Below are 40,980 nucleotides of genomic sequence, written 5' to 3' on the forward strand. Positions count from 1 at the left end.
TTGAGATCGCCCAGCATCGCGAAGCTTGCGGAAACACCACCCATTGTTGGGTCGGTCAGTACAGAAATATACGGTAAACCGCGTTCCTGCATTTTCGCCAGCGCAGCAGAGGTTTTTGCCATCTGCATCAGAGACATCAGCGCTTCCTGCATACGCGCCCCGCCAGAAGCGGAGAAGCAGATCAGCGGACAGTTGTCTTCCAGTGCCTGCTCAACGGCACGGACAAAACGCGCGCCGACCACAGAGCCCATGGAGCCGCCCATAAACGCGAACTCGAATGCTGCAGCAACGACCGGCATACCATGCAGCGTGCCTTTCATCACCACCAGCGCATCTTTCTCGCCGGTTTCTTTTTGCGCAGAAGCCAGTCTGTCTTTGTATTTTTTGGAATCACGAAACTTCAGCACGTCTTTCGGCTCAAGCTCGCTACCCAGTTCCACAAGAGAACCTTCATCTAACAGGCTATGCAGGCGATTGCGCGCCGACATGCGCATATGATGGTCACACTTCGGACAGACCTCAAGATTACGTTCCAGCTCAGCACGGTATAAAACCTGACCGCAGCTATCACACTTGGTCCACACCCCTTCAGGAATGCTTGCCTTGCGGGTGGGAGTAATGTTGCTTTTAATTCGTTCAATCCAGCTCATTGGTGACCTTTCTGCCTGAACCCTAGTCAGCTTTGTTATAAGGGGCGCATAATGCCATTTTTGCCCCTAACAGACCATGAATGTTGCACATTAAAACATAACAGCCCGAAACTTTGGATAAAAAAGTGGTCGAACCGCTGAGTTACTTTCTATTTTGCCGCCCGTGACGCAGCACGCTTATGGCGAATCACTTCAATTACGCCCGGCAATACGGAAAGAACGATAATCGCCACAATCAGTAATTTCAGGTTTTCCTGAACGATCGGCAAATCGCCGAACAGGTAGCCTGCGTAGGTGAATAACAATACCCACAGCAGCGCGCCTACGACGTTATACATCGCAAAATGACGGTAGGACATGTGTCCCATCCCGGCAACAAACGGCGCAAATGTCCGTACGATAGGAACGAAACGCGCAAGAATAATGGTTTTACCGCCATGACGCTCATAGAACGCATGGGTTTTATCCAGATAGCTGCGGCGGAAAATTTTGGAATTTGGGTTACTGAACAGCTTCTCGCCAAACAATCGCCCGATGGTGTAGTTCACCGCATCGCCCACAATCGCCGCCACTATCATTAACGCCACCATCAGATGAACATTAAGATCGTTCGTTGGCAGCGCAGAAAGCGCACCAGCAACAAACAGCAGAGAATCGCCTGGCAGGAACGGCGTGACCACCAGTCCCGTTTCGCAGAACAGAATCAAAAACAGAATAGCGTATACCCAGATACCGTATTCCGCGACCAGCTCCGCCAGGTGCACATCAATGTGCAGGATAAAATCAATAAGAAAGTAAATCAGGTCCATAGTTATGCCTTTATACGACTCAAATTAGTCCGCCAGAAATAGCGGGCCCATAGGCGGTTTTGGCAGGTCGAACCGATCCGGGTAATCTACTGCAACCAGATACAGTCCTTCCGCTTTCGCCGTTGCCGCTGCCAGCGTTCTGTCCTTCGCCGCTAACAGTTCTGCTATCCAGCTCTCCGGCTGGTTGTGGGCACCTACTTCCATCAGGCTGCCGACAATATTCCTGACCATATGATGTACAAAGGCATTCGCTTTAATATCCACCACCACATACGCACCGAAACGTTCAACGTTAATGTGCATCACGTTACGCCACGGTGTGCGCGACTGACACTGCACCGCCCGAAACGAGGTAAAATCATTTTCGCCAATCAGACACTGGGCTGCACGATGCATACGCTCAGCATCCAGTGGCTCATAGTAATGGGTTACCCCTTTACCTAAAATCGCAGGACGCAACCGATGATTGTAGATGATGTAGCGATAACGGCGAGCCGTAGCGCTAAATCGGGCATGAAAATCATCGGGTACAGCTTTCACCCAGCGTACAGCGATGTCACCCGGTAAATTCGCATTTACCCCCAGTGTCCAGGCCGCATCTTTACGCTGTGCCGTCGTTTCAAAGTGAACAACCTGCCCTGTGCCATGAACGCCCGCATCCGTGCGTCCCGCACAAAAGACATTAATGCGTTCATTCGCCACCTGAGAGAGCGCTTTTTCCAGTTTTTCCTGAACGCTACGCACTTCGTTCTGGCGCTGCCAGCCATAATATTTGCTGCCATCGTACTCAATGCCCAGCGCAATTTTATGGGTTGACGGCTTTTGCTGGTCAGACATTAGTACAGGTACTCCTGCACCAGTTTTTCCGCAATTTTCACCGCCATCAACGCCCCGCCAAAGCGAACGTTGTCTGCCACAGACCAGAACTGAACTTGCTCGGGCATGCCGTAATCGTTATGCACGCAGCCAATGGAAAGGTGCGGAGTACCTGACGCGTCGCCAACCTGAGTCGGGAAATCGGTCTCTTCTGACAGAACAATATCTTCACCACGAGAAAAGGCATCACGCGCCTCTTCTGCGGCCAGCGGGCGCAGCGCTTCAAAATTCACCATCTGCGCATGACCGTAGAACACGGGTGACTGCACGATGCTGGCTGAAATTAACAGGCCGTCATCCTGCATAATCTTGCGCACTTCATCAACAATACGACGCTCTTCCCGCACGCTACCTTCGCGATCGGGCAGCAGCGGCAGCATATTGAACGCCAGCTGACGACCAAAGAAATCATCTTCGTCAATCGGGATGCCGTTAAGCAATTTCGCGCTTTGTCCGGCCAGTGCGTCTACGGCTTTTTTACCGTGAGCGGAAGCCGAGATAATGTTGGTTACCGTAATACGTGAGAGGCCACCGTCATCAATCAATGGTTTCAGCGCAGACAGCAGTTGGCTGGTCAGGCTGTTAGGCACCGCAATCACATTGCGGTTACGGTAATCCGCCAGCACGAACGGGTTAACGTCCGGAACCACCAGCGGAACGTCTGGCTCAAGCGCGAACAGACCGCTGCTGTCGATCACCAGGCAACCGGCATTGGTTGCTTCTTCAGCCCATGCCGCGGTGGCTTCAGTGCCCGCAACAAAAAATGCCAGCTGTGCCTGCGTCCAGTCAAAGTCTGCAACGTCCTGCACTATGACCGATTTACCGTTAAAACGCAGATGCTCACCGGCGCTTTCATTACGCGCCAGCGCATAGATTTCACCGACCGGGAACTGGCGTTCAGCCAGCGTATCGAGCAGGGCTTCGCCTACGGCGCCCGTTGCGCCCAGAATGGCAATATTCCAGCCTTCAGACATGGTGATTTACTCCAAGAAATACGTAAGCGTCCCTGTCGCATTATTCGACAGGGAGCATTAAGAAGACATTAATGTGCCGGATGATGAACGGCGTTAAAACCCAGCTTACACAGCAGGGCAGCAGCGGCTGCGTCGTCACACATCACATATAAAGACGACCATTCACGGCGCTCAAGATAATTCTTGCGCAGTTTATCAAATTCACCCGGAATTCCAGCGACTTTGCGCAGTGGCGCATCGTCGCGGCGCACATCATACACTAAATGAACCAACCTTTTCAGCGTTGGCTGATCTAACGGGCCATGCAGGGTGATACGACCAAATTCCGGTGCGGGTAACAGGGTACTGAGCGCAACGTGCTGCTCGTGACCAATAAACTTACTATAGGCCTCAAAGACCTGCGTTGTCCCACGCGCTTTTCCTTCGAGGGTATAGCCAGCAATGTGCGCCGTGCCAATATCGGCTTTCTCCAGCAATGCCACGCTGAGATCCGGCTCTCCTTCCCAGACATCCAGCACAACGCTCAGCGGCTGCCCGGCGTTGAGTCGGTTCAGTAAGGCGGAATTATCCACGACCGGTCCGCGGCAGGCATTAATCAGAATGGTGCCCGGTTTCAGACGGCTAATCAGCGCCTCATCCGCCAGATGCAGCGTTTTGTAGGGTCCATCTTTGAACAGCGGCGTATGGAAAGTCAGCACATCAGCTTGCTCTACCAGTTCGTCCAGCGAGCGGAAATCGCCCTCGTCGCCCCGATCGGCACGCGGTGGATCACACAGCAAGGTGCGGATACCCAGCGCTTCCAGGCGCGCCTGCAAACGCCCGCCCACGTTGCCCACGCCCACAATACCCACGGTACGATCGCGTAAAGCGAAGCCATCACGCTCCGCCAGCATCAACAATGCTGAAAAAACATATTCTACGACCGCAATCGCATTACAGCCAGGCGCGGCGGAAAAACCGATCCCCGCCTGTGCAAGCCAGGCGTCATCCACATGGTCTGTACCAGCGGTTGCCGTACCGACAAATTTAACCGGTTTTCCGCCAAGCAGTGATTCATTTACTTTCGTCACCGAGCGCACCATTAAAGCATCCGCATCATCCAGTTCAGCAACGGGAATCGGACGACCGGGAACCGCTTTGACCTCCCCCAAACGACTGAACAGTTCGCGGGCATAGGGCATATTTTCATCAACGAGGATTTTCACGTCTTTCGCACCTGTTTGAGAACGAGAGTTAACCGGGCAAGTGTGCCATAATCTCGCCGCCAGGCATACTGCGAGACCTGGTCAGCACAGATTTAAGGAACAGAGATGATGCAGCCCATTTCAGGTACGCCCGCACGCCCTCCCGGCGAAGGCCAAAATGCCCCTTCCGCTGCGGGTGAACAACCGTTATCCACGCAACAACGTACCGTACTGGAACGACTGATTACCCGTTTGATTTCGCTTACCCAACAGCAAAGCGCTGAGGTGTGGGCTGGAATGAAGCACGATTTGGGCGTTAAAAACGATACACCGCTGCAGTCACGTCACTTCCCCGCAGCAGAACAAAACCTGAATCAGCGTCTGGGGGTTGCTCAGCAGAATCATGCTAACCGTCAGGTTCTGTCGCAGCTCACTGAATTACTGAGTCAGGGAAATAATCGCCAGGCGGTGAGTGATTTCATCCGTCAACAGTACGGGCAGACAGCGCTCAGCCAGCTCACGCCAGAGCAGTTGAAGAACGTGCTCGCGCTGTTGCAGCAGGGGCAGCTTTCAATTCCGCAGCCACAACAGCGGCCGGCAACCGATCGCCCTTTATTACCCGCCGAGCACAATACGCTGAACCAGTTGGTCACTAAGCTGGCGGCCGCCACGGGAGAGTCGGGGAAAATGATCTGGCAGTCGATGCTGGAGCTGTCTGGCGTAAAAAGCGGTGAGCTGATCCCCGCCAAACAATTTACGCATCTGGTGACCTGGTTACAGGCGCGCCAGACGCTCAGCCAGCAAAATGCGCCGACGCTGCAAACGTTACAGGCGGCGCTAAAACTGCCGCTGGAGCCAAATGAGCTAACGGCAATAAAAGAGTACGCACAGCAGACGTATCAGATCCAACCACAATCGATTCTGACCACGGTGCAGGTGCTGGACTTGCTCAATCAAATCTTCCTGCGCCGCGTGGAACGTGACCGGGAGCAGGAATTAAACGATCCGCGTCATCTTCAACCCATTTTCAGCCCGTTCGCACCAGTGATTGAAACGGTAAAAACACTGTCGGCACGACCGGGGCTGATGTTTGTTGCATTGATGATTGCGTTAGCCATTTTCTGGCTGGTCGCTTAACCTTTACGCAGCGTAAGCAACGTTACAATAATCCCCACCACAGCGGATATCGCCCCGGCAAGGAACACTGAGGAATAACCGTACGCAGTGGCCAGAACCCCGGCAACCGGACCGCTTATGCCGTAGGAGATATCCTGAAACGCGGCGTAACCGCCCAGCGCCGTACCACGAACCTGGGCAGGCACTCGCTTCACCACCTCGACGCCCAAGGCCGGGAAGATAAGCGAACACCCGGCCCCGGTTAATGCCGCTCCCAGCAGTGCAACCCAGGCTGTTGGGGCCTGCCACAGCAGAATCAGTCCAGCGGTTTCCACCAGCAAAGAGACAACGGCAACCTTCACGCCGCCGAACCGGTCCGGCATCCAGCCAAACAGAATACGCATCAGCACAAACGCCCCGCCAAATGCGGTCAGGGTGAAACCCGCCATCGTCCAGCCGTTGCTGACAAAATAGAGCGAAATAAAGGTACCGATTACCGCAAAACCCACGCCCTGCAGCGCCAGGCCCAGACCCGGTTTCCAGATAAGCCCTACCACACTCCATAACGAAGGACGCTCTCCTGCATGTGCAGGTACTTTGCGCACGGTGCCATTGAATGCCCATGCCAGCAGCGGTAATACCATCGTGGTTCCTGCCAGCGCCGCAAAGCCAAAGTGGCTGTGGATCAACAGGCCCAGCGGCGCACCGGCGGCCAGCGCGCCGTAAATCGCCATTCCGTTCCATGACATCACCTTACCGGAACGCGTTGGCCCAACCAGCCCCAGCCCCCAGGTCAGCGTTCCGGTAAGCAACTGGCTTTCGCCAAAACCGAGGATCAAACGACCGACGATTAGCAACGCAAATTTTACGGGAACAGAAACAGGCAATAGCGCGGCTAACAGCCACGCCGCGCCCGCCAGCGCACAGGCAAACATCCCCTGTAGCGCCGAACGTTTAGCACCATATTGATCGGCTAAGCGCCCGGCGTAGCCGCGCGTTAATACCGTTGCCAGAAACTGTACGCCAACGGCGATACCGACCATGGTGTTGCCATAGCCCAGCTCCTGGTGCACAAACAGAGGAATGACGGGCAAAGGTAAACCGACCGTCATATAGGTCAGGAAAACCGCAAAAGCGATACGAAACAGCGAAAAATTCGCCGAAGGTGTTTTTTCTTGTTGGGTTACAGCTGTCATGCGTTACTCCAAAATGCAGAGTAAGGCGAGGAATGTCCACGCCCCCTCTACCTGACTATCAGGATTAAGGTGCGTTGGATAACGTTAAACGCTTACGCATTATCAAGAGGATAATGTTGAAGCTGGAGTCTGCCTGCGAGTGGCCCTGGCTGTCAACTGTGAAAGCATAGCAGTGCGTTTCAAAGCGATGACTTCTCTACGAACAAAAAGGGAAATACCGCTTCAACGCCTTTCGTTCTGAACCGCCCGGTTACCTGTTCACGCTGCTGCGGCGTCAGGAGCAGGAACATCATATCCCAAATCTCTTTGGGTCCTGCTTCCTGCACGATGTTGCAATCTGGTGCTTCTGTTTTCTCATTTTCATTCAGATACGAGCGTACATACAGTGGGAACACAGAAATATGAAATTCCTCGGCCTTAGATTTCGCTCGCTTGCGCTTAACGCCCTCTTTCCCTTCACTGTAGGTATTTAAGCGCAGGCGTACAGCGGGTGCGCTTCCAGGAAACCCCGGTAATTCAAGACACTCCTTGACCGTGAACCACTCTTTTACCATCAGTTTCTTTCCTTTCTGCTGATGAAATAAAAATATTTTTTCTTTTTCGCGAAATTTCAAATTAATTCTGGCAATATTCCTACGACAAAAAGAAAGTAACGTTCTTTTGTCTTTCTAATTTATAACCTGAAAAATATCGGTGCCGATAACACATCTTCTTAGGATTACAGAATGGAACAAAAAAGCCAAGACTGGCATCGTGCAGATATTAAAAGTGCACTGGAAAAAAGAGGTATTACACTCAGAGAGTTGTCACGTTCGGCAGGTTTATCTCCTGACTCGCTGCGTAATGTATTTACCCGCAACTGGCCCCGAGCAGAACAGATCATCGCACAGGCGCTGGAAACCACGCCGGACGTGATTTGGCCGTCACGTTATCTCTCAAAATCAGCAAAAAAAGCCGTTACAAAGAATAATCATCAATTATAAATATATCTTCAAGAATTTACCCAGCAAATTGATTAATATCTCAATTAAATATATTTATGATATTAATAGCACTATCGGCTATTCCCATCAGATTAAATCCTGTTAAAGCAATACACGAACTTATTACATATTTCATTAACAGGAGTCATGATGAGCTGGAATAAAACAACAGCAGTTAATTACGCTAAATCACACGCGAGTTCACATTCTCAAGGACGCTGCGCGGAATTTACCCGCAAAGCCATTCAGGCAGGAGGTATCACTCTTGGGCATACTTATCATGCTAAAGATTATGGCCCCATGCTAAAAGGTGCCGGTTTCAGCCCTATCGGCACATTTGAACAACCCAGGGAAGGTGATGTCGTCATCATTCAGCCTTATGAAGGAGGAAACCCAAGCGGGCATATGGCGATATTTGACGGTCAGGCGTGGTACTCCGATTTTAGACAACGCGATATGTGGGCCGGACCTGGCTATCGGGCGGCAAAACCGTCATACACTATTTACAGGAAGCAGTAATGAAAGCATTCTCGTTGATTGCTCTGGTGCTGTTACTTTGCGGCTGCTCTACACCGCGCCACGATAGCTCCCGGGATGTAAAACAATTCTATCTCGCGTGGATGTCCGCCTACACACAAGAGCGGGATACATCCGCACTCATGCAACGCTATGTGGCGAAAGACGTTATCAATCGTCTGGCGCTGATTGACGGCCTTTATGAGCAGGAAATTCTGGACTCGGACTACTTTATGTACGTACAGGATTACGACCCGGAGTGGATCCCGCTGTTACGGGTTGGACCGGCTCAACCTTTTCTCGGTGGCGAAAAGGTGGAAGTACAATTAGGTGGGCCGACAGGTGAAGTCCCCATGCTGTTGGAGGTATATACGCGTTGGGAAGACAGGCGCTGGAAAATTTACCGCGTTCGCGATATTAGCGATCGTTATGAACAGCCCATCTACAGTACCGGGAATATTACCCGTGCGAAAGCTTGGTCTGCGGAGATCGCACCGGAGTACGAAAAGATGAATAAGTAAAAAAGGGAGCCTGACGGCTCCCTTTCGTGTACTGCATTAGCCGAGACTTATGCTTTCAGCTTACGCATAACCAGCGTGGCGTTGGTGCCGCCAAAACCGAAGCTGTTAGACATAACAGTCGTCAACGCTTGCTCGGTCGGTTTAGTCACGATGTTCAGACCTGCAGCCTGCTCGTCCAGCTCTTCAATGTTGATGCTCGGCGCGATAAAACCGTGTTCCAGCATCAGCAGAGAGTAGATAGCTTCCTGAACGCCAGCCGCACCCAGTGAGTGACCGGTCATGGCTTTGGTTGCAGAAATGGCCGGGCTGTTATCGCCAAAGACTTCGCGGATTGCGCCCAGTTCCTTCACGTCGCCTACCGGAGTAGAAGTACCGTGGGAGTTCAGGTAGTCGATCGGCGTGTCTACGCCGTGCATCGCCATCTGCATGCAACGTACTGCGCCTTCGCCAGACGGAGCAACCATGTCTGCGCCATCGGACGTTGCGCCGTAACCGACGATTTCCGCATAGATGTGCGCGCCACGGGCCAGAGCGTGTTCCAGCTCTTCGACCACCACCATACCGCCGCCGCCTGCGATAACAAAACCGTCACGGTGTGCATCATAAGTACGGGAAGCTTGAGACGGGTTGTCGTTATATTTGGTAGACAGCGCGCCCATTGCGTCGAACTCGCATGCCATTTCCCAGCACAACTCTTCGCCGCCGCCAGCAAAAACGATGTCCTGCTTGCCCAACTGAATTTGTTCAACAGCGTTGCCGATACAGTGTGCAGAAGTTGCACAGGCAGAGCTGATGGAGTAGTTGACGCCGTGGATTTTGAACGGTGTCGCGAGGCAGGCAGAAACGCCGGATGCCATCGCTTTGGTGACCACATACGGGCCAACCGCTTTCAGACCACGCGGGCTACGCATTGCGTCAGCGCCGAATACCTGAAAACGCGGGGAGCCGCCGCCGGAACCTGCAATCAGGCCAACGCGCGGATTGTTCTGGTAATCTTCTGCAGCCAGGCCGGCATCAGCCACTGCCTGCTCCATAGAAAGGAAAGCATAGATGGATGCGTCGCTCATAAAGCGCACTACTTTGCGGTCAATGAGGCCAGTGGTATCCAGTTTTACGTTGCCCCAAACGTGGCTACGCATGCCGGAGTCCTTCAGCTCCTGAGAGAAAGTGATCCCTGAACGTCCTTCACGCAGAGATGCCAGGACTTCCTGCTGGTTATTACCGATGCTGGAAACGATGCCCAAGCCAGTAATCACTGCACGTTTCATTCAATACCTCTGTAAGTCGCACTATTTTAAAGTTTCGAGTGGCACAATAGCGTACACTTGTACGCCGAACAAGTCCGATCAGCCATTTTGTGTGGAAATTTGCGCAGCCAGGCACTCCTCGTTAAGATCGGGGCACAGCCTGTCAGACGAGTAACTTACGTGAAACAATACGCTATACAACCTGCCAACCTTGAATTCAACGCTGAGGGTACACCTGTTTCCCGAGATTTTGACGATGTCTATTTTTCCAATGATAACGGGCTGGAAGAGACACGTTACGTCTTCCTTGGCGGCAACCACCTCGCCGAACGTTTTCCTGTGCACCCACGCCCGGTGTTCGTGGTGGCAGAAAGTGGCTTTGGTACCGGGCTAAACTTCCTCACGCTCTGGCAGGCATTCGCCACCTTTCGCAACGCACACCCTGACGCTACCCTGGAAAGATTACATTTCATCAGTTTTGAAAAATTTCCGCTGACGCGTGAGGATCTGACACTAGCGCATCAGCGCTGGCCGGAACTGGCGTCGTGGGCAGAGCAACTCCAGGCACAGTGGCCACTGCCGCTGGCGGGTTGCCATCGTCTAGTGCTTGATGAGGGGCGGGTTACTCTGGATCTGTGGTTCGGCGACATCAACGAACTCACCAGTAAGCTGGACGAGTCTCTGAACCAACAGGTTGATGCCTGGTTCCTGGACGGCTTCGCCCCAGCCAAAAATCCGGATATGTGGACGCCAACACTCTTTAACGCCATGGCCAGACTGGCCCGACCAGGCGGTACGCTGGCGACCTTCACTTCGGCTGGTTTTGTACGCCGGGGATTGCAGGAAGCCGGATTTACGATGCAAAAATGCAAAGGTTTTGGTCGCAAACGTGAAATGCTCTGTGGCGTAATGGAACAAACTCAGGCGCTGCCTTCCTCAGCCCCCTGGTTTGCACGTACGGGAACTGAGAAGCGCGAAGCCGCCATTATTGGCGGCGGTATTGCCAGCGCATTGCTGTCTCTGGCGCTACTGCGTAGAGGCTGGCAGGTCACACTCTATTGCGCGGACGATAAGCCTGCGCAGGGCGCATCCGGTAATCGCCAGGGCGCGCTCTATCCGTTACTCAGCAAGCATGACGCGGCTATTAATCTCTTTTTCCCCACCGCGTTTACCTTCGCCCGTCGACTGTATGACACCCTCCCCGTTGAGTTCGCGCATGACTGGTGCGGCGTAACACAACTCGCATGGGACGAAAAAAGCCAGCAAAAAATCGCCCAGATGTTGTCCCTTGAACTGCCCGAAGCGCTCGCCGTCGGCGTGGACGCCGATCAAATTTTGCAAACAACAGGCGTAGTGACCGAATGTGATGGCATCCAGTACCCCGCCGGAGGATGGCTGTGTCCGGCACAGTTAACCGCCGCCGTATTCGACTATGCCACAACGCTGGGATTACGCACCCGTTATCAACACACGTTGACCTCTCTGACACGCCAGGCGGCAGGCTGGCAACTGCAGTTTTCCGGCGGTGAAATCGCCACTCACGCAGCCGTCGTTCTGGCTAACGGTCATCGCATAAGCCGTGTTGAGCAGACGCAAGCTCTGCCGGTGTATTCCGTTGGCGGTCAGGTGAGTCATATTCCCACCACCCCTGCGCTTTCAGCACTGCGTCAGGTACTGTGCTATGACGGCTACCTCACGCCGCACAACCCGCAAAATCAGCAGCACTGCATTGGCGCCAGTTATCATCGCGGAAGTGAAGAAACGGTGTATCGTGCTGACGATCAGCAGCAAAACCGTCAGCGCTTAATAGATTGTTTCCCGAATGCCGCGTGGGCAAAAGAAGTAGACGTTAGTGGCAATGCCGCACGTTGTGGAGTGCGCTGCGCCACGCGCGATCACATGCCGATGGTCGGTAATGTGCCGGACTATAACGCCACACTCAGCCAGTACGCCACGCTTGCCGAAGACAAAGAGCATGCTTTAAGCGCACCGATATACCCGGATTTGTTCATGTTTGGCGCGCTGGGGTCACGTGGGTTATGTTCTGCCCCGCTATGTGCAGAAATTCTGGCCGCGCAAATGAGTGATGAACCTGTTCCCATGGATGCCAGCACCCTGGCGGCGCTGAATCCGAATCGTCTGTGGGTCAGGAAGTTATTGAGGGGAAAAGCGGTGAAATAAAACTCACCATTGCCTGATGGCGCTACGCTTATCAGGCCTACAACCCCGTCCACGTAGGCCGGATAAGACGCCTCAGTGTCGCCATCCGGCACACGCTACTGCAATTATTGTTTTGTCGCCTTCTGGAACAAGGTGTCCCACATTTCCTTCACTAACGCCTGGTCACGCGGCGAGAGTTCGCCTGCGCTGATGGCTTTTTCCAGACTGCTGGTCACATTGGCGTACAATGCCTCAGCCGAATGGTCCTCGCCAGCATCCAGCTCAGCAACGGCCAGCGTCAGGTGTCCACGCAAATAACCACTGGCAAACAACTCATCATCGCTGGCGTGCTCTACCATATCGTCGATTAATGCCAGAATGCGTGATTCAAACTCCGCGATCATCTTCTTTCCTCATTGTAAACGTGGCAGCGGCGTCAGTTGAGCGCTTCGGGCCACGGGAATTGTTCCGCCTTAAGTTCAGGCGTGTGATAATAATTCTGTAACGCGTTAATGAAACGCGCCGGGCGTTCAGGGATCCCCTTGTCCAGATACTCCATCACCTGAGCATGAACACGGCGCTGGAATACCACGCGATCCGGTTCAAAGTCCCCTTCCAGGTTGTCGCAACTGACGTTAAACGGGTAGCCCGCCGCCATGCAAAACAGCCAGTCAAACGCCTGCGGCTTCACTTCTACATCTTCAAACTGGCATTGCGTCTTCGCGTCGCGTCCGTCCGGACAGTACCAGTAACCGAAGTCGACCAGTTCACGACGCGCCTTTCCCGCAATACACCAGTGTGAAATTTCGTGTAACGCACTGGCGTAATAGCCATGCGCAAAAACGATACGGTGATACGGTAATTCCGCATCCGCAGGAAGATAGATCGGTTCGTCGTCGCCTTTAATCAGACGGGTATTAAATTCATCGGCAAAGCAGCCGTTAAAAATCTCAATTAACTGTTCGTAGTGATGGGTATTATTCATTAGTTCATCCCCAGCCAGTGGAGAATCTCCTGTCCATGATTATCATAAAGTAGCTTGGCGCTCATCACGGCGGAGACAATAACGATCATTGGCCGAATGAGTTTTTGTCCTTTGCTGAGTACCAGCCGTGAGCCCATCCGTGCCCCAATAAACTGGCCAATAAGCATCACAAATCCGGTCGCCCAAATCACTTTACCGCCGAGGGCAAACAACAGCAGCCCACCGATATTCGATGTGGCATTTAATACTTTGGCGTGGGCCGTCGATTTCGCCAGGTTGTAGCCGCACAGCATGACAAAGGCCAGCGCGTAGAACGACCCCGCCGCCGGGCCAAAAAAGCCATCGTAAAAACCGACGCAGCCTCCGGCCACCAGCGCGAAAGGCAGCCCGTGCAATCGACGCTGCCGGTCCTCTTCCCCTACTTTCGGCATTAACAGAAAGTAAAGGCCAATACAGATAACCAGAACCGGCAGGATCTGGCGCAAAATGTCTGACTGCACATGCTGAACCAGCAGCGCGCCGCTCATTGAGCCGATAAAGGTCATGAAGATATTGAGCTTCTGATCTGCCAGGTTAACCACTCCCCGGCGAATGAAATAGAGGGAGGAAGAGATAGATCCCCCGCAGGCCTGCAATTTATTGGTGGCCAGAGCTTGCGCAGGTGGCATCCCGGCCGCCATCAATGCCGGGATGGTGAGTAAACCACCGCCTCCGGCCAGAGAATCAATAAAACCTGCCAGCATCGCCACAAAAAAAAGCACACCTAACAGCAGTGGCGTCACCATAAACAGAGAGGAAAAATGATCCATTAGAGTACATGCTCGTCCAGTAGCGCCTGGCAGGAAGGCGGCAACGGCGGCGGTGTCTTCTTCTCAGGCTTGGTGGTTCCAGGTTTCGGAGGTTCGAACCAGCTTTGCAGCTCCGCGCCGCAGCCGTCACCCGGTGGCGGTAACGGTTGATCTTCGCACTCAAGGCTGTCGGCAGGGCAACGTAACCGGACGTGCATATGCGCACGGTGCTGGAACCATGGCCGCACTTTACGCAACCAGTCCCTGTCGGTCCCTGCATCCAGACAAAGTTGTTGCTTAATCGCCGGATTCACGAAAATACGCGTTACTTCATTATCTTTTGCAGCCAGCCTTACCAGGCTGAAAATCTCCGGCTTCCACAGGGACGGTACAACACGTTTACCATCCTGCGAGACCAGATCTAACGCCTGTGGCCGCAGCAGTTGTGACTGGGTCCAGCGCGTTTTCGGCAGTTGCAGGAAAATATCCACATCCAGCCCGGTCTGGTGACTGGCATGACCGCCATTAAATCGCCCACCGGCCGGCATGCCCATATCACCGATTAACACCGTGCCCAGCCCCTGACTATTAGCCTGATTACTCAGACGCTGGATAAACCTCACCAGATCCGGATGGCCAAAGTAACGACGCTGATCGGTGCGCATTACCTGATAGTGTTCTGACTGTACAGGCAGCGTCTCTGCGCCAACTATACAGCCATTGGAAAACGCGCCGATAGACTGCGCGCTGCCTGCAACCGGATGGGTAATTTTCTGCCAGGGCGTCGCCGCCAGACAGGCGGTACTGGCAAACAGAGCCAGCGCCGCAAGTGCCGTTTTTTTCATTTTTACCAGCGTGGAATATCGGTCTTCACATCCGCATTTTGCGCCCGCTGACGCAGCAAGTGATCCATCAACACGATCGCCAGCATTGCTTCAGCGATCGGCACTGCGCGGATCCCAACGCACGGATCGTGACGACCTTTAGTGATCATATCGACTTCTTCACCAAAGCGATTAATGGTACGCCCTGGTACGGTAATACTGGACGTCGGTTTCAGCGCCATATGGGCAATAATTTGTTGCCCGCTGCTGATCCCGCCCAAAATGCCGCCCGCATGGTTGCTCTGAAAACCGTCTTTGGTGATTTCATCGCGGTTCTGACTGCCGCGCAGCGCTACAACGTCAAATCCGTCGCCAATCTCAACGCCCTTAACGGCATTAATGCTCATCAGCGCATGGGCTATGTCGGCATCCAGACGGTCGAATACAGGTTCGCCGAGACCCGCAGGTACGCCGCTTGCAACAACGGTTACTTTCGCCCCGATGGAGTCGCCCTCTTTCTTCAGCCCGCGCATCAGTTCATCCAGCGCTTCAATTTTATCCGGGTCCGGGCAAAAGAAGGGATTCAATTCGACCTGAGACCAGTCTTTGATCTCCAGCGGAATATCACCCATCTGCGTCAGGCAACCGCGAATCTCAACGCCGAACTTTTCCGCCAGATATTTTTTGGCAATCGCGCCAGCCGCAACGCGCATCGCCGTTTCACGTGCGGATGAACGTCCGCCGCCACGGTAATCGCGCAGGCCATATTTCTGCTCATAGGTATAGTCGGCGTGTCCTGGACGGAAAACATCCTTGATCGCGCCATAATCCTGTGAACGTTGATCGGTATTTTCGATTAGCAGGCCAATGCTGGTGCCGGTAGTAACGCCCTCGAATACGCCGGAGAGGATTTTCACCTGATCCGGCTCACGGCGCTGCGTAGTGTAACGCGAAGTGCCAGGACGACGTCTGTCGAGATCGTGCTGCAGGTCAGCTTCTGTCAGAGAAATGCCCGGCGGAACACCATCGACAATACAACCGAGCGCCAGCCCGTGTGATTCGCCGAAGGTGGTTACGCGAAAGAGTTGCCCAATTGTATTTCCTGCCATCACGGCTCCGTTATGCGTGTTGTGTATGTGCGCGTGTATTTAGTCTTTGTAAATGCTGAAGTGCTCACGAGCGGCGATCAACTGCTCTTTGGTCAGCATGAATACGCCGTCACCGCCGTTATCGAACTCCAGCCAGGTGAACGGTACATCCGGATATTGCTCTATCAGATGTACCATGCTGTTTCCGACTTCACAAATCAGAATACCGTTATCTGACAGGTAGTCCGGGGCGTTACCCAGAATGCGGCGGGTAAGTTTCAGCCCATCGCTACCGGAGGCCAGGCCCAGCTCAGGCTCATGGCGATATTCGTTTGGCAGATCGGACATATCTTCTGCATCGACATACGGCGGATTGGTCACTATCAGGTCATACTGGACTTTCAGCAGATCGCGGAACAGATCGGAGCGGATCGGCGTAACATGATGGATCAGGCCGTGCTCTTCAATGTTGTGCTCGGTCACCGCCAGCGCATCAGTGGAAATGTCCACCGCATCGACTTCGGCTTCCGGGAAGGCATACGCGCAGGCAATGGCAATACAGCCGCTGCCGGTACACATATCGAGGATATGCTGCGGCTGCTCATTAATCAGGCCCGCAAAGCGGTTATTGATAAGCTCGCCGATCGGTGAACGTGGAACCAGCACGCGTTCATCAACATAAAATTCATGCCCGCAGAACCAGGCTTTGTTGGTCAGATAAGCCACCGGAATACGCTCGTTGACGCGGCGAATCACGCGTTCAACAATTCGATGGCGTTCGCTGGAAGTCAGACGCGCAGTGCGCATATCTTCTGGGATATCCAGCGGCAAATAAAGCGACGGCAGCACCAGTTGTACGGCCTCGTCCCATGGGTTATCCGTGCCGTGGCCATACCAGATATTCGCCGCGCTAAAACGGCTGACCGCCCAACGCAACATGTCCTGAATGGTATGCAGTTCACTCACGGCTTCATCGACGAAAATTTTATCCACGTATTTCTCCAGGGCATGCTCGTATTAATTTCGGCGGCTAGTTTGCCACGAAGACGGCGATAAATCAGCATTCACGCGGAGCCTGAGCGCGAAAATTGCGTTTTAAGCGATCGGATGCCCGCCGAGTCGGGTTAAACTAACGGAAAATAAAAGATGAGACGCTCGAATGAAAAAGAAAACATCGCTCAGCGAGGAGGATCAGACGCTGTTTCGCCAGCTGATGACCGGCACGCGTAAAATTAAACAGGACACTATTGTTCACCGACCGCCACGTAAAAAAATCACCGAGGTTCCGGTTAAAAAGCTGCTGCAGGAACAGGCGGATGCCAGCCACTATTTCTCGGACGAATTTCAGCCGCTACTGAATACGGACGGCCCGGTAAGATACCTGCGTGCCGACGTCAGCCATTTCGAACTGAAGAAAATGCGCCGTGGCGATTACTCCCCGGAGCTGTTTCTCGATCTGCACGGGCTGACCCAGCAGCAGGCCAAACAGGAGTTAGGCGCGCTGATTGCCGCCTGTCGTCGTGAGCATGTGTTTTGCGCCTGCGTGATGCACGGCCACGGGAAGCATATTCTTAAGCAGCAAACGCCGCTCTGGCTGGCACAACATCCGCATGTGATGGCCTTTCATCAGGCGCCGAAAGAGTACGGTGGTGACGCCGCGCTGCTGGTGCTGATTGAAGTGGAAGAGTGGCTGCCGCCCGAACTTCCCTGATGCAGAAAACAGAAAGAGCCGCATTTGCGGCTCTTTGATTTTCCGGATGGCGGCTGTGCCTTATCCGGACGATGAAACGTGGCACGGGTTCGATTAAATCGCCTTTGCCATTTTCAAATTACACGGGCTCATCTGCCAGTTGAAAATGCCCTTTCCGCTCTCATCAAGCGTTACGCTGGCAATCGCAGATGTGGTAAACATCGGCGGCGTTTCACCCGGGCAAAGCTCAGACACCAGATATCCCACTAACGGTAAGTGAGAAATTACCAGTGCCGTGGCGATACCTTCATTGGCCAGAGCCTGTAAATAGGCGCTGACCAGACCGACATCGCCGCAGGGAGTCAGCTCCGGCAAAACATCCACACCGGCTGGCAGGTTCATACACTCTCCCACCACATCCAGCGTCTGTTCGGCTCGTAGGAACGGGCTCACCAGAACACGTTCGATATCCACTTTTTGACCTTTAAGCCAGTTCGCCATCAGGCGAGATTCGTCACAACCACAAGAGGTTAAAGGACGAACCGAATCACTGGCGGCATCGAGGGCCGCGTCGCCGTGACGCATGATAAAAACTTGCATATTGCACCGCTTTTGTTAACCAGGATCACCAACACCTTTATTCACCGCCCCTATTGACCGTGGTAACGATGTGGTGGCCGGCATTGTGCCTTATCCATTCACCGAATGAAACGCTGTTTTTTACCTCAACGGCGTAAGTATAGTCAATCTCTGTTTACATTTTGAGCGCGACCCATACATTCGGTGCGGATTCATCCTACCTTTGACCTCATGAATTCAGGTCAGTTTCCCCGATATCCCAGAATCTTTCACCACGTTCCGCCATCTGCAATAACTGTTCACACGGCGTAAACCGTGAACCATATTGCGTGGACAGTCGTTGCAGAACCGCAACCACTTCACCCGTACCGAGAGAATCCATATACCGGAACGGGCCGCCGAGGAATGGCGGAAAACCAATACCAAATACAGCGCCGATATCGCCATCACGTGCGCTACGGACGACCTGCTCACCAAAACAGCGTGCTGCTTCGTTAAGCATTAACATGACACACCGCTCTGCAATTTGCGGGGCTGTGAGTTGGCCCTGACCCTGGACGCCAATAAGCGTATAAATTGCAGGGTCGACCTGTTTTTTGCTTTTACGCCCTTTCGCGCCATAAAGATAGAAACCCCGACCATTTTTTCTACCTTTGCGATCATCATTCAAAATTGAAGCAACAACATTTGCAGGTGCGCTAAAACGTTCTCCATAGGCGGCCTCAAGCACTGGTATAATTTTAGTGCCCGTATCAATTCCGACCTCATCCAAAAGTTGGATTGGCCCTACCGGAAAACCAAACTTAACCAGCGCGGCATCAATCGTCTCGACGCGCTCGCCTTCGGTCAGCATACGAATCGCTTCGTTGATGTAAGGCGCTAAAATACGGTTAACGTAAAAGCCAGCCTTATCCTGGACAACAATCGGCGTTTTGCCCTGCTTTTTCGCTAACTTAACGGTTGTGGCAATCGTCTGCTCAGAGGTTGTTGCATGTGGAATCACTTCCACCAGTGGCATTTTTTCTACCGGACTAAAGAAGTGCAGACCAATTACCTGTTCAGGTCTGGTAGCATTAGCCGCAATATCGCCAATCGGTAAAGATGAGGTGTTTGACGCAAAAATAGTATGAGGGGCACAATTCTGCTCAACTTCTGCCACCATCTGTTGTTTTAACGACAGATCTTCGAATACCGCTTCAATAATCAGATCGCGATGCGCAAAACCGCGATAATCGGTGGTTCCCGAAATCAACGCCAGCTGTTTATCACGCTCGCTGGCTTTGATATGACGGCGGCGAACCTTCGTTTCAAGCTGCTCCCAACTGTACTTCAGCGCGTGGTTGATTCCCTTAGCATTAATATCTTTGATGCGCACCGGCACGCCACCTTTACAGGCTGTGACGTAAGCAATACCGCCGCCCATCAGGCCACCGCCCAAAATACCGACGCTATTCAGCGGGCCGGGCTTCGCTTCACTACCGGGATCTTTTTTTACATCGGTATTGGCAAAAAAGATGTTCCGTAGCGCCTTAGACTGCGAAGTCATCGCCAGCTCGCCAAACGCGTGGGCTTCCGCCTCATAGCCGCTGCTGCTGCCCTGCGCGAGACCGGTTTCGATCACCTCAAGAATGCGGTCCGTCGCAGGGTAGTTGCCCTGCGTTTTTTGCGCCGTCTTTTTGCTGACCATACGAAACAGCAGCGCACGTCCCAGCGGCCCCGCCAGCACGCGTTCACGTACGGGCAGAACCCGGTGTGCCGAGCTGTCTTTTTTGGCCAGTTCAACCGCGGCTTCCAGCAAAATGGTCTGTGGTACAACTTCATCCACCAACCCCACTTTTAGCGCCTGTTTTGCCCGGAGCTGTTTTCCTGTCAGGATCATATCCAGCGCAGTACTGACACCAATAAGACGGGGTAATCGCTGGGTGCCCCCGGAACCGGGAAGCAGGCCTAACTGTACTTCCGGCAACCCCAGTACGGTTTTAGCATCATCGGTACAAATACGGTTGTGGCACGCCAGCGCCATCTCCAGCCCACCGCCCAAACAGGCACCATGAATAGCGGCAACAACCGGGATCGGCAATGCATTAATTTCTGCCATGATCTGCTGCCCCTGACGGGCCAGCGTTTCGGCTTCCTGCGCGCTGCGACAGCTACCAATCATGTTGATATCCGCCCCGGCAATGAAGTTATCGGGTTTAGCCGAAATAAACACCACTCCACGCAATGCTTTGTTATCGCGGATTTGTTTCAGAATGGCCCTCACCTGAGAAGCGAACTCCGCTTTCAGGGTATTCATTTTCTCTCCGGGCACATCAATGGAGACAACGGCGACGTTATCCAGACGCACGTTGAGCGTAAAAGCCGATGTCATTTCCATTATTCTGCCTCCAGAACCATTGCCGCACCCAGACCACCTGCCGCACATGCGGTGACTAAACCAAACCCACCGCCACGGCGGCGTAGTTCATGGAGGGTTTGGGTGATCATACGTGCACCGGTGGCGGCGAAGGGGTGCCCATAGGCAATTGAGCCACCCAGCACGTTAAATTTACTGTCATCGACTTCGCCAGTGGCGTGGGAGCGCCCCAGCACTTCGCGGGCAAAACGCTCGCTGCCCAGCAACTGGAGGTTCGCCAGCGTTTGTGCGGCAAAGGCTTCATGCATATCAATAAGCGTTAAATCCGCCATGGTTAAGCCTGCACGCTCCAGGGCAAGCGGCGTTGACCACGCCGGCCCCAACAGCATGTCCTGCCAGACATCAATGGCGGTAAAGGCAAAACTACGCAGATATCCCAGCGGTACCAGCCCTAACTCTTGCGCACGCGACTCCGTCATCATAATCACGGCGGCTGCGCCATCCGTCAGCGGAGTGCTGTTAGCCGCCGTAACGGTACCGTGTTTTCTGTCAAATGCCGGACGCAACCTCGCGTAATCCGCCATCGTCGAGTTACCGCGAATATTGTTATCTTCTGAAAAAGGATCTTTAAAGGGGGGAGCGTAGGTCGTCATCACCTCATCTGCGAGTTTTCCTTCAGACCAGGCCTGAGCTGCGCGCTGATGAGAGCGGTGCGCCAGCGCATCCTGCTGCTCACGCGTGATGCCATAGGTTTTGGCCATTTGCTCGGCGGTATCTCCCATGCGTAAACCAGTGGAATATTCAGCCACTGCAGGTGGCACAGGCATCAGGTCGCGCAAGCGTAGTCGGGAAAAGAGCTTCAGACGTTGCCCGGTTGTGCGGGCTTTATTAACATCCACCAGTACTCGCGCCAGCTTTTTGCTGACACCAATAGGCAGAACGGAAGAGGAGTCTGCACCACCGGCAATCCCAGCACGAATAGTTCCGGCCATCAGGCTTTCCGCGACATTTGCCACGGCCTGAAAGCTGGTTGCACAAGCCCGGCTTACGCTGTAAGCATCTGTATGCACATTCATCCCGGTTCCCAGAACGATTTCCCGGGCAATGTTGGGGGCTTCTGGCATTTGCACCACCTGGCCAAAAACCAGCTGTTCAATCACATCAGCAGGTATTTCGCTGCGGGCCAGCAATTCACCAACAACCATTTTTCCCAAATCAACGGCGGGAATGCCATGAAACGCGGTAGCCTGACGGGCAAATGGCGTACGCAATCCGCTCACGATGGCGATACGGTCGCCCTGGCGGGTAACCAGCGATAAAGCCTGACTCATAACACTCCCCTGTAAAAAATAAAAATAAGTGGTCTGACCTGATCACAGTCTTAACCAATTTTTTACATTTAGCCAAGCGGGGAGAAAAGAAAGTGAGAGCTATGACACAGTGAATAGTCACTGACTGTTACGAAAATGCCCTTGCCACCAGGTGGCAAGGGCATGAGCAGAAGGGATTAACGCAGGCCCAGCTGGAAAATCAGCGTTTCAGCTTCACAGGCAAAAACAAAATCGATATCCAGACGCACACCCTCTGACTCTTCAGTGAAAGTCGGGGTGATTTTGCAAGGTTCAGACTCTACGCTACGTGCCTTCTCAGTCAGAGCGGCCAGCGTTTCTTCTGCCTCTGCGCGATTCGCGAACACGCGGCTGTAGGAAGCGGTGCAATCGGAGTTGTCCATGATGGTGCCAACATCCATACAGCAGCAAACCGGGGTTTCATCAGCACTGCATTTACTCATTGTAGATTTCCTCTGTATTCGCACCCGAGGTGCCAGATAAACGATAGGGACATTTTACGCTCCCATTATTCGCCTCTCCAGTCGTTAATTGTGCGAAATGCGATAAGTGACCGAAATCACACTTAAAAATGATCTAAAACAAAAATCGCCCAAACAGGTGAGTGCGCGCACCTGCAATTTTGCCAGCTGGATCGCGTTTCTTAGATCAGAATTGAAAATATTTATAAACATACTTGCAACATTCTGGCTGGTCCGACCTATACTCTCGCCACTGGTCTGATTTCTATGTGGTACCTCAGACCCTACACTTCGCGCTCCTGTTACGGCATGTAACATAGTTTGTATAAAAATAAATCTATGAGGTTATGGTCATGAGCCAGAAAACCCTGTTTACAAAGTCTGCTCTCGCAGTCGCAGTGGCAATTATCTCCACACAGGCCTGGTCTGCAGGCTTTCAGTTAAACGAATTTTCTTCCTCTGGCCTTGGCCGGGCATATTCGGGTGAAGGCGCTATTGCAGATGATGCTGGTAACGCCAGTCGTAACCCCGCGCTGATCATGATGTTTGATCGCCCTACTTTCTCTGCGGGTGCGATTTTCGTTGACCCGGATGTCGATATTTCCGGACGTTCGCGCATTGGTAATGACGCCAGCCAGGATAATATCGCCCCAACCGCCTGGATACCGAACGTGCATTTTGTTGCCCCGATTAACGATCAGTTTGGTTGGGGGGCGTCAGTTACCTCTAATTATGGTCTGGCAACGGAGTTTAACAATAATTACGCAGCCGGCTCGATGGGCGGAAAAACCGATCTGGAAACGCTGAACTTAAACCTGAGCGGCGCCTACCGTCTGAATAATCATTTTAGCTTCGGTCTCGGTTTTAACGCCGTCTATGCCAAAGCGAAGCTTGAGCGTTATGCAGGCGATCTGCCGCAGCAGATCGTTGCAGGCTCTGGTGGCCGGGTTCCTCCCGCCCTGGCCGCACAATACCCAGCAGATACGCAGATTGCGCGCCTGAAGGGTGACGAATGGGGCTTCGGCTGGAACGCCGGTATTCTTTATGAAGTGGATAAAGATAACCGTTACGGTTTCACCTACCGTTCGGAAGTAAAAGTTGACTTCGACGGTGATTACCGCAGCAGCCTGCCATCAATGGACCGTATTCCCGCGCAGTTGCGCCCGGTGTTTGCCAGCCTGCCTGCTGGCACTAACGGCAACACAATCGACGGATCACTTGATCTGAATCTGCCAGAAATGTGGGAGTTCTCAGGTTATAACCGCGTTGCGCCACAGTGGGCGGTTCACTACAGCATGGCATATACCAGTTGGAGTCAGTTCCAGGAGCTTAAAGCGAAAGGCAACAACGGCCAGACTCTGTTCTATAAAGAAGAAGGTTTCAAAGATTCTTACCGCATCGCGCTGGGTACGACCTACTACTACGATGATACCTGGACCTTCCGTACTGGTATCGCCTTCGATGATAGCCCAGTTCCAGCTAACCGCCGTTCCATCTCTATTCCGGATCAGGATCGCTTCTGGCTGAGTGCGGGTACAACCTATGCGTTTAATAAGGATGCTTCATTGGATGTCGGCATTTCTTATATGCACGGTCAGAAAGTGAAATTCGAAGAAGGCCCGTACTCCTTCGAATCAGAAGGGAAAGCCTGGCTGTACGGCATGAACCTGAACTACGCATTCTGATTTCCATCAGACGTAAAAAAGGTGAGCTTTTTAGCTCACCTTTTTATTTGCCTCAATTCCTTACTCAGAATCGATCTCTTTTAACTCATCCTGAATATCTTTTGCGTTCGGGTTTTCTTCTGGTTTGAGTTTACCGCCATTCGCAATAAAGTCATGACGCTGGAAGTAAGCTTCACGCACCATGATGTAAGGATCTGAAGATTGACGCAGCAGACCGTCAGAATCGAGCAGTTGCGCACGCGTTTCAATTCCTTCAACCGTCCATTTACCTATCGACAACGGCCAGGTTAACCAGGAGAGAACCGGATACAGCGTATCCACCATATCGCCGCCATCATCACGCAGCGTGAAACTGCCGTAGAACGGAAGCTGCATATATGGACCGTAACCGACATCATAATGGCCTAATGTGCTGCCGAAGCGGTGTGGTTCAACACGCTGCAACTTCGGATTCGCCATCCCCGCCACATCAATAAACCCGCCCATACCTAACAAGGTGTTGAGGAAGAAACGGGTAAAATGCACCATCCCCTGATAGGGGTCGCCTTGCAGGAAATAGTTAACCATGACAGCCGGTTCTTCAAGGTTGCCAGTAAAGTTGCTCAAACCATTACGGGCCGGCTGCGGAACATAATCACGCCAGGCTACAGCCACCGGGCGAACAACGTATGGATCCAACACATTAAAGTTGAAGTTGTACATGGTACGGTTGAACCCTTCAAATGGGTCCGAACGCCCCTGCTGTTCAGTACCGGAGCTCGCACACCCCACCAAAAGTGTGGTTCCCAGCGCAAGCGCCGACAGGCGAAGCTTCATAAGTGTCTCCCTGTGTATTATGGCTATCGCTGATTGCCATCCATGACGGAACGATGATGTATCCGCCTGATTAGATGTGAGCGATTGTAACAGCACGTCAATCGATGTCTATATGCCCTAACTTACTGATTTGATCATAGCCTGGTAATACAGACACAGTGATGGTTCATTTTAACGAAGCCAATAAAAACATGCGTTACCATTTTTGCGATTTCAGACTTTATCCACCAGCCTTCAAATAAAAACCGCTACGCTTTAGCAATACGTGCTTATTCAGGATCCTGGTATGAATGACATCGAAAAAGAGAAGATTGATCGCCACAGCGACGAGCTCCAGGTGGAAAGCGAAGAAAAGCGGAGCGGAAAAAAGATAGAGCTCAATGAGGACAGGCTCCCCTCACGTGCAATGGCGATCCACGAGCATATCCGCCAGGACGGAGAAAAAGAGATGGAACGCGACGCGATGGCGCTATTGTGGTCAGCCATCGCAGCCGGACTGTCAATGGGAGCATCGTTGTTAGCAAAGGGAATTTTTCACGTACAACTGGAGGGGGTTCCCGGCGGATTTTTGCTGGAGAATCTCGGTTATACCTTCGGCTTTATTATTGTGATTATGGCCCGCCAACAGCTCTTTACGGAAAATACCGTCACCGCCGTCTTACCCGTTATGCAAAACCCTACCCTCGGCAATTTTGGTTTGTTGATGCGTCTGTGGAGCGTAGTACTACTGGGTAATATTCTGGGCACCGGGGTTGCGGCATGGGCGTTTGAATACATGCCGATTTTTGATGAGGCGACCCGCGACGCCTTCGTCAAAATAGGCATGGATGTAATGAAAAATAGCCCGACGGAGATGTTTGCCAATGCCATTATATCCGGCTGGTTGATTGCCACGATGGTCTGGATATTTCCCGCCGCCGGAGCCGCAAAGATTGTCGTCATTGTCCTGATGACCTGGCTGATTGCCTTAGGCGATACCACACATATCGTCGTGGGTTCCGTTGAAATTCTCTACCTGGTCTTTACTGGCACACTGCACTGGGGCGACTTTTTCTGGCCTTTTGCCTTACCGACACTGGCCGGGAATATCTGTGGCGGGACGTTTATCTTCGCGCTGATGAGCCACGCGCAGATCCGCAACGATATGAGCAATAAACGCAAGGAAGAAGCCAGGTTGCAAGCAAAGCGGGAAGCACAACCGCAGAAAAACCAGAAAAAACAGACCTGAATGGCGACTGTTTGAGCAGTCAGGCAGCCTGAGACTTACCGTTGAGAGTAAAAAACGCTATACTCATGCCGCTTCGTCCCCTTAGTTAAATGGATATAACGAGCCCCTCCTAAGGGCTAGTTGCAGGTTCGATTCCTGCAGGGGACACCATCACATCTAGAACGCAACGCTCTGTTTTATTTCACCATCACGGTACTTGCCATAGCTCCACACAGTTTCTCCTCCGCCGTTTAGCGCCTGAGCATTTCGCGATGCCAGACAGGAGCCAGACCAGTTTGGCAAACCCCGTATTCTGGCATCCCGTTGGACGTTAAGGTTATAATCCTGACAACGATTTTATTGGATCAGATGCAAAAATGACAAAACTCACCCTACAAGAACAGATGCTGAAAGCTGGCTTAGTTTCCAGCAAAAAAATGGCGAAAGTGCAGAGAACGGCGAAAAAATCACGCGTTCAGGCCCGTGAAGCCAGAGAAGCGGTTGAAGAGAATAAAAAAGCACAAATTGAACGGGATAAGCAGTTAAGCGATCAACAGAAACAAGCGACGCTATCGAAAGAATACAAAGCGCAGATTAAGCAGCTTATTGAAATGAACAAAATCACCATTTCCAAAGGTGATATTGGGTATAACTTCACCGATAATAATCTGATTAAAAAAATCTACGTGGATAAGGTGACACAGGCGCAATTGATTAAAGGACGTCTGGCTATTGCCCGGCTGACTGCTGAAAGCGAGCGTGACAGCGAATATGCTATTATCCCGGCCGTCGTTGCCGATAAAATTGCGCAGCGCGACGACAGCTACATCGTCTTAAATTGCGAGCTGAGTCAGGAAGCGAAGGACGAAGACGATCCGTATGCTGACTTCGTCGTACCTGACGATTTAATGTGGTAAGCGAAAAATGCCGGATAATGAGTCCGGCATTTTTTCTAATAATGAGGTGACGACTCAGATGTTCATTCAATTGCCCTTATCATAACCGCACCTCTTCTCTCTAGAACTTATAATGCTCTTTACTTAGCCCGTATTTTCTCATCCGCAAATACAGTTTTTTACGCGGGATTTGCAGATATTCTGCCACTTCATTAATACGCCCTTGATGAATATTTAGCGCTTCGGTAATGATTTGCCGCTCATACTCTTCAACCCGGCGATCCAACGGTGTCGGTTCCGGCATATGCAACTGCGGATTAGCGGTTTCCGCCAATGGCAGCAACCCAACGGCAAAAAGCTCTGCGGCGTTTGCCAGCTCTCGCACATTACTTAACCACACACGACGTCGCATCCCTTTTAGCAATTCCCCGTCGACCTCCGGAATGGGGTGGTTCAGACGCAGACAGGCTTTTTGCAGGTAATGGCGAAATAGCGGTTCAATATCGTCCGGGCGCAGGGATAGAGGCTGGCAGGCGATTTGCGTCATGGCGAAACAGTAATAGAGTTCGGCCACGATCTGGTTTGTTGCCGCCAGTTCCACCAGCGATGTCGTGCCAACACCAATTAGCCGAAAAGGGCGCCGCTCCTGACTTTGCAGGTGAACCAAATGGTGCTGCTGCTCGCGCGTCAGACACGCTATATGGCTTAATACCAGCGTCCCACCTTGCGCTTGAGCAATCAGCTCACCGAGCTGAGCCGTGTTCCCGGCGGTGAGTTCTGCGCGGATAAACGGCCCCTGGGCGCTACGTCCCAGCTGATGCAAATAACGGGCTCCCGTCATACGTCCCGTCCCGGGTTCCCCATAAAACCAGACGGCAAGATCCGTTTCTGCCAGTTGCTGCAGCCGTTGACGGTACTGATTTATCCAGTCGCTGTAGCCAACCAGTTCAACCTGCAGCTTTTGCTGGCAGTAATGACGACGGGCAATCACAGATTTTCGCTGCTGCAATGCCTGTGCAACCAGCAACAGCAGCTTACCGGGATCGACCGGTTTTTGCAGAAAATCCCATGCCCCTTTTTTCACCGCATCCACCGCCATCGGCACATCACCATGTCCGGTAATCAGCAGGATCGGCAGCTGGTTATCATCCTGATGAAAAAGAGCCATCAGTTCGATACCGTTACAGCCAGGCATACACACGTCACTCAGGACGATACCGGGCCAGTCAGCCTGTAGCCAATTTCGGGCATCGTAGGGGTTATTGCACGCGCATACCCGATAGCCTGCCTGCTCAAGCAACAAGGTGTAAGCATCAAGGACATCGGCATCATCATCAATCAGCAGAACAGAATATTCATCACTCAACATCTTCTACATCCGTCAGGTTGAATTGCAGTACCACGCAGGCATTGCGCCCCAGTGTCGATGCCAGGCGTAGCTCGCCGTTCATCTGCGTCATTAACGAGACACAAATTGATAGCCCAATACCGAGACCAACATCCTTACTGGTGGTAAACGGTTTTAATAGCGACGGTAGCAGCGCACCAGGCCAGCCGGGGCCATTATCGCTGACAAATACACACACCGTGCTGCCCTCGACCTGCCAGTGAACGTCAATCTTCGCGGCAACCGGACAGGCATCCAGCGCATTTGCCAGTATGTTTACCAGAACTTGCTGAATTCTCACCTCATCGCCCATAACCCACACGCGCTCAACCGGCAGCGAAAGCGTACCCTGCTGCGGTTTATGCCGCATAGACAATAACTCCCAGGCCGCGCTGAAGGTTTGCCGTAAATCGACCGGATGCAGCGGTGCCCCCGGCTCGGCCCGGCGCGCAAACTGTCGCAATGAGCGGATAATGGCATCGATACGGGTAATGAGTCCTTCGGCTTTGGTTAACGTGCTTCTGGCCTGCGCCAACTGCTCCTGTTCAATTGCCCTGCCCGCAGTAAACAGATACATCGACAATGCATTCAGTGGTTGATTGATTTCGTGGGCCAGCGTGGTCATGGTCTGTCCGACCACCGCCAGTTTCGCCGTCTGAATCAATTCGCCCTGGGTCGCTCGCAGATCGGCTTCAATCTCCTTACGCTCTGCCACTTCCTGTTCAAGCTGACTTTTTTGCGTATTGAGCTGACCCAGCGTATGGCGCAGTAACCCCGCAATGCGCCCTAGCTCATCACGACCATAAACCGGGATCGAGGCATCGGTTCTGCCAAGACCAATTTGCACCACGGCCTGGTTGAGCGCGGTAAAACGCTTCACCAACCGTGAACGGATAAAGTAGTGGTTGAGTCCCCAGGCAAGAAGCAGCGCCAACAGCGTCGCCAGCAAAATAAGCCCGCCGCTAACGCGAACAATCTGCTCCAGTCGCTGGTTAAACATCTGCATTTGTTGATGGCTACTTCCCAACTGAGCCTCAAGCAATGTTCGAAAACGACCAAGTGTAGCTTCTCTGGCATGACTGGCATCAACCAGCGCTTTTTGCGCCGCGACATAATCGCGCATCGTATCGGGCATTTTATTTTTCATCATCCCGATTTCCAGCAATTCGTCGATGGTTTGCCGCAACGTGATAGTACTGGGCCAGTCGTCCAAGGTGCGAATATTTTCATCCGCCGTTTTCTTCAGATTTTCCAGATAGCGAATATGATTCTCGACCAGCATGCCGTCGTCGCTACCTGACTTCAGTTCATTCAACCTGTCGCGTAAATCATCGACAATCTGGTTTTCAATTCTTGCCAGCGTGTACACCTGTTGCTGCTCATTCTGCACCTCCCTGGCGCGTTTCAGGTACAACGCCGCGTCGCCATTTTTCGCTTCAATTTGATCCAACAACGTTCCCTGCTGCCAGGTGAAATCCTGCACCAGAGAGTTCAGTTCGGTCGTGAAATCATCATGTAACCAGTCGATTCGCGCGGAAAGTTCGCTGACTTTTTCGCGTACCAGGAACATGTTGTAGAGCACCCTGTCCAGCTCGGTCATCAATGCCCGGCTATCTTGCAAAATCACCGCCAGCTGTTGCTGTTCCGCGGGTTGCAATCCCCGGCTCAGCAGTTCAATTTTGTCCAGATGTTCGATGATCTGATTACGCAGTTGCAGCCGTACGGTCGTATTGGGGGCAAGCAGGAATTCATTAAGCTGATCGACAACCAGGTTAAGATTCCCTTCAATCAAAAAAGCGGAATGTACGCGCGGAAAATAGTCATCGAGCGAATAGCGGATTTGCGAGCTTTGCTCATGCCAGGAATACAAACTGACACAGCTCACGCTCAGCGTCAGTAAAGCCCCCGTCAAAAAAGCCCCCCGCAAACTGCTGCTGATGCTGAGCTGACGAAGACGTTGCCATAGCGAACCGCCTTTCATTGTAGTTCTTCCAGTTTTGATATCGCCAGGCGCTGGTTTTTAAGAAACCAGAGTTGCCACTCCATCATTTGCTGTTCAGCAAAGCTTTTATTATCGAATTGAGCAAGCCAGGCTTCATCTTCGCTGTTCCTGGCGTCGATTGGGACCTGGGTTAACAGCGCTCTGATTTCAGGTAACGGGTGTTTCAGACGAGTTTCCGCACTGTACAGCGCTCGCCAGGCATCCTTAAGCTGCGCGAGGCGGAAACTGATGGCCGTATCAAACATCCTCTGGACCAGTTGTTGACGCTTCAGGATCAGACGGTAATTAAGCGGTGGCTGTTTCATCAAAATGGCCTGTTGGGCTGCACGCGGGTTATCTGCTGCCAGCGACGTTACCGGATATTTACCGGTATTCGCATCTGCAAGGATCCGCTGCCCTTCCGGGCTCAATAAATAGCGGATAAAACGTTGTGCTTCATTGGCACGCGGGCTGTTTTTCAGCACGGCTACGTAGGTCGGCGAGACCGCCGAGTGTGGGAAGTAAGTAAAAGTCAGATTGGGGTCATTGAGCAGCAGATTGGCATAGTTATCAATAACCGGTCCCGCAACGCCCAATCCGCTCTTAATTTTGTCCGCAACACCAAAGCTGCGTGATGAGATGGTCACCAGGTTCCCGGCACTGGCCAGCAATGTCGCCCAACCTTCTTGCCACCCTTTTTGTTGCAGCAGTGATTCAACCATCAGGTGATTGGTATCGGAGCGCGATGGGCTACTCATCAGCAGGGCATTTTGATATTTAGGATGCGTTAAATCACCCCAGTCCGTCGGTGGTGGCAGATGTCGCGCCGTCAGTGCTGAACGATTAATCAGCAGACCAAATCCCGAGAGAGCCACGGCTACAGACGTCGACCGTATTGACTCTGGCACCAGACGCTGGCTTTCCGGCAATGCATTATCAAAAGGAGCAAGTTTCTGATGCTCCTGAAGATGCTGCAGTAGCATCGGCGAAGAGGTCAAAATCAGGTCAACGTTCTCCGCATTCGCGGTATCGAGCAGTTGTTCGAGAGAAGAACTGGTCCGGTTTAGCGTGCGGATCATCACTGACCCCGGCTCCGTTTGCCAGCGCTGAATAATCCAGGCCGTTGCCCCCGGGGAAAACGTCGTCGCCATCACCAGCTCCTTCCCCTGTGCCAGACAGGTCGCCGACAGCGACATAAAACACAGTGAGAGCGCCAACAAACTACCCCGACAGAAAAGTCTGTTTGTGATCCTGCTCATAAATACCAACATCTTCGAAAAATAATATTGAGACAAAATTTACCCGTTTATCACGACACATGGAAAAGATAAAACTGCTATCAAAATAACCAGACGGAATGCGATAACAGAGATAAAGAATACCTGAAAATGTCGTTTGAATTTGTTAATACCCGCACATGCTGATGATAAAAATGCATTAAGAATAATAGCTCTGGCCTCACCATAATTCAAAAAGGTCAAAATCAGCCCCGCTTTCAGCAAATTGAGTCAATAGTGACACATTTCTTCAATTTGAATTTCTTAGCCATCTATTTCACTCTTCACTGCGAAAAATCCTGATATTCACATCAATATAAATTTAGGTGATGATATGTTATCAATATTTAAGACAGGGCCATCGGCAAATAAAGTCCCGGAAGAGAAAATTCAGGAGACTTATGGTCGATACCGCATTCAGGCGTTACTTAGCGTATTTCTTGGCTATCTTGCGTATTATATTGTACGCAATAACTTCACCCTCTCTACCCCGTACCTGAAAGAACATCTGGATCTCAGCGCAACACAGATTGGTTTACTCAGCAGTTGTATGCTAATTGCCTATGGGATCAGTAAAGGCATCATGAGTAGCCTGGCAGACAAAGCCAGCCCGAAAGTCTTTATGGCTTGCGGCCTGATCCTGTGCGCCATTGTCAACGTTGGCTTAGGGTTCAGCACCGGATTCTGGATTTTTGCCGCACTGGTCGTCTTCAACGGACTGTTCCAGGGGATGGGCGTCGGTCCCTCGTTTATTACCATCGCCAACTGGTTCCCACGCAAAGAGCGCGGACGCGTTGGCGCATTCTGGAATATCTCACACAACGTCGGTGGCGGTATTGTCGCCCCCATTGTTGGCGCCGCTTTTGCCATTCTCGGCAGCGAACACTGGCAAAGCGCCAGCTATATTGTCCCAGCCTGTGTCGCGGTGCTGTTTGCTTTTATTGTTCTGATGTTGGGCAAAGGCTCACCGCGCGAAGAAGGCTTGCCTGCTCTGGAACAGATGATGCCGGAAGAAAAAGTCGTGTTAAATGCCCGGCACGTAACCCAGGCACCGGAAAACATGAGCGCCTTTCAAATTTTTTGCACCTACGTGCTGCGTAACAAAAATGCCTGGTATGTTTCATTGGTAGATGTTTTTGTCTATATGGTGCGTTTTGGCATGATCAGTTGGTTACCGATTTATCTGTTAACTGAAAAACATTTCTCGAAAGAACAAATGAGTGTGGCGTTCCTGTTTTTCGAATGGGCCGCAATTCCTTCCACACTGCTGGCGGGCTGGCTGACCGATAAACTGTTTAAAGGTCGTCGCATGCCGTTGGCCATGATTTGTATGGCGCTGATCTTCGTCTGCCTGATCGGTTACTGGAAAAGTGAATCCCTGCTGATGGTCACTATTTTTGCCGCCATCGTCGGGTGCCTGATCTATGTGCCCCAGTTCCTTGCGTCTGTTCAGACCATGGAAATCGTCCCCAGCTTTGCTGTCGGTTCGGCGGTCGGATTACGCGGTTTTATGAGCTACATTTTTGGTGCATCGCTGGGAACCAGTCTGTTTGGTGTCATGGTCGATAAAATGGGATGGCATGGCGGTTTCTATCTGTTGATGGGCGGGATTGTCTGCTGCATTCTGTTCTGCTATCTGTCTCACCGCGGGGCGCTGGAACTCGAACAACAACGAAAAAATGCCCAACAACAGGACACGGAGTTGCAGCTTGCTGATGCCAGGTAATCGGCTTTAGAGAGAAAAAAGTGCCAGCGATGCTGGCACTTTAGTTTGCTCAGATGGAAGCCAGAAAATCAGTCAATGTGGTACATAATTGCGTTTCAGTTATGAACCTGCGATTTAATGCTTATTGTCCCCCACCATAAAGCGAATGATCAATCCGCATGTCGGGGCAAGAAAAAGAAACAGTCCCGTTACCATTTCGTTTCCGTCAGTCAACCGTATGGTAAAGAAATAAATTAATGCCGTAAGGATAGCCATGCCGAAAAAAGAACTAATTGACGCGGCAGCGCCCATTACCTGCCAAATATAGCAACTAACGCACAGAATGCTCAATGCGAGGAAAGTCCAAAAATAGAACATAGCGTTACCTCCTGTCTGCCGTAAAAATCGACGTAAGTCCTTACACATCCTTGAGTTTATAGTCTAAGACAATTCCTATCCGTTCGCAATTCGAGCAACATTTTCGCTACAATAACTGTTCATTTTCTGAACCGGGCATTCTCCATTGACCTTTATTTAATCGTCATAAAAACAACATATTATCTATAAGTCTATTCTTGCTTTTTATCGACCAAAAAACATTTACGAAACTTGAGGAATTATTTCTGGATGACATTAATCTTCGGGTGTACATTGTGCGTCCGATCATTCATACCCCTCGTGGTTTGTCCTGACTCAGTTTTACACTCTTTACAGGAACCATTGTCGCTCATAGTGACCTAACTGTTCAGTGACAGAGAGTAACGCTGTAGACAAAGAATCTTCGCGATACATTATTTTCGTACCAACAACAGGTGCTTATGTTCCCCCAATGTAAATTTTCGCGCGCGTTTTTGCATCCGCGCTACTGGCTCACATGGTTCGGTGTCGGTGTGCTCTGGTTACTGGTGCAACTCCCTTATCCTGTTTTATGTTTTCTGGGCACCCGTACAGGTACGCTGGCGCGCCCATTTTTAAAGCGCCGGGAATCCATTGCCCATAAAAATCTCGAACTCTGTTTCCCGAATCTGTCGCAAGAAGAAAGGAACAAACTGGTCGACGAAAACTTCCGCTCACTCGGCATGGCTCTGCTTGAAACCGGTATGGCCTGGTTCTGGCCAGATCGCCGGGTGCGTAAATGGTTTGATGTTGAAGGTCTGGACAACCTGCAACGCGCTCAGGCGCATAACCGTGGCGTAATGGTAGTAGGCGTGCATTTTATGTCGCTGGAACTGGGGGGCCGCGTGATGGGGCTTTGCCAGCCAATGATGGCAACCTACCGCCCGCACAACAACAAATTAATGGAGTGGATACAAACCCGCGGCCGTATGCGCTCGAACAAAGCCATGATCGGCAGAAATAATCTGCGCGGCATTGTCGGCGCACTGAAAAAAGGGGAAGCCGTATGGTTTGCGCCCGATCAGGATTATGGCCGTAAAGGCAGTTCATTTGCGCCATTCTTCGCCGTCAAAGATGTTGCGACAACCAACGGTACCTACGTGCTGTCACGTTTGTCGGGGGCGAAAATGCTGACCGTCACCATGGTGAGAAAATCTGGTAACTCCGGCTACCGTCTGTTTATCACGCCAGAAATGGAAGGTTACCCGAAAGATGAAAACCTGGCCGCGGCCTATATGAACAAAATTATCGAAAAAGAGATCATGCGCGCCCCCGAGCAGTATCTCTGGATCCACCGTCGCTTCAAAACGCGCCCGATGGGTGAAGCCTCGCTATATGTCTAAAAAGAAAGGCCGAATGGCCTTTCTTTTTTTCTACGGCTGAATTACTTAACGCCCCACTTGTTCTGGAGTTCAGTCATTCGCTCATTATAGCTTCGGGCAATGCAGGCTGGCTCATTATCCTTCTCCTTCCAGCACTCGTTGCGTCCTTTGATCCACCCGCGCTGTTCCGCTTTAAGCATCGGGTCATTCTTCGATTTAGCCAGTGCCTGTTTAAAAATCCCGTTCAATTTCATGTCCATTGCAGAAAGCGACGGGCTCTGGCAAATAATATCTTCCGCACTTCCCTTTTGAACCGCAGAGCAAGAGTAAGACGGACCGGCGTTGGCCGATTTTTTCGCCGGAGAATAATCAACATTATCCTCAGGCTGACAAATCCCATGCTTGCGGTTTGGGCCAGCCCAGGATACTTCCGGGTTTCCGTCATCTTTTCTGGAAATTGAGACGGTATTTTTACCGCTCTTCGCCTCCCAGTAATTTTCATTGAAGCTTTTAATGGTCGCTTTTGCGCCATTAATCCATACATTGCCTTTACCATCACTATTCACACCACCAATACTTGCGCAGCTGAAATTGAACGCTTGCGGTGCAGCCGCCATTGACGTCAATGGCGCAAGAACAAGTGCTAACATCATTAATCTGGTCATTTTTAACCTTTTCATTATCAAATTCCGCGAAAAATTAACCGCATTAACCTTAAGGTGATATGAGAATTCTCTGAGTAACAGTCACGTCGCTCAATAGCAATTTATTACCGTCAGAAATTAAACTGTCGCCGAATCACGACACTTGTAAGTTACTAAAATTAAATAAAAAAATGCCTCTTGTTTCACCTCATTTTTAGGCGTACATTAGCGCCGTCTGGAGCATTAAAGCTCAGAATTCTGAGGTGATGCAGCCAAGTAAGCGCGGGGTATTCTCCCTTTCGTTTATGCTCGCATCAGCTCTCTGTCAGGTAAGCATATGTTCATTGAGACGTACCCCAGGTACGCGGAGAGATGAAAAGTGAAATATTTCTTTATGGGCATTTCTTTTATGGTCATCGTTTGGGCCGGTACTTTCGCCCTGATGATCTAAATAAAAAGACGCAGCAAAAAAACAGGAGCCATTTGGCTCCTGTTTGCGTTTGAGGAATCGTGTTATCAGTCGGTACTTTCCGTGGTCGATTTCGCACTGGCAGGCAGCAAACCATCCGCGCGAAACATTGCTTTGATGCCGCGAATTGCCTGGCGAGTACGGTCACGGTTTTCAATGAGCGCAAAGCGCACGTGTGTATCACCATAGTCCCCAAAGCCAATCCCCGGCGAAACACAAACCTTCGCCTCATTCAGCAATTTTTTGGCAAATTCAAGCGACCCCATTGCGGCGTACTGCTCTGGAATTTTCGCCCACACGTACATCGACGCTTTTGGCATTTCAACCATCCAGCCCGCTTCATGCAGCCCCTTGACCAGCACATCGCGACGACGCTTATATTGCTCAGCGATATCCCGTACGCACTGCTGATCGCCTTCCAGCGCGGCAATAGCGGCTACCTGCAGCGGTGTAAACGTTCCGTAATCGTGATAGCTCTTAATGCGCGCCAGTGCGTTTACCAGCGTTTTATTGCCAACCATAAAGCCAATGCGCCACCCCGCCATGTTATAGCTTTTCGACAAGGTGAAAAATTCAACGGCAACATCACGGGCACCCGGAACCTGCATAATCGATGGCGCTTTCCAGCCATCGTAGACAATATCGGCATAGGCCAGGTCATGAACCACCAGCACGTCGTAGCGTTTAGCCAGTGCGACGACCTTTTCGAAAAACTCCAGTTCGACACACTGCGCCGTCGGGTTGGACGGGAAGCCTAAGATCATCATCTTCGGTTTCGGGTAGCTTTCGCGAATCGCGCGCTCCAGTTCATTAAAGAAGTCGACCCCTTCCACCAGCGGCACGGAACGCACCTGTGCTCCGGCGATAACGGCACCATAAATATGGATGGGGTAACTGGGATTAGGCACCAGAACCGTGTCGCCGTGATCCAATGTAGCCAACATCAGGTGAGCCAGCCCCTCTTTGGAGCCAATTGTTACAATCGCTTCGGATTCAGGATCGATCTCGACGTCATAGCGTTCCTGATACCAGCGAGAAATAGCCCGACGTAAACGAGGAATACCGCGCGATGTTGAATAACCGTGGGTATCCGGGCGCTGCGCCACGGTACACAGTTTTTCGACAATGTGAGGAGGCGTGGCCCCATCCGGGTTCCCCATGCTGAAATCGATAATATCTTCGCCGCGCCGACGCGCAGCCATCTTCAGTTCAGCGGTAATGTTAAAAACGTAAGGGGGAAGACGATCAATACGCGTAAAACGACGTTCAGGGCGGGAATCAGCCATAATATCCTCAGATGTACGTTAGCGCCCGGACCGTCCGAGCGACGCTGCCACGATGGTGGCACATTTAGAAAATAGCCTGATTAATTTCCTTCTGTCGAGAGGTACAGCAAAATATTTTTTATCGGCATAAAAGAGGAACAACATTTCTAAAACGGGAAATTCATGAATATCCAACTCTTATGAAATCACCAATTATTAACATTTTGTTGTTAAATACATTACATTGAGGTCCGCCTTCTCTGGAGATATATTGTAAATACAACAATCATGCAACAATCCCCTTTTAATGTTGTGGTTTTTCCTCATTAGTCCATGCTGACAGGGATGCTGGTCATCCTGCCTCAGGTTACCTATCATAGAGGTTTAACCCCTTCGCAAGAGTCACCTGTGCACGAAATATTCAATATGCTGCTGGCGGTCTTTGATCGGGCAGCGCTGATGCTGTTCTGTCTGTTTTTCCTGATTCGTATCCGCCTGTTCCGCGAACTGTTGCACAAGTCAGCCCACTCGGTGAAAGAGCTGCTCGCCGTTACTGCCATTTTCTCCATGTTTGCACTGTTCAGCACCTGGTCTGGTGTACCGGTAGAAGGCTCACTGGTGAACGTGCGTATTATTGCCGTGATGTCAGGAGGAATTCTGTTCGGCCCATGGGTCGGTATCATTACCGGACTCATCGCGGGTACACACCGTTATCTGATTGATATTGGAGGTGTTACCGCCCTTCCCTGTTTTATTACCAGTATCCTTGCTGGCTGTATTGCAGGTTGGATCAACCGAAAAATCCCTAAGGCGCAACACTGGCGCGCCGGTATTTTAGGCGGGATGCTTTGCGAGTCATTGACCATGATTCTGGTGGTCGCCTGGGCCCCCACTACCGAACTGGGGCTGGATATTGTCTCGAAAATCGGTATCCCAATGATCCTTGGCAGCGTCTGTATCGGCTTTATCGTCATGCTGGTACAAAGCGTGGAAGGAGAGAAAGAAGCCAGTGCGGCAAAACAGGCTAAACTGGCGCTGGATATCGCTAACAAAACCCTGCCGCTTTTTCGTCAGGTCAATAGCGAGTCGCTACGCCAGGTGTGCGAGATTATTCGCCATGATATTCATGCAGATGCCGTCGCGATCACCAATACCCAGCACGTTCTGGCCTATGTCGGCGTGGGTGAACTGAACTACCACGATAACGATGATTTCGTTAGCCCTACCACCCAGCAGGCGATAAATTACGGAAAAATCATCATAAAGAACAATGATGAAGCACATCGCACGCCGGAAATACACTCCATGCTGGTAATACCGTTGTGGGAAAAAGGTGTGGTCACCGGTACGCTGAAAATCTACTACTGCCATGCCCACCAGATCACCTCCTCATTACAAGAAATGGCTATCGGCCTGTCACAAATTATCTCAACTCAGCTTGAGGTTTCCCGTGCCGAGCAGCTACGTGAAATGGCAAATAAGGCAGAGTTGCGGGCACTACAAAGTAAAATAAATCCCCATTTCCTGTTTAATGCGTTAAACGCGATCTCATCGTCAGTGCGGCTTAACCCGGACACTGCACGCCAGCTCATTTTTAATTTATCTCGCTATCTTCGCTATAATATTGAATTAAAAGATGATGAGCAGATCGACATCAAGAAAGAGCTGTATCAAATTAAGGATTACATTGCCATTGAGCAGGCCCGTTTTGGCGATAAGTTGACGGTTATTTATGATATTGATGAAGAGGTCAGCTGTTTTATTCCCAGCCTGCTGATTCAGCCATTGGTTGAAAATGCCATCGTTCATGGGATCCAACCCTGCAAAGGGAAAGGTGTGGTCACTATCAGCGTGGCGGAATGTGGTAATCGGGTGCGCATTGCCGTCAGAGATACCGGTCATGGTATCGATCCAAAAGTCATTGAACGCGTTGAGTCCAATGAAATGCCGGGCAATAAAATTGGCCTGTTGAATGTGCATCACCGCGTTAAACTCCTGTACGGCGAAGGGCTACATATCCGCCGTCTTGAGCCTGGCACAGAGATTGCTTTTTACGTGCCAAACCAGCACTCACCTGCAGCAGCCCCGGCCACATTATTGCTTTAACCAGGAGTTAAGTTGTGAAAGTCATCATTGTTGAAGATGAATTCCTGGCCCAACAGGAACTTAGTTGGCTGATAAAAGAGCACAGCCAGATGGAGATTGTCGGCACATTTGACGACGGTCTGGATGTGCTTAAATACCTGCAGCACAACCGCGTTGACGCTATTTTTCTGGATATTAATATTCCGTCACTGGATGGTGTGCTGCTGGCGCAAAACATCAGTCAGTTCGCGCATAAACCCTTTATTGTGTTTATTACTGCCTGGAAAGAACACGCTGTTGAAGCCTTTGAACTGGAAGCGTTTGACTACATTCTGAAACCGTACCAGGAATCACGGATTGTCAGCATGTTGCAAAAACTGGAGGCAGCCTGGCAGCAACAGCAAACAGGAACCCCCCTTACCAGCCCGGTGATGCGTGAAAACGATACGATCAACCTGATCAAAGACGAGCGGATCATCGTTACGCCAATCAACGATATTTACTACGCTGAAGCCCATGAAAAGATGACCTTCGTCTACACGCGACGCGAATCGTATGTCATGCCGATGAACATCACCGAATTTTGCAGCAAACTGCCTGCTTCACATTTTTTCCGCTGCCACCGCTCATTCTGCGTAAACCTGAACAAAATCCGCGAGATCGAACCGTGGTTTAACAACACCTATATTTTGCGATTAAAAGATCTGGAATTTGAAATCCCGGTTAGCCGGAGCAAAGTAAAAGAATTCAGGCAATTAATGCATTTATAGTGCGATTAGTCATGATCGTGCGGATCGTTGTAAAATGGCGATCTACTGCCGGTGCTATAAAACGTAATAAAGTGAATTTTCAATGAAATACAGACATGTGCTATCCCAGTTATGTTTTCAGATGCTGGAAATGGGTGCGGATCGCCGTACGGTGAAAAAAGCCCTCACCTCCCGTCGAATGAAGGCTCGTCAGGCTGTCGTACTGCTGTGCAAGCAAGAGATGGTGCTACTGAGAGCCGGGAAACTGCCGATACAAAACGCAACAAGCACGACATCTCACTGACAATAACAGGTCGCGAGCTAACTAAACCATTAACTCGCGACCACTTCGCGTACAGAGCATGCTACAGGCTAAACTGAATTAACTAAGAGCAACCTTCCGGTGATGCTGCCAACTTACTGATTTAGTGTATGATGGTGTTTTTGAGGTGCTCCAGTGGCTTCTGTTTCTATCAGCTGTCCCTCCTGTTCAGCTACTGACGGGGTGGTGCGTAACGGCAAAAGCACTGCCGGACATCAGCGCTATCTCTGCTCTCACTGCCGTAAAACATGGCAACTGCAGTTCACTTACACCGCTTCTCAACCCGGTACGCACCAGAAAATCATTGATATGGCCATGAATGGCGTTGGATGCCGGGCAACTGCCCGCATTATGGGCGTTGGCCTCAACACGATTTTACGTCACTTAAAAAACTCAGGCCGCAGTCGGTAACCTCGCGCATA

40 protein-coding genes, 1 tRNA gene and 1 pseudogene (1 of these 42 only partly in view) are annotated in these 40,980 nt (G+C 51.5%); 17 read left to right on the plus strand and 25 right to left on the minus strand.

From position 1 onward, the window contains the following. The 5 genes from accD to pdxB all read right to left on the minus strand — a co-directional run. Window positions 1-650, minus strand: partial view of an acetyl-CoA carboxylase, carboxyltransferase subunit beta gene (gene accD / locus OGY19_RS07175; RefSeq protein WP_115601722.1) — the 5' portion only. It extends 265 nt beyond the left edge of the window; 650 of the gene's 915 nt are visible here — the first part of the coding sequence; the start codon lies at window positions 648-650; its stop codon lies off the left edge, out of view. Between the two features lie 149 nt (window positions 651-799). Continuing rightward, the gene (locus OGY19_RS07180) at window positions 800-1,459 is read right to left on the minus strand and encodes a DedA family protein (RefSeq protein WP_003028140.1); all 660 of its coding nucleotides are present in this window, start codon (window positions 1,457-1,459) and stop codon (window positions 800-802) included. A gap of 24 nt (window positions 1,460-1,483) precedes the next feature. Then, the gene (gene truA, locus OGY19_RS07185; protein WP_115601721.1) at window positions 1,484-2,296 is read right to left on the minus strand and encodes a tRNA pseudouridine(38-40) synthase TruA; all 813 of its coding nucleotides are present in this window, start codon (window positions 2,294-2,296) and stop codon (window positions 1,484-1,486) included. Further along, window positions 2,296-3,309, minus strand: coding sequence for an aspartate-semialdehyde dehydrogenase (locus OGY19_RS07190; RefSeq protein WP_048211052.1), 1,014 nt, complete (start codon window positions 3,307-3,309; stop codon window positions 2,296-2,298). Before OGY19_RS07190 ends, truA begins: the two co-directional genes overlap by 1 nt. 68 nt (window positions 3,310-3,377) lie before the next feature. Then, window positions 3,378-4,514 carry a 4-phosphoerythronate dehydrogenase PdxB gene (pdxB, locus tag OGY19_RS07195; protein WP_115601720.1) on the minus strand — a complete coding sequence of 379 codons (1,137 nt, stop codon included), beginning with the start codon at window positions 4,512-4,514 and terminating at the stop codon, window positions 3,378-3,380. A 108-nt stretch (window positions 4,515-4,622) separates the two neighbouring features. Between pdxB and flk the strand changes: the two genes are divergently transcribed. Then, complete coding sequence (gene flk / locus OGY19_RS07200) at window positions 4,623-5,630, plus strand: flagella biosynthesis regulator Flk (RefSeq protein ID WP_061068844.1); 1,008 nt, start codon at window positions 4,623-4,625, stop codon at window positions 5,628-5,630. Here flk and OGY19_RS07205 read toward each other — a convergent pair. Beyond that, on the minus strand, window positions 5,627-6,805 hold the full coding sequence (locus OGY19_RS07205) for an MFS transporter (RefSeq protein WP_115601719.1): 1,179 nt from the start codon (window positions 6,803-6,805) through the stop codon (window positions 5,627-5,629). The two genes, flk and OGY19_RS07205, sit on opposite strands and share 4 nt — an antisense overlap. Before the next feature lie 179 nt (window positions 6,806-6,984). After that, window positions 6,985-7,359, minus strand: a complete 375-nt coding sequence (locus OGY19_RS07210) for a hypothetical protein (RefSeq protein WP_048212552.1) — start codon at window positions 7,357-7,359, stop codon at window positions 6,985-6,987. A gap of 171 nt (window positions 7,360-7,530) precedes the next feature. Here OGY19_RS07210 and OGY19_RS07215 point away from each other — a divergent pair, with 171 nt between their 5' ends. The 3 genes from OGY19_RS07215 to OGY19_RS07225 all read left to right on the plus strand — a co-directional run bounded on the left by OGY19_RS07215 (window position 7,531) and on the right by OGY19_RS07225 (window position 8,825). Then, entirely contained in the window at window positions 7,531-7,788 is a 258-nt protein-coding gene (locus tag OGY19_RS07215; RefSeq protein WP_115601718.1) for a helix-turn-helix domain-containing protein, read from the plus strand. Between the two features lie 150 nt (window positions 7,789-7,938). Further along, on the plus strand, window positions 7,939-8,307 hold the full coding sequence (locus OGY19_RS07220; RefSeq protein ID WP_115601717.1) for a hypothetical protein: 369 nt from the start codon (window positions 7,939-7,941) through the stop codon (window positions 8,305-8,307). Then, window positions 8,307-8,825 carry a YqhG/Tai3 family protein gene (locus tag OGY19_RS07225; protein WP_115601716.1) on the plus strand — a complete coding sequence of 173 codons (519 nt, stop codon included), beginning with the start codon at window positions 8,307-8,309 and terminating at the stop codon, window positions 8,823-8,825. The genes OGY19_RS07220 and OGY19_RS07225 overlap by 1 nt, the downstream gene beginning before the upstream one ends. Window positions 8,826-8,872: 47 nt before the next feature. Here the strand turns inward: OGY19_RS07225 and fabB are convergent, their stop codons facing one another. Then, a complete protein-coding gene (gene fabB, locus OGY19_RS07230) occupies window positions 8,873-10,093 on the minus strand; it encodes a beta-ketoacyl-ACP synthase I (protein ID WP_005129715.1) in 1,221 nt (406 codons plus the stop codon). A gap of 159 nt (window positions 10,094-10,252) precedes the next feature. Between fabB and mnmC the strand changes: the two genes are divergently transcribed. After that, window positions 10,253-12,253, plus strand: a complete 2,001-nt coding sequence (gene mnmC / locus OGY19_RS07235) for a bifunctional tRNA (5-methylaminomethyl-2-thiouridine)(34)-methyltransferase MnmC2/FAD-dependent 5-carboxymethylaminomethyl-2-thiouridine(34) oxidoreductase MnmC1 (protein WP_186336732.1) — start codon at window positions 10,253-10,255, stop codon at window positions 12,251-12,253. Between the two features lie 104 nt (window positions 12,254-12,357). Here the strand turns inward: mnmC and OGY19_RS07240 are convergent, their stop codons facing one another. The 6 genes from OGY19_RS07240 to prmB are packed head-to-tail and all read right to left on the minus strand — an operon-like array spanning window position 12,358 to window position 16,910. Beyond that, window positions 12,358-12,636, minus strand: coding sequence for a YfcL family protein (locus OGY19_RS07240; RefSeq protein WP_079939927.1), 279 nt, complete (start codon window positions 12,634-12,636; stop codon window positions 12,358-12,360). Between the two features lie 32 nt (window positions 12,637-12,668). After that, window positions 12,669-13,217 carry an elongation factor P hydroxylase gene (locus OGY19_RS07245; RefSeq protein ID WP_005129723.1) on the minus strand — a complete coding sequence of 183 codons (549 nt, stop codon included), beginning with the start codon at window positions 13,215-13,217 and terminating at the stop codon, window positions 12,669-12,671. Beyond that, window positions 13,217-14,026 (minus strand): sulfite exporter TauE/SafE family protein, encoded by an 810-nt coding sequence (locus tag OGY19_RS07250; protein ID WP_115601714.1) that lies wholly within the window; start codon window positions 14,024-14,026, stop codon window positions 13,217-13,219. The genes OGY19_RS07245 and OGY19_RS07250 overlap by 1 nt, the downstream gene beginning before the upstream one ends. Beyond that, window positions 14,026-14,850, minus strand: a complete 825-nt coding sequence (gene mepA, locus OGY19_RS07255; protein WP_061068236.1) for a penicillin-insensitive murein endopeptidase — start codon at window positions 14,848-14,850, stop codon at window positions 14,026-14,028. Before mepA ends, OGY19_RS07250 begins: the two co-directional genes overlap by 1 nt. A gap of 2 nt (window positions 14,851-14,852) precedes the next feature. Then, on the minus strand, window positions 14,853-15,938 hold the full coding sequence (gene aroC / locus OGY19_RS07260; protein ID WP_048211043.1) for a chorismate synthase: 1,086 nt from the start codon (window positions 15,936-15,938) through the stop codon (window positions 14,853-14,855). A 39-nt stretch (window positions 15,939-15,977) separates the two neighbouring features. Then, window positions 15,978-16,910 (minus strand): 50S ribosomal protein L3 N(5)-glutamine methyltransferase, encoded by a 933-nt coding sequence (prmB, locus tag OGY19_RS07265; protein ID WP_043017082.1) that lies wholly within the window; start codon window positions 16,908-16,910, stop codon window positions 15,978-15,980. Window positions 16,911-17,076: 166 nt separating this feature from the next. Here prmB and smrB point away from each other — a divergent pair, with 166 nt between their 5' ends. After that, window positions 17,077-17,628: an endonuclease SmrB gene (smrB, locus tag OGY19_RS07270; protein WP_048211042.1), complete on the plus strand. Its 552-nt coding sequence runs from the start codon at window positions 17,077-17,079 to the stop codon at window positions 17,626-17,628. A 93-nt stretch (window positions 17,629-17,721) separates the two neighbouring features. Here the strand turns inward: smrB and sixA are convergent, their stop codons facing one another. The 4 genes from sixA to OGY19_RS07290 all read right to left on the minus strand — a co-directional run bounded on the left by sixA (window position 17,722) and on the right by OGY19_RS07290 (window position 22,334). Then, window positions 17,722-18,207 carry a phosphohistidine phosphatase SixA gene (sixA, locus tag OGY19_RS07275; protein WP_048211041.1) on the minus strand — a complete coding sequence of 162 codons (486 nt, stop codon included), beginning with the start codon at window positions 18,205-18,207 and terminating at the stop codon, window positions 17,722-17,724. Window positions 18,208-18,415: 208 nt separating this feature from the next. After that, the gene (fadJ, locus tag OGY19_RS07280) at window positions 18,416-20,563 is read right to left on the minus strand and encodes a fatty acid oxidation complex subunit alpha FadJ (protein ID WP_115601713.1); all 2,148 of its coding nucleotides are present in this window, start codon (window positions 20,561-20,563) and stop codon (window positions 18,416-18,418) included. Beyond that, a complete protein-coding gene (gene fadI / locus OGY19_RS07285; protein WP_115601712.1) occupies window positions 20,563-21,873 on the minus strand; it encodes an acetyl-CoA C-acyltransferase FadI in 1,311 nt (436 codons plus the stop codon). Before fadI ends, fadJ begins: the two co-directional genes overlap by 1 nt. Window positions 21,874-22,049: 176 nt before the next feature. Beyond that, window positions 22,050-22,334, minus strand: coding sequence for a YfcZ/YiiS family protein (locus tag OGY19_RS07290; protein WP_005129756.1), 285 nt, complete (start codon window positions 22,332-22,334; stop codon window positions 22,050-22,052). 371 nt (window positions 22,335-22,705) lie between these two features. On the opposite strand from OGY19_RS07290, the gene fadL reads away from it, so the two are divergent. Next, window positions 22,706-24,037 carry a long-chain fatty acid transporter FadL gene (gene fadL, locus OGY19_RS07295; RefSeq protein WP_061068238.1) on the plus strand — a complete coding sequence of 444 codons (1,332 nt, stop codon included), beginning with the start codon at window positions 22,706-22,708 and terminating at the stop codon, window positions 24,035-24,037. A gap of 60 nt (window positions 24,038-24,097) precedes the next feature. Here fadL and mlaA read toward each other — a convergent pair whose 3' ends face one another. After that, on the minus strand, window positions 24,098-24,853 hold the full coding sequence (gene mlaA / locus OGY19_RS07300; protein ID WP_005129765.1) for a phospholipid-binding lipoprotein MlaA: 756 nt from the start codon (window positions 24,851-24,853) through the stop codon (window positions 24,098-24,100). Between the two features lie 286 nt (window positions 24,854-25,139). On the opposite strand from mlaA, the gene OGY19_RS07305 reads away from it, so the two are divergent. The 3 genes from OGY19_RS07305 to OGY19_RS07315 all read left to right on the plus strand — a co-directional run bounded on the left by OGY19_RS07305 (window position 25,140) and on the right by OGY19_RS07315 (window position 26,977). Further along, window positions 25,140-26,081, plus strand: a complete 942-nt coding sequence (locus OGY19_RS07305; protein WP_115601711.1) for a formate/nitrite transporter family protein — start codon at window positions 25,140-25,142, stop codon at window positions 26,079-26,081. Window positions 26,082-26,156: 75 nt separating this feature from the next. Beyond that, a tRNA-Arg gene (locus tag OGY19_RS07310) sits at window positions 26,157-26,231 on the plus strand. Between the two features lie 206 nt (window positions 26,232-26,437). Further along, window positions 26,438-26,977 carry a DUF2058 domain-containing protein gene (locus OGY19_RS07315; protein WP_061068240.1) on the plus strand — a complete coding sequence of 180 codons (540 nt, stop codon included), beginning with the start codon at window positions 26,438-26,440 and terminating at the stop codon, window positions 26,975-26,977. Between the two features lie 100 nt (window positions 26,978-27,077). Here the strand turns inward: OGY19_RS07315 and pgtA are convergent, their stop codons facing one another. From pgtA to pgtC, 3 genes are read right to left on the minus strand one after another with little or no spacing between them, the layout of a single operon-like run. Then, window positions 27,078-28,325, minus strand: coding sequence for a two-component system response regulator PgtA (pgtA, locus tag OGY19_RS07320; RefSeq protein WP_061068241.1), 1,248 nt, complete (start codon window positions 28,323-28,325; stop codon window positions 27,078-27,080). Beyond that, the gene (gene pgtB / locus OGY19_RS07325) at window positions 28,315-30,324 is read right to left on the minus strand and encodes a two-component system sensor histidine kinase PgtB (RefSeq protein ID WP_061068242.1); all 2,010 of its coding nucleotides are present in this window, start codon (window positions 30,322-30,324) and stop codon (window positions 28,315-28,317) included. Before pgtB ends, pgtA begins: the two co-directional genes overlap by 11 nt. Beyond that, the gene (gene pgtC, locus OGY19_RS07330) at window positions 30,321-31,520 is read right to left on the minus strand and encodes a phosphoglycerate transport regulator PgtC (RefSeq protein ID WP_115602392.1); all 1,200 of its coding nucleotides are present in this window, start codon (window positions 31,518-31,520) and stop codon (window positions 30,321-30,323) included. The genes pgtB and pgtC overlap by 4 nt, the downstream gene beginning before the upstream one ends. Before the next feature lie 415 nt (window positions 31,521-31,935). Between pgtC and pgtP the strand changes: the two genes are divergently transcribed. Further along, window positions 31,936-33,327, plus strand: a complete 1,392-nt coding sequence (gene pgtP, locus OGY19_RS07335) for a phosphoglycerate transporter PgtP (protein WP_040231431.1) — start codon at window positions 31,936-31,938, stop codon at window positions 33,325-33,327. Window positions 33,328-33,441: 114 nt separating this feature from the next. On the opposite strand, the gene OGY19_RS07340 is transcribed toward pgtP, so the two are convergent. After that, on the minus strand, window positions 33,442-33,684 hold the full coding sequence (locus OGY19_RS07340) for a YfdY family protein (protein WP_048211012.1): 243 nt from the start codon (window positions 33,682-33,684) through the stop codon (window positions 33,442-33,444). A gap of 440 nt (window positions 33,685-34,124) precedes the next feature. Here OGY19_RS07340 and lpxP point away from each other — a divergent pair, with 440 nt between their 5' ends. After that, the gene (gene lpxP, locus OGY19_RS07345; protein WP_115601710.1) at window positions 34,125-35,045 is read left to right on the plus strand and encodes a kdo(2)-lipid IV(A) palmitoleoyltransferase; all 921 of its coding nucleotides are present in this window, start codon (window positions 34,125-34,127) and stop codon (window positions 35,043-35,045) included. A 41-nt stretch (window positions 35,046-35,086) separates the two neighbouring features. On the opposite strand, the gene OGY19_RS07350 is transcribed toward lpxP, so the two are convergent. After that, complete coding sequence (locus OGY19_RS07350) at window positions 35,087-35,704, minus strand: lysozyme inhibitor LprI family protein (RefSeq protein WP_115601709.1); 618 nt, start codon at window positions 35,702-35,704, stop codon at window positions 35,087-35,089. Window positions 35,705-36,047: 343 nt separating this feature from the next. On the opposite strand from OGY19_RS07350, the gene ypdK reads away from it, so the two are divergent. Next, window positions 36,048-36,119 carry a membrane protein YpdK gene (gene ypdK, locus OGY19_RS07355; RefSeq protein WP_010723117.1) on the plus strand — a complete coding sequence of 24 codons (72 nt, stop codon included), beginning with the start codon at window positions 36,048-36,050 and terminating at the stop codon, window positions 36,117-36,119. Between the two features lie 65 nt (window positions 36,120-36,184). Here the strand turns inward: ypdK and alaC are convergent, their stop codons facing one another. Continuing rightward, window positions 36,185-37,423 (minus strand): alanine transaminase, encoded by a 1,239-nt coding sequence (gene alaC, locus OGY19_RS07360; RefSeq protein ID WP_061068244.1) that lies wholly within the window; start codon window positions 37,421-37,423, stop codon window positions 36,185-36,187. 387 nt (window positions 37,424-37,810) lie between these two features. Between alaC and OGY19_RS07365 the strand changes: the two genes are divergently transcribed. The 4 genes and pseudogenes from OGY19_RS07365 to OGY19_RS07380 form a co-directional block, all read left to right on the plus strand. Next, window positions 37,811-39,508, plus strand: coding sequence for a sensor histidine kinase (locus tag OGY19_RS07365; protein ID WP_115601708.1), 1,698 nt, complete (start codon window positions 37,811-37,813; stop codon window positions 39,506-39,508). 14 nt (window positions 39,509-39,522) lie between these two features. Beyond that, entirely contained in the window at window positions 39,523-40,257 is a 735-nt protein-coding gene (locus tag OGY19_RS07370) for a LytR/AlgR family response regulator transcription factor (RefSeq protein ID WP_115601707.1), read from the plus strand. An 82-nt stretch (window positions 40,258-40,339) separates the two neighbouring features. After that, window positions 40,340-40,540 carry a hypothetical protein gene (locus tag OGY19_RS07375; RefSeq protein ID WP_071887368.1) on the plus strand — a complete coding sequence of 67 codons (201 nt, stop codon included), beginning with the start codon at window positions 40,340-40,342 and terminating at the stop codon, window positions 40,538-40,540. 153 nt (window positions 40,541-40,693) lie between these two features. Further along, window positions 40,694-40,980, plus strand: a pseudogene (locus tag OGY19_RS07380) (IS1-like element IS1A family transposase); the annotation flags it as partial.

Origin of the sequence: Citrobacter sp. Cy070, from assembly GCF_030332245.1 — a bacterium.
In the GTDB taxonomy this organism is placed as follows: domain Bacteria; phylum Pseudomonadota; class Gammaproteobacteria; order Enterobacterales; family Enterobacteriaceae; genus Citrobacter; species Citrobacter youngae.

Excerpts from the sequence above, each read along its gene's own strand:
- OGY19_RS07180 (WP_003028140.1), bottom strand. The coding sequence starts at position 1,459 with ATGGACCTGATTTACTTTCTTATTGATTTTATCCTGCACATTGATGTG.
- truA (WP_115601721.1), bottom strand. The coding sequence starts at position 2,296 with ATGTCTGACCAGCAAAAGCCGTCAACCCATAAAATTGCGCTGGGCATT.
- OGY19_RS07190 (WP_048211052.1), bottom strand. The coding sequence starts at position 3,309 with ATGTCTGAAGGCTGGAATATTGCCATTCTGGGCGCAACGGGCGCCGTA.
- flk (WP_061068844.1), top strand. The coding sequence starts at position 4,623 with ATGCAGCCCATTTCAGGTACGCCCGCACGCCCTCCCGGCGAAGGCCAA.
- OGY19_RS07205 (WP_115601719.1), bottom strand. The coding sequence starts at position 6,805 with ATGACAGCTGTAACCCAACAAGAAAAAACACCTTCGGCGAATTTTTCG.
- OGY19_RS07210 (WP_048212552.1), bottom strand. The coding sequence starts at position 7,359 with ATGGTAAAAGAGTGGTTCACGGTCAAGGAGTGTCTTGAATTACCGGGG.
- OGY19_RS07215 (WP_115601718.1), top strand. The coding sequence starts at position 7,531 with ATGGAACAAAAAAGCCAAGACTGGCATCGTGCAGATATTAAAAGTGCA.
- OGY19_RS07220 (WP_115601717.1), top strand. The coding sequence starts at position 7,939 with ATGAGCTGGAATAAAACAACAGCAGTTAATTACGCTAAATCACACGCG.
- OGY19_RS07225 (WP_115601716.1), top strand. The coding sequence starts at position 8,307 with ATGAAAGCATTCTCGTTGATTGCTCTGGTGCTGTTACTTTGCGGCTGC.
- fabB (WP_005129715.1), bottom strand. The coding sequence starts at position 10,093 with ATGAAACGTGCAGTGATTACTGGCTTGGGCATCGTTTCCAGCATCGGT.
- OGY19_RS07240 (WP_079939927.1), bottom strand. The coding sequence starts at position 12,636 with ATGATCGCGGAGTTTGAATCACGCATTCTGGCATTAATCGACGATATG.
- OGY19_RS07245 (WP_005129723.1), bottom strand. The coding sequence starts at position 13,217 with ATGAATAATACCCATCACTACGAACAGTTAATTGAGATTTTTAACGGC.
- OGY19_RS07250 (WP_115601714.1), bottom strand. The coding sequence starts at position 14,026 with ATGGATCATTTTTCCTCTCTGTTTATGGTGACGCCACTGCTGTTAGGT.
- mepA (WP_061068236.1), bottom strand. The coding sequence starts at position 14,850 with ATGAAAAAAACGGCACTTGCGGCGCTGGCTCTGTTTGCCAGTACCGCC.
- aroC (WP_048211043.1), bottom strand. The coding sequence starts at position 15,938 with ATGGCAGGAAATACAATTGGGCAACTCTTTCGCGTAACCACCTTCGGC.
- smrB (WP_048211042.1), top strand. The coding sequence starts at position 17,077 with ATGAAAAAGAAAACATCGCTCAGCGAGGAGGATCAGACGCTGTTTCGC.
- sixA (WP_048211041.1), bottom strand. The coding sequence starts at position 18,207 with ATGCAAGTTTTTATCATGCGTCACGGCGACGCGGCCCTCGATGCCGCC.
- fadJ (WP_115601713.1), bottom strand. The coding sequence starts at position 20,563 with ATGGAAATGACATCGGCTTTTACGCTCAACGTGCGTCTGGATAACGTC.
- fadI (WP_115601712.1), bottom strand. The coding sequence starts at position 21,873 with ATGAGTCAGGCTTTATCGCTGGTTACCCGCCAGGGCGACCGTATCGCC.
- OGY19_RS07290 (WP_005129756.1), bottom strand. The coding sequence starts at position 22,334 with ATGAGTAAATGCAGTGCTGATGAAACCCCGGTTTGCTGCTGTATGGAT.
- fadL (WP_061068238.1), top strand. The coding sequence starts at position 22,706 with ATGAGCCAGAAAACCCTGTTTACAAAGTCTGCTCTCGCAGTCGCAGTG.
- mlaA (WP_005129765.1), bottom strand. The coding sequence starts at position 24,853 with ATGAAGCTTCGCCTGTCGGCGCTTGCGCTGGGAACCACACTTTTGGTG.
- OGY19_RS07305 (WP_115601711.1), top strand. The coding sequence starts at position 25,140 with ATGAATGACATCGAAAAAGAGAAGATTGATCGCCACAGCGACGAGCTC.
- OGY19_RS07315 (WP_061068240.1), top strand. The coding sequence starts at position 26,438 with ATGACAAAACTCACCCTACAAGAACAGATGCTGAAAGCTGGCTTAGTT.
- pgtA (WP_061068241.1), bottom strand. The coding sequence starts at position 28,325 with ATGTTGAGTGATGAATATTCTGTTCTGCTGATTGATGATGATGCCGAT.
- pgtB (WP_061068242.1), bottom strand. The coding sequence starts at position 30,324 with ATGAAAGGCGGTTCGCTATGGCAACGTCTTCGTCAGCTCAGCATCAGC.
- pgtC (WP_115602392.1), bottom strand. The coding sequence starts at position 31,520 with ATGTCGCTGTCGGCGACCTGTCTGGCACAGGGGAAGGAGCTGGTGATG.
- pgtP (WP_040231431.1), top strand. The coding sequence starts at position 31,936 with ATGTTATCAATATTTAAGACAGGGCCATCGGCAAATAAAGTCCCGGAA.
- OGY19_RS07340 (WP_048211012.1), bottom strand. The coding sequence starts at position 33,684 with ATGTTCTATTTTTGGACTTTCCTCGCATTGAGCATTCTGTGCGTTAGT.
- lpxP (WP_115601710.1), top strand. The coding sequence starts at position 34,125 with ATGTTCCCCCAATGTAAATTTTCGCGCGCGTTTTTGCATCCGCGCTAC.
- OGY19_RS07350 (WP_115601709.1), bottom strand. The coding sequence starts at position 35,704 with ATGAAAAGGTTAAAAATGACCAGATTAATGATGTTAGCACTTGTTCTT.
- alaC (WP_061068244.1), bottom strand. The coding sequence starts at position 37,423 with ATGGCTGATTCCCGCCCTGAACGTCGTTTTACGCGTATTGATCGTCTT.
- OGY19_RS07375 (WP_071887368.1), top strand. The coding sequence starts at position 40,340 with ATGAAATACAGACATGTGCTATCCCAGTTATGTTTTCAGATGCTGGAA.